Annotated in this window: 49 protein-coding genes, 1 rRNA gene, 2 pseudogenes and 1 riboswitch (1 of these 53 running past the window's edge); of the genes and pseudogenes, 36 read left to right on the top strand and 16 right to left on the bottom strand. The window is 70.8% G+C overall.

The features are described from left to right. The 12 genes from rrf to ACIBTS_RS37710 all read left to right on the top strand — a co-directional run. Nucleotides 1–95: ribosomal RNA gene (gene rrf / locus ACIBTS_RS37765) — 5S ribosomal RNA — on the top strand; the annotation flags it as partial. A 109-nt stretch (nt 96–204) separates the two neighbouring features. Continuing rightward, nucleotides 205–813, top strand: coding sequence for a CDP-alcohol phosphatidyltransferase family protein (locus ACIBTS_RS37760; protein ID WP_319675682.1), 609 nt, complete (start codon nt 205–207; stop codon nt 811–813). 114 nt (nt 814–927) lie between these two features. Next, a complete protein-coding gene (locus tag ACIBTS_RS37755) occupies nt 928–3,423 on the top strand; it encodes a mannose-1-phosphate guanyltransferase (protein ID WP_079663610.1) in 2,496 nt (831 codons plus the stop codon). Nucleotides 3,424–3,529: 106 nt separating this feature from the next. Then, nucleotides 3,530–4,426, top strand: a complete 897-nt coding sequence (locus tag ACIBTS_RS37750; protein ID WP_399325191.1) for a DUF881 domain-containing protein — start codon at nt 3,530–3,532, stop codon at nt 4,424–4,426. After that, the gene (locus ACIBTS_RS37745; protein WP_020133151.1) at nt 4,423–4,755 is read left to right on the top strand and encodes a small basic family protein; all 333 of its coding nucleotides are present in this window, start codon (nt 4,423–4,425) and stop codon (nt 4,753–4,755) included. Before ACIBTS_RS37750 ends, ACIBTS_RS37745 begins: the two co-directional genes overlap by 4 nt. A gap of 5 nt (nt 4,756–4,760) precedes the next feature. After that, nucleotides 4,761–5,594 carry a DUF881 domain-containing protein gene (locus ACIBTS_RS37740; RefSeq protein ID WP_399325190.1) on the top strand — a complete coding sequence of 278 codons (834 nt, stop codon included), beginning with the start codon at nt 4,761–4,763 and terminating at the stop codon, nt 5,592–5,594. 82 nt (nt 5,595–5,676) lie between these two features. Then, complete coding sequence (locus ACIBTS_RS37735) at nt 5,677–6,561, top strand: FHA domain-containing protein (protein WP_319348038.1); 885 nt, start codon at nt 5,677–5,679, stop codon at nt 6,559–6,561. Nucleotides 6,562–6,603: 42 nt separating this feature from the next. Then, complete coding sequence (locus ACIBTS_RS37730) at nt 6,604–7,341, top strand: MerR family transcriptional regulator (protein WP_399325189.1); 738 nt, start codon at nt 6,604–6,606, stop codon at nt 7,339–7,341. Between the two features lie 85 nt (nt 7,342–7,426). Further along, a complete protein-coding gene (locus tag ACIBTS_RS37725) occupies nt 7,427–7,900 on the top strand; it encodes a bifunctional nuclease family protein (protein WP_004934251.1) in 474 nt (157 codons plus the stop codon). Between the two features lie 244 nt (nt 7,901–8,144). Next, nucleotides 8,145–8,828, top strand: a complete 684-nt coding sequence (locus ACIBTS_RS37720; RefSeq protein WP_399325188.1) for a MerR family transcriptional regulator — start codon at nt 8,145–8,147, stop codon at nt 8,826–8,828. A gap of 68 nt (nt 8,829–8,896) precedes the next feature. Further along, nucleotides 8,897–10,309 (top strand): DNA polymerase IV, encoded by a 1,413-nt coding sequence (locus ACIBTS_RS37715; RefSeq protein WP_399325187.1) that lies wholly within the window; start codon nt 8,897–8,899, stop codon nt 10,307–10,309. A gap of 56 nt (nt 10,310–10,365) precedes the next feature. After that, on the top strand, nt 10,366–10,827 hold the full coding sequence (locus ACIBTS_RS37710; RefSeq protein WP_399325186.1) for a nucleotidyltransferase domain-containing protein: 462 nt from the start codon (nt 10,366–10,368) through the stop codon (nt 10,825–10,827). 5 nt (nt 10,828–10,832) lie between these two features. On the opposite strand, the gene ACIBTS_RS37705 is transcribed toward ACIBTS_RS37710, so the two are convergent. Beyond that, on the bottom strand, nt 10,833–11,204 hold the full coding sequence (locus tag ACIBTS_RS37705) for a PRC-barrel domain-containing protein (protein WP_079663616.1): 372 nt from the start codon (nt 11,202–11,204) through the stop codon (nt 10,833–10,835). 112 nt (nt 11,205–11,316) lie between these two features. After that, nucleotides 11,317–11,412: riboswitch (glycine riboswitch) on the top strand. Between the two features lie 182 nt (nt 11,413–11,594). Here ACIBTS_RS37705 and gcvP point away from each other — a divergent pair. Further along, nucleotides 11,595–14,480 (top strand): aminomethyl-transferring glycine dehydrogenase, encoded by a 2,886-nt coding sequence (gene gcvP / locus ACIBTS_RS37700; protein ID WP_399325185.1) that lies wholly within the window; start codon nt 11,595–11,597, stop codon nt 14,478–14,480. 290 nt (nt 14,481–14,770) lie between these two features. Here gcvP and ACIBTS_RS37695 read toward each other — a convergent pair whose 3' ends face one another. Next, nucleotides 14,771–15,190 (bottom strand): molybdopterin-binding protein, encoded by a 420-nt coding sequence (locus tag ACIBTS_RS37695; RefSeq protein ID WP_399325184.1) that lies wholly within the window; start codon nt 15,188–15,190, stop codon nt 14,771–14,773. A gap of 142 nt (nt 15,191–15,332) precedes the next feature. Continuing rightward, a complete protein-coding gene (locus tag ACIBTS_RS37690) occupies nt 15,333–15,728 on the bottom strand; it encodes a helix-turn-helix transcriptional regulator (RefSeq protein ID WP_319673738.1) in 396 nt (131 codons plus the stop codon). Between the two features lie 128 nt (nt 15,729–15,856). On the opposite strand from ACIBTS_RS37690, the pseudogene ACIBTS_RS37685 reads away from it, so the two are divergent. After that, nucleotides 15,857–15,964: pseudogene (locus ACIBTS_RS37685) on the top strand (AraC family transcriptional regulator); the annotation flags it as partial. Between the two features lie 290 nt (nt 15,965–16,254). Here ACIBTS_RS37685 and ACIBTS_RS37680 read toward each other — a convergent pair. Together ACIBTS_RS37680 and ACIBTS_RS37675 are read right to left on the bottom strand one after the other, a co-directional pair. Continuing rightward, complete coding sequence (locus ACIBTS_RS37680) at nt 16,255–16,806, bottom strand: hypothetical protein (RefSeq protein ID WP_399325183.1); 552 nt, start codon at nt 16,804–16,806, stop codon at nt 16,255–16,257. A gap of 107 nt (nt 16,807–16,913) precedes the next feature. Then, the gene (locus ACIBTS_RS37675; RefSeq protein ID WP_399325182.1) at nt 16,914–18,875 is read right to left on the bottom strand and encodes an amino acid transporter; all 1,962 of its coding nucleotides are present in this window, start codon (nt 18,873–18,875) and stop codon (nt 16,914–16,916) included. Between the two features lie 397 nt (nt 18,876–19,272). Here ACIBTS_RS37675 and ACIBTS_RS37670 point away from each other — a divergent pair, with 397 nt between their 5' ends. The 4 genes from ACIBTS_RS37670 to ACIBTS_RS37655 all read left to right on the top strand — a co-directional run bounded on the left by ACIBTS_RS37670 (nt 19,273) and on the right by ACIBTS_RS37655 (nt 23,601). Next, nucleotides 19,273–20,565, top strand: coding sequence for an extracellular solute-binding protein (locus tag ACIBTS_RS37670; RefSeq protein WP_399325181.1), 1,293 nt, complete (start codon nt 19,273–19,275; stop codon nt 20,563–20,565). Between the two features lie 6 nt (nt 20,566–20,571). Beyond that, nucleotides 20,572–21,570 (top strand): carbohydrate ABC transporter permease, encoded by a 999-nt coding sequence (locus ACIBTS_RS37665; RefSeq protein ID WP_399325180.1) that lies wholly within the window; start codon nt 20,572–20,574, stop codon nt 21,568–21,570. A 122-nt stretch (nt 21,571–21,692) separates the two neighbouring features. After that, nucleotides 21,693–22,457 (top strand): carbohydrate ABC transporter permease, encoded by a 765-nt coding sequence (locus ACIBTS_RS37660; protein ID WP_319673742.1) that lies wholly within the window; start codon nt 21,693–21,695, stop codon nt 22,455–22,457. Between the two features lie 55 nt (nt 22,458–22,512). Next, nucleotides 22,513–23,601, top strand: a complete 1,089-nt coding sequence (locus ACIBTS_RS37655) for an endo-1,4-beta-xylanase (RefSeq protein ID WP_399325179.1) — start codon at nt 22,513–22,515, stop codon at nt 23,599–23,601. Here ACIBTS_RS37655 and ACIBTS_RS37650 read toward each other — a convergent pair. From ACIBTS_RS37650 to ACIBTS_RS37640, 3 genes are all read right to left on the bottom strand, one after another. Further along, nucleotides 23,594–24,634 (bottom strand): LacI family DNA-binding transcriptional regulator, encoded by a 1,041-nt coding sequence (locus ACIBTS_RS37650; protein WP_079663625.1) that lies wholly within the window; start codon nt 24,632–24,634, stop codon nt 23,594–23,596. The genes ACIBTS_RS37655 and ACIBTS_RS37650 overlap by 8 nt on opposite strands. Before the next feature lie 245 nt (nt 24,635–24,879). Continuing rightward, nucleotides 24,880–25,068 (bottom strand): DUF5999 family protein, encoded by a 189-nt coding sequence (locus ACIBTS_RS37645; protein WP_055632223.1) that lies wholly within the window; start codon nt 25,066–25,068, stop codon nt 24,880–24,882. A 379-nt stretch (nt 25,069–25,447) separates the two neighbouring features. Then, nucleotides 25,448–26,038: a hypothetical protein gene (locus ACIBTS_RS37640; RefSeq protein WP_399325178.1), complete on the bottom strand. Its 591-nt coding sequence runs from the start codon at nt 26,036–26,038 to the stop codon at nt 25,448–25,450. A 570-nt stretch (nt 26,039–26,608) separates the two neighbouring features. On the opposite strand from ACIBTS_RS37640, the gene ACIBTS_RS37635 reads away from it, so the two are divergent. Both ACIBTS_RS37635 and ACIBTS_RS37630 read left to right on the top strand, forming a co-directional pair. Next, nucleotides 26,609–28,126, top strand: coding sequence for a glutamate--cysteine ligase (locus ACIBTS_RS37635; RefSeq protein ID WP_399325177.1), 1,518 nt, complete (start codon nt 26,609–26,611; stop codon nt 28,124–28,126). Nucleotides 28,127–28,520: 394 nt separating this feature from the next. Then, nucleotides 28,521–29,261, top strand: a complete 741-nt coding sequence (locus ACIBTS_RS37630) for a CPBP family intramembrane glutamic endopeptidase (protein WP_399325196.1) — start codon at nt 28,521–28,523, stop codon at nt 29,259–29,261. Nucleotides 29,262–29,289: 28 nt separating this feature from the next. Here the strand turns inward: ACIBTS_RS37630 and ACIBTS_RS37625 are convergent, their stop codons facing one another. Further along, on the bottom strand, nt 29,290–30,099 hold the full coding sequence (locus ACIBTS_RS37625) for a PhzF family phenazine biosynthesis protein (protein WP_399325176.1): 810 nt from the start codon (nt 30,097–30,099) through the stop codon (nt 29,290–29,292). A 190-nt stretch (nt 30,100–30,289) separates the two neighbouring features. Between ACIBTS_RS37625 and ACIBTS_RS37620 the strand changes: the two genes are divergently transcribed. The 8 genes from ACIBTS_RS37620 (at nt 30,290) to ACIBTS_RS37585 (ending at nt 38,392) form a co-directional block, all read left to right on the top strand. Further along, nucleotides 30,290–33,130 carry a LuxR C-terminal-related transcriptional regulator gene (locus ACIBTS_RS37620; RefSeq protein ID WP_399325175.1) on the top strand — a complete coding sequence of 947 codons (2,841 nt, stop codon included), beginning with the start codon at nt 30,290–30,292 and terminating at the stop codon, nt 33,128–33,130. A gap of 87 nt (nt 33,131–33,217) precedes the next feature. Continuing rightward, a complete protein-coding gene (locus ACIBTS_RS37615; RefSeq protein ID WP_399325195.1) occupies nt 33,218–34,846 on the top strand; it encodes an MFS transporter in 1,629 nt (542 codons plus the stop codon). Nucleotides 34,847–34,891: 45 nt separating this feature from the next. Further along, nucleotides 34,892–35,413 carry a hypothetical protein gene (locus ACIBTS_RS37610; protein WP_399325174.1) on the top strand — a complete coding sequence of 174 codons (522 nt, stop codon included), beginning with the start codon at nt 34,892–34,894 and terminating at the stop codon, nt 35,411–35,413. A gap of 167 nt (nt 35,414–35,580) precedes the next feature. Beyond that, nucleotides 35,581–35,796, top strand: a complete 216-nt coding sequence (locus ACIBTS_RS37605; protein ID WP_399325173.1) for a hypothetical protein — start codon at nt 35,581–35,583, stop codon at nt 35,794–35,796. After that, entirely contained in the window at nt 35,793–36,428 is a 636-nt protein-coding gene (locus ACIBTS_RS37600) for an HdeD family acid-resistance protein (protein WP_399325172.1), read from the top strand. The genes ACIBTS_RS37605 and ACIBTS_RS37600 overlap by 4 nt, the downstream gene beginning before the upstream one ends. 169 nt (nt 36,429–36,597) lie before the next feature. Then, a complete protein-coding gene (locus ACIBTS_RS37595) occupies nt 36,598–37,032 on the top strand; it encodes an SHOCT domain-containing protein (RefSeq protein WP_399325171.1) in 435 nt (144 codons plus the stop codon). 76 nt (nt 37,033–37,108) lie between these two features. Then, nucleotides 37,109–37,543 (top strand): hypothetical protein, encoded by a 435-nt coding sequence (locus ACIBTS_RS37590; protein WP_399325170.1) that lies wholly within the window; start codon nt 37,109–37,111, stop codon nt 37,541–37,543. Between the two features lie 15 nt (nt 37,544–37,558). Next, nucleotides 37,559–38,392 (top strand): class II glutamine amidotransferase, encoded by an 834-nt coding sequence (locus tag ACIBTS_RS37585; RefSeq protein WP_399325169.1) that lies wholly within the window; start codon nt 37,559–37,561, stop codon nt 38,390–38,392. 13 nt (nt 38,393–38,405) lie between these two features. On the opposite strand, the gene ACIBTS_RS37580 is transcribed toward ACIBTS_RS37585, so the two are convergent. Beyond that, nucleotides 38,406–39,209: an SDR family NAD(P)-dependent oxidoreductase gene (locus tag ACIBTS_RS37580; protein WP_399325168.1), complete on the bottom strand. Its 804-nt coding sequence runs from the start codon at nt 39,207–39,209 to the stop codon at nt 38,406–38,408. 114 nt (nt 39,210–39,323) lie between these two features. On the opposite strand from ACIBTS_RS37580, the gene ACIBTS_RS37575 reads away from it, so the two are divergent. Further along, complete coding sequence (locus tag ACIBTS_RS37575) at nt 39,324–39,941, top strand: PadR family transcriptional regulator (protein ID WP_399325167.1); 618 nt, start codon at nt 39,324–39,326, stop codon at nt 39,939–39,941. Between the two features lie 87 nt (nt 39,942–40,028). On the opposite strand, the gene ACIBTS_RS37570 is transcribed toward ACIBTS_RS37575, so the two are convergent. Beyond that, nucleotides 40,029–40,457: an SRPBCC family protein gene (locus ACIBTS_RS37570; RefSeq protein ID WP_079663640.1), complete on the bottom strand. Its 429-nt coding sequence runs from the start codon at nt 40,455–40,457 to the stop codon at nt 40,029–40,031. 489 nt (nt 40,458–40,946) lie between these two features. Between ACIBTS_RS37570 and ACIBTS_RS37565 the strand changes: the two genes are divergently transcribed. The 3 genes from ACIBTS_RS37565 to ACIBTS_RS37555 all read left to right on the top strand — a co-directional run bounded on the left by ACIBTS_RS37565 (nt 40,947) and on the right by ACIBTS_RS37555 (nt 43,770). Beyond that, a complete protein-coding gene (locus ACIBTS_RS37565) occupies nt 40,947–41,480 on the top strand; it encodes a Clp protease N-terminal domain-containing protein (RefSeq protein ID WP_399325166.1) in 534 nt (177 codons plus the stop codon). A 135-nt stretch (nt 41,481–41,615) separates the two neighbouring features. Then, nucleotides 41,616–42,620, top strand: a complete 1,005-nt coding sequence (locus tag ACIBTS_RS37560) for an EamA family transporter (RefSeq protein ID WP_399325165.1) — start codon at nt 41,616–41,618, stop codon at nt 42,618–42,620. 175 nt (nt 42,621–42,795) lie between these two features. After that, a complete protein-coding gene (locus ACIBTS_RS37555) occupies nt 42,796–43,770 on the top strand; it encodes a DMT family transporter (protein ID WP_399325164.1) in 975 nt (324 codons plus the stop codon). Between the two features lie 25 nt (nt 43,771–43,795). On the opposite strand, the pseudogene ACIBTS_RS37550 reads toward ACIBTS_RS37555, so the two are convergent. Both ACIBTS_RS37550 and ACIBTS_RS37545 read right to left on the bottom strand, forming a co-directional pair. Then, a pseudogene (locus ACIBTS_RS37550) lies at nt 43,796–44,427 on the bottom strand (FMN-binding negative transcriptional regulator). After that, the gene (locus tag ACIBTS_RS37545; protein ID WP_399325163.1) at nt 44,427–45,110 is read right to left on the bottom strand and encodes a pyridoxamine 5'-phosphate oxidase family protein; all 684 of its coding nucleotides are present in this window, start codon (nt 45,108–45,110) and stop codon (nt 44,427–44,429) included. The pseudogene ACIBTS_RS37550 and the gene ACIBTS_RS37545 overlap by 1 nt, the downstream one beginning before the upstream one ends. A gap of 35 nt (nt 45,111–45,145) precedes the next feature. Between ACIBTS_RS37545 and ACIBTS_RS37540 the strand changes: the two genes are divergently transcribed. After that, nucleotides 45,146–46,480: an aminotransferase class I/II-fold pyridoxal phosphate-dependent enzyme gene (locus ACIBTS_RS37540; RefSeq protein ID WP_399325162.1), complete on the top strand. Its 1,335-nt coding sequence runs from the start codon at nt 45,146–45,148 to the stop codon at nt 46,478–46,480. Between the two features lie 16 nt (nt 46,481–46,496). Here ACIBTS_RS37540 and ACIBTS_RS37535 read toward each other — a convergent pair whose 3' ends face one another. Beyond that, nucleotides 46,497–47,465, bottom strand: coding sequence for a DMT family transporter (locus ACIBTS_RS37535; protein ID WP_399325161.1), 969 nt, complete (start codon nt 47,463–47,465; stop codon nt 46,497–46,499). 74 nt (nt 47,466–47,539) lie between these two features. Here ACIBTS_RS37535 and ACIBTS_RS37530 point away from each other — a divergent pair, with 74 nt between their 5' ends. Continuing rightward, the gene (locus ACIBTS_RS37530) at nt 47,540–48,442 is read left to right on the top strand and encodes a LysR family transcriptional regulator (RefSeq protein ID WP_399325160.1); all 903 of its coding nucleotides are present in this window, start codon (nt 47,540–47,542) and stop codon (nt 48,440–48,442) included. Between the two features lie 30 nt (nt 48,443–48,472). Here ACIBTS_RS37530 and ACIBTS_RS37525 read toward each other — a convergent pair whose 3' ends face one another. Continuing rightward, complete coding sequence (locus tag ACIBTS_RS37525) at nt 48,473–48,940, bottom strand: pyridoxamine 5'-phosphate oxidase family protein (protein ID WP_319672631.1); 468 nt, start codon at nt 48,938–48,940, stop codon at nt 48,473–48,475. A 121-nt stretch (nt 48,941–49,061) separates the two neighbouring features. Between ACIBTS_RS37525 and ACIBTS_RS37520 the strand changes: the two genes are divergently transcribed. Next, entirely contained in the window at nt 49,062–49,685 is a 624-nt protein-coding gene (locus ACIBTS_RS37520; protein ID WP_399325159.1) for an isochorismatase family cysteine hydrolase, read from the top strand. Nucleotides 49,686–49,710: 25 nt separating this feature from the next. Here the strand turns inward: ACIBTS_RS37520 and ACIBTS_RS37515 are convergent, their stop codons facing one another. Beyond that, nucleotides 49,711–50,214, bottom strand: a complete 504-nt coding sequence (locus ACIBTS_RS37515) for a Rieske (2Fe-2S) protein (RefSeq protein WP_399325158.1) — start codon at nt 50,212–50,214, stop codon at nt 49,711–49,713. Between the two features lie 192 nt (nt 50,215–50,406). Here ACIBTS_RS37515 and ACIBTS_RS37510 point away from each other — a divergent pair, with 192 nt between their 5' ends. Next, on the top strand, nt 50,407–51,083 hold the 5' portion of the coding sequence (locus ACIBTS_RS37510; protein WP_399325157.1) for a HipA family kinase. The gene runs 79 nt beyond the window's last position; only the first 677 of its 756 coding nucleotides appear in the window; its start codon is at nt 50,407–50,409; the stop codon falls past the right edge of the window.

Here is a 51,083-nt window from a genome sequence, read left to right as displayed (position 1 = left end):
AAACGCCCGGTTACATTCCGAACCCGGAAGCTAAGCCTTACAGCGCCGATGGTACTGCAGGGGGGACCCTGTGGGAGAGTAGGACACCGCCGAACTCCTTTTAGAGCTCTGGCTCTTGGGCATACAGCCCAAGAGCCAGAGCTTTTTTGCGTTGGGGTATGGTCAGGGGGCATCGTTGGCTCATTTTCTACTGGAGGCCCCCGGGTGGAGGTCCAGGAGACCCGTGTCCAGACAAACCGGGTGCTCACCATCCCGAACATCCTCAGCATGGCGCGTCTCGTCGGCGTGCCCGTGTTCCTGTGGCTGATCCTCCGGCCTGAGTTCGGAGGCCCGCAGAGCGACGGCTGGGCCCTTCTCGTGCTGGCTTTCAGCGGGGTCAGTGACTATCTGGACGGCAAGCTCGCGCGGCGCTGGAACCAGATCAGTAGCCTCGGCCGGCTCCTCGACCCCGCTGCGGACCGGCTCTACATTCTCTCGACTTTGGTCGGTCTCACCTGGCGGGACATTCTTCCTCTCTGGTTGACCGCTGTACTTCTTGCGCGTGAGCTGGTTCTGCTGGTGATGGTGGGCATCCTCAGGCGTCACGGGTATCCCCCGCCGCAGGTGAACTTCCTGGGGAAGGCGGCCACCTTCAATCTGATGTACGCCTTCCCGCTGCTTCTGCTCAGTGACGGAAGTGGATGGCTGGCGTCACTCGCTGCTATTTTCGGATGGGCGTTCGCCGGATGGGGTACAACGCTCTATTGGTGGGCAGGAGTCCTCTACGTGGTACAGGTCCGCCGCCTCGTTCGTGCGGACGCCATGGCCGACTGACCTCGCCGATCGGCAGCAGCAGTGGCTCGATGGCCCGCGGCGGGAAAGTGCGGGACAATCTGGACGGGTGAAGTCGGCTAGACCGTCGTCTCTTTTTAGGAGGACGCTTCCGACATGAAGGCCGTCGTGATGGCTGGAGGCGAAGGCACACGCCTTCGCCCTATGACCTCAAGCATGCCCAAGCCGCTCCTGCCGGTGGCCAACCGGCCGATCATGGAGCACGTTCTGAGGCTGCTCAAAAGGCATGGGCTCAACGAGACCGTCGTAACAGTCCAGTTCCTGGCGTCTCTGGTCAAGAACTACTTCGGTGACGGCGAGGAGCTCGGAATGGAGCTCAGCTATGCCAACGAGGAGAAGCCACTCGGTACCGCCGGAAGCGTCAAGAACGCAGAGGAGGCGTTGAAGGACGACGCCTTCCTCGTCATCTCCGGCGATGCCCTCACGGACTTCGACCTCACCGAGCTGATCAACTTCCACAAGGAAAAGGGCGCGCTCGTCACCGTCTGTCTGACGCGTGTGCCCAATCCGCTGGAATTCGGCATCACCATCGTCGACGAAGAAGGCAAGGTCGAGCGTTTCCTGGAGAAACCGACCTGGGGCCAGGTCTTCTCGGACACGGTGAACACGGGTATCTACGTCATGGAGCCCGAAGTCTTCGACTACGTCGAGGCCGATGTTCCCGTCGACTGGTCCGGTGACGTCTTCCCGCAGCTGATGAAGGAAGGAAAGCCGGTCTACGGCTTCATCGCCGAGGGCTACTGGGAGGACGTCGGCACACACGAGAGCTACGTGAAGGCCCAGGCCGACGTGCTTGAGGGCAAGGTCGACGTCGAACTCGACGGGTTCGAGATCTCGCCCGGCGTGTGGGTGGCCGAGGGCGCCGAAGTGCACCCCGACGCCGTACTCCGCGGGCCCCTGTACATCGGGGACTACGCGAAGGTCGAAGCCGGCGCCGAAATCCGCGAGCACACGGTCGTCGGCTCCAACGTCGTTGTGAAGAGCGGGGCGTTCCTGCACAAGGCCGTCGTGCACGACAACGTATACGTCGGGCAGCACAGCAATCTGCGAGGCTGTGTCGTCGGGAAAAACACCGACATCATGCGGGCGGCCCGGATCGAGGACGGCGCCGTCATCGGCGACGAATGCCTGATCGGTGAAGAATCGATCGTGCAGGGCAATGTGCGGGTCTACCCCTTCAAGACCATCGAAGCCGGTGCGTTCGTCAACACATCGGTGATCTGGGAGTCGAGGGGGCAGGCGCACCTCTTCGGCGCCCGCGGGGTTTCCGGAATCCTGAACGTCGAGATCACGCCCGAGCTGGCCGTGCGTCTCGCCGGGGCCTACGCCACGACCCTCAAGAAGGGATCGACGGTCACCACGGCCCGGGACCACTCCCGTGGCGCCCGTGCGCTGAAGCGGGCGGTCATCTCCGCGCTCCAGGCCAGCGCCATCGACGTACGCGACCTGGAGAACGTACCGCTGCCCGTGGCGCGGCAGCAGACCGCGCGGGGGAGTGCCGGCGGGATCATGATCCGGACCTCGCCCGGGGTTCCGGACTCCGTGGACATCATGTTCTTCGACGGGCAGGGCGCCGACCTGTCGCAGGGCAGTCAGCGGAAGCTGGACCGGGTGTTCGCGCGGCAGGAGTACCGGCGGGCGTTCCCCGGGGAGATCGGGGACCTGTACTTCCCGGCCAGCGTCTTCGACTCGTACACCGGGTCGCTGCTGCGGAACGTGGACACGACCGGGATCACCGAATCCGGGCTCAAGGTCGTCGTGGACGCCTCGAACGGCAGCGCCGGGCTGGTGCTGCCGAGCCTGCTGGGGAAGCTCGGGGTGGACTCGCTTACCATCAACCCCGGCCTGAACGAGGCCAGGCCAACGGAGACGGGCGACCAGCGGCGCTCCGGGCTCGTGCGGCTCGGGGAGATCGTGGCCTCGTCGCGGGCCGCGTTCGGCGTGCGGTTCGACCCGGTGGGTGAGCGCCTCTCCCTCGTTGATGAGAAGGGCCGCATCATCGAGGACGACCGCGCGCTCCTCGTGCTGCTCGACCTGGTGGCTGCGGAGCGGCGCAGCGGGCGGGTGGCTCTGCCGGTCACCACCACGAGGATCGCCGAGCAGGTGGCGGCGTATCACGGGACACAGGTCGAGTGGACAACGACGTCGCCCGACGATCTCACGCGGGTCGGGCAGGACGAGACGACCATCTTCGGCGGAGACGGCAAGGGCGGCTTCATCGTCCCGGAGTTCAGCAGCGTCTTCGACGGTACGGCGGCCTTCGTACGGCTGATCGGGCTGGTGGCGCGGACACAGCTCACCCTCAGCCAGATCGATGCGCGGATCCCGCGGGCGCACGTCCTGAAGCGGGATCTGGCGACCCCGTGGGCCGTCAAGGGTCTGGTGATGCGGCGGGTCGTCGAAGCGGCCGGAGATCGCTTCGTGGACACCACTGACGGTGTACGGGTGGTGGAGACGGACGGGCGTTGGGTGATGGTGCTGCCCGACCCGGCCGAGGCCGTCACCCATCTGTGGGCGGAGGGTCCGGACGACGCGTCCGCGCAGGCCCTGCTCGACGAGTGGTCGTCGGTCGTGGACAGCGCCGGACGCTGAACCACGCGCACACGCGCGTGCCGGACACGTGCCCCCAAGGGGGCCGGTCCGGCACGCCGGTGGGGCCATTCGGAGGTACTGGGCGCGACGTGCGACGATGTGCGGCATGCCGCAGCAGCCCCCCGTTCGGAGCACACCCGCGCGCGCGTCGCGTCCGGACGCGTCCATGTCGCTGCTCACCAACGTCATGGACCACAGCCTCGACGACGGGTACGCCGAGGCCTCCGCCCGTAAGCGGGCCGAAGGCGCGGGCGGCCTGCCCAAGACGGTGCGGGCGAAGCTCGGTCTCGCCGCGGGGCTGGTGCTCGCGGCCCTCGTGGTCACCGTCGGGGCGGCGCAGGCGCGGGTCGCGGCTCCGGTCGTCGCCAAGGAGCGCGAGGAACTGATCGATCGCATCGACCGCGAGACCACGGCTGCCGACAAGCTCGAGAGCACCGTCGACAAGCTGCGCGACGACGTGAGCGCCCGGCAGCAGAAGGCGCTCAAGCAGAGCGGGGGCAGTGACCGGGCGGACCTGGTGGGCATCCTGTCGGGCGCCGTCGAGGTGCACGGCCCGGGCGTCAGACTGGTCGTGGACGACGCCAAGGAGGCCACTACGGGCGGTGACGGTGACCCGCGCGAGACCTCCGGTTTCTCCGACACCGGGCGGGTCCGTGACCGTGACATGCAGCGTGTGGTGAACGGGCTGTGGGAGTCGGGCGCCGAGGCCGTCTCCATCAACGGGCAGCGGCTGACGGCGCTGTCGGCGATCAGGGCCGCGGGGGAGGCGATACTGGTCGACAACAAGCCGCTGGTGCCGCCGTACACGGTGCTCGCTGTGGGGGACGGGAAAAATCTCAGTACCCGGTTCCAGAACAGCGCCGACGGGCTGTATCTCAACGCCCTGCAGGAGAACTACGGCATCCGGACGGCCATCTCCGTGGCGAACGACATCCGGCTGCCCGCCGCACCGAGTGTGATCGTACGTACAGCACAGCCGAGAACTGAGAAGGACGCATCGTGATCGCCGTACTGGGCCTCGTCGTGGGAGTCGTGGCCGGCCTGTTGGTCCAGCCAGAGGTTCCGGCAGCCGTCGTGCCGTATCTGCCGATCGCCGTGGTGGCGGCGCTGGACGCCGTGTTCGGCGGGCTGCGCGCCATGCTCGACGGCATCTTCGACGACAAGGTGTTCGTGGTGTCGTTCCTGTCGAACGTGGTCGTGGCCGCCCTGATCGTGTTCCTGGGTGACGAGTTGGGTGTGGGGTCGCAGCTGTCCACGGGGGTCGTGGTCGTCCTCGGCATCCGGATCTTCTCCAACGCCGCGGCGATCCGTCGGCACGTCTTCCGGGCGTGAGGCCGATGAGCGAGCAGGATGAGGCGCCCGGGAACAGGCTGCGCAAGGAGTTGCCCGACGAGGTGCCCGTGACGTCGTCCGAGGACGGTGCGGCCGAGAGGCCGGCCGCGCCCGTGCTGACCGGCCGGCAGCGGTTGGTTCAGGGGCTGTGGCCGCCGCGGGTGTCGCGGGCCCAACTCATCGTGGCTCTGCTGCTGTTCGGCCTTGGTTTCGGCCTGGCGGTCCAGGTCGCCTCCAACAGCGACAGCGGCAACGCTCTGCGCGGTGCGCGGCAGGAAGATCTTGTACGCATCCTCGATGAACTCGACGACCGCAGTCAGCGTCTTGAGGACGAGAAGCAGGGACTCGAGAAGCAGCAGCAGGAGCTGGAGAACAGCTCCGACCAGGCCGAGGAGGCCCGGAAGCAGACGGTCGAGAAGGAGAGGCAACTCGGCATTCTGGCGGGCACGGTGGCTGCGCAGGGGCCCGGCATCACGATGACCATCGAGGACACGAAGGGGACGGTCAAGGCCGACATGTTGCTCGACGCGATCCAGGAGTTGCGCGCGGCCGGGGCCGAGGCGATCCAGGTGAACGGTGTACGGGTCGTCGCCGGCACGTACCTGACGGATTCCGGCAAGAGCGTGAGCGTCGACGGGAACAAGATCAACGCGCCCTTTCGTTTCAAGGTCATCGGCAACCCGCAGGATCTCGAGCCGGCGCTGAACATCCCTGGAGGCGTGGTGCAGACTCTTGAGAAGGAGCAGGCCACCGTGACCGTCGAGCGGTCGGACAAGATCGTCGTGGACGCCTTGCGAGCAGCGAAGCAGCCTGACTACGCTCGGTCGTCGGTCCAGTGAACCGGTGGTGCATGGGGGGCGTCCGGCAGGGGCATGAGGTTGCGGGGGGTCGACGCACCGATCGGGTGGTGCGTGGTGGAAACTGTCTGGTGGACATGGACGTTGTGAAGGTGTCCGGGTCGGCCGGTGTATTCAGTCAGGGTTCGTCCTGCCCCACGGGCGGGTCTGTTTCGGTCAAGGGGAATCGCCCGTGAAGTTGTTTGCGAAGTTGTTCGGCAAGAGCGCGCGAGAGGGCAGCGACAACGCGACCGCTCGTCATCGCGCACAGCCTGACGCAGAGGGTCAGCGGCCCCTGTTCAGGGACCAGGTGGGTGGTCCGGGCGGCGACATTTCCGGAGGTCAGGGTGCGGCGTCTGTTGACCCTGCGCAGTCCGGCGGCATAGGTTTCGGCCAACCGTCAACCTCAAGTGCGGGTGGAGGGTTTTCCCCTATGTCGGCCCTGGTGTGTACGAGGTGCGGTAACCGCAACGCGGAGAACAGCCGCTTCTGCTCCAATTGCGGCGCTCCGTTGCGTCCCGGGCTGACGCCCGAGCGCGCGTCGGAGACGACCTCCACCATCTCTATTTCCGGTCTTGAGGCCTACGACGCCGAGGTCACCGGTCAGACGCAGTTGCCCGCGCTGTCTCCCGAGGCCCAGGCCGCGGTCGACGCTCTGCCGCTGGGTTCCGCGTTGCTGGTCGTGCGCCGCGGTCCGAACTCGGGCAGCCGCTTCCTGCTGGACGGCGACCTGACGACGGCCGGCCGTCACCCGCAGAGCGACATCTTCCTCGACGACGTGACGGTCTCTCGTCGCCATGTGGAGTTCCGGCGCAACCCGGACGGCACGTTCCGGGTTGCGGACGTCGGCAGTCTGAACGGCACGTACGTCAACCGGGAGCGGATCGACGAGGTCGCTCTGTCGAACGGTGACGAGGTGCAGATCGGCAAGTACCGGCTGGTCTTCTACGCGAGCCAGCGGGGCTACTGACCCTCCCCCGGACGCCGTCCGGGGGGACCCCAGGGAAGGTCCATGCTTCGAACACCGAGGGGCGGTGCCGGCCACGGCGCCGCCGCCGCGGACGGTGGTCCGATGAGCATCGGCACTGTGTTGAACGCGCTGCGCGACGAGTTTCCCGACGTCACCATCTCCAAGATCCGTTTCCTGGAGTCGGAAGGGCTCGTCGAGCCGCAACGGACCCCGTCGGGGTACCGCAAGTTCAGCGCGGAGGACGTCGAGCGCCTCGGTCACGTGCTGAGGATGCAGCGGGACCACTACCTGCCGCTCAAGGTCATCCGTGAGCATCTGGACGCCATGGAGCGCGGCGAGGCCGCGCCGTTGCCGTCCGTCGGCCGGCAGCGGGACGGCGACGCGATCATTGAGCCCGCGGAGGGTCCCACCGTCGCCCGGATCGGCCGGTCCGAGCTGCTGGCGGCTGCCGGAATCGGTGAGCCGGAGCTCGCGGAGTGGGAGTCGTACGGGCTCGTCGTGCCCTTGGAGGACGGGGTCTACGACGCCGAGGCGGCCACGGTGGCCGCGCTCGTGGCGGAGCTGGGCAGGTTCGGGATCGAGCCCCGGCATCTGCGTGTGATGAAGGCCGCGGCCGATCGTGAGGCCGGGCTCGTGGACCAGGTGGTGGCTCCGCTCAGGCGTCACCGCAATCCGCAGACCAGGGCCCATGCGGAGGCCCGTACGAAGGAACTCGCGGGGCTCACGGTGCGGCTGCACGCTGCGCTGGTGCAGACCGCGCTCGGGGTGCGGCTGCCCTGAGCGGGCGGGTTTCGACCAGGGTGGATCGGTCACCCGTTCCCGGCCCGACTACCCAAACGTCCCGGGCACGGCCTAGGGTTGCTGTGTGAACGAGCTCGATGTCGTAGGTGTCCGGGTCGAGATGCCCTCCAACCAACCGATCGTGCTGCTGCGTGAAGTGGGAGGCGACCGTTACCTTCCCATCTGGATCGGACCGGGGGAGGCGACGGCCATCGCCTTCGCCCAGCAGGGCATGGCACCCGCGCGGCCGCTGACCCACGACCTGTTCAAGGACGTGCTGGAGGCCGTCGGCCAGGAGCTCACCGAGGTGCGCATCACGGATCTGCGCGAGGGCGTCTTCTACGCGGAGCTGGTCTTCGCCAGCGGGGTCGAGGTGAGCGCGCGGCCGTCCGACGCCATAGCGCTGGCGCTGCGTACGGGGACGCCGATCTATGGCAGTGACACGGTGCTCGACGACGCGGGGATCGCCATCCCGGACGAGCAGGAGGACGAGGTGGAGAAGTTCCGCGAGTTCCTCGACCAGATCTCGCCGGAGGACTTCGGCACCAGCAACCAGTAGTCGGCACACAGCCGTGACACGGGCGTCCCGTACGGGGCGCCCGTCCTGTTCACGGCAAATGCCGGCGGCGAGTGAGAGCGTCCTACGGCTCGTTCTCGGCGCATTCGGCTAGCCTTTCCCCGCGGTGGGGTGCGGGAAACCACTCCTAGGGTGATTATCACTCGGCGTGCCGAGTGTGGCGATCGTTGACGCACCCCTGGTGACTGCCTACCGTCGAGAAGGCAGGTCAAGGACGGAGGTCGGCGTGAGAAGCAGCGGCGACGGTACGGCTGGGGGTGCCCCCGGACTCGGTGTCGGGGGGAGCGGTCCGTACCCTCCCCCAAGCTCTCAGCTGCGCTCGGGAAGGGGGTATCCCCCTCACGACAGCGCGGCCGATCACGCCCCTCATCGACCGGCGGCCGTGCCGAGCAGCGGAGGGGCGACATCCATGGCGTCCGAGCAGATCGGCTATCGCGGCCCGACGGCCTGTGCGGCCGCGGGCATCACCTATCGGCAACTGGACTACTGGGCCCGCACCGGGCTCGTCGAGCCGAGTGTGCGGCCCGCCCACGGGTCGGGTACGCAGCGGTTGTACAGCTTTCGGGACGTCGTCGTCCTGAAGATCGTCAAGCGTTTCCTCGACACCGGGGTGTCGCTGCAGAACATCCGCACCGCCGTTCAGCATCTGCGGGAGCGCGGCTTCAGCGACCTGGAGCGCATGACGCTGATGAGCGACGGCGCCACGGTCTACGAATGCACCTCTCCGGACGAGGTGCACGCGCTGCTCCAGGGCGGTCAGGGGATCTTCGGGATCGCCGTGGGCGTGGTGTGGCGGGACGTCGAGAGCGCGCTGTCGCAGTTGCACGGGGAGCGGGTCGACACCGGTGAGACGCTCGTCGGGCACAACCCGGCGGACGAGCTGGCACGTAGGCGCAACCGGGCGGTCTGAGGCTCGTCGCGTGATGTGAGGGCGGCTGTACGACCTCATTGTCAGTGGCGTGGTGCAGCATCGGACATGTGAGAAACGCGCCCACGATCCTGCACCTCGACATGGATGCCTTCTTCGCGCAGGCGGAGCAGGCGTCCAAGCCGAGTCTGCGCGGGAAAGCCGTGGTCGTGGGCGGTCTGGGGCCCCGCGGAGTGGTCGCGACCGCGTCGTACGAGGCGCGGGTCTTCGGGGTGCACTCGGCGATGCCCATGGCCCAGGCGCGCAGGCTGGCTCCGAACGCGGCCTATCTCGTTCCGCGCTTCGCGTTCTACCGGTCGATCAGCGACCAGGTCATGGAGCTGCTCGGGGCGCTGTCGCCGCTGGTGGAGCCGTTGAGTCTGGACGAGGCCTTCGTGGACCTGGAGGCCGGGGAAGCGGCCTGGGACAGTGAGTCGGCGCGGCTGGCGGGCATCAGGCTGCGCGCGGACATCCGGGCGGTCACCGGGCTCACGGGTTCGGTGGGACTGGCCTCCTGCAAGATGCTCGCGAAGATCGCCTCGGAGCAGGCGAAACCCGACGGTCTCGTACTGATCGAGCCGGGCACCGAGCGGGCGCTGCTCGGGCCCATGTCGGTGCGGACCCTGCCGGGGGTCGGCCCGGCGACCGGCGACCATCTCAGGAGGGCCGGGATCACCACGGTCGACGAGATCGCCGAGGCCGGTGAGGACGAGTTGGTTCGGCTTCTGGGTAAGGCCCATGGGCATGCCCTGTACGCCATGGCGTTGGCGCATGACGACCGGCCCGTGGTGGCCGAGCGGGAGACCAAGTCGGTGTCGGTCGAGGACACGTACGACGTGGACATCCACGATCGGGTCCGGGTCGAGCTGGAGGTGCAACGGCTGGCGGACCGGTGTGTGCGGCGGCTGCGGGGGGCGGGTCTGTCCGGGCGGACCATCGTGCTGAAGGTGCGGCGGTACGACTTCTCCACGCTCACCCGGTCCGAGACCCTGCGCGGTCCCACGGACGATCCGGCGGTGATCCGGGAGGCGGCGGCCCGGCTGCTGGAATCCGTGGACACGACGGGAGGGGTGCGGCTGCTCGGCGTGGGCGTCAGCGGGCTGGCGGACTTCACGCAGGAGGACCTGTTCGCGCAGGCGGCGGAGGAGCGGGCGGAAGGGCCCGAGGAGGACCTGGCGGACGAGCCCGTCGGCGAGGAGCCGGTGCCGGTCGAGCACCACTGGCGGCCGGGACACGACGTGCGGCATGCCGAACTCGGCCACGGGTGGGTGCAGGGCAGTGGGCTGGGCCGGGTCACGGTGCGGTTCGAGACGCCCGAGTCGGAGCCGGGACGGGTGCGGACGTTCCGGACCGACGACCCTGAGCTGGAGCCGGCGGATCCGCTGCCACTGGTGCGGCGAATATCTGACGAGGACGGCCGGGCCGGGAACTCTCAGCGAGACGGATCAGTTACACAGAGTGAAGCGGCTCGCGGTGTGGGATGAGTCGGAGGGGTGGCGCTGTCCTGCGAGGCGGCGCCGATAGGAGAGGGGGAAGCTGGATGAAACTGCACGGAGGTCGGGTCGTGGACGCGGGTGGGGTGTCGCCGGAGCGTGCGGCGGAGATGCGGCAGGTGGTGGATCGGGTCACCCGCTGGTGCGCGAACCGGAGCGACGTGGTCGGGCTGCTCCTCGTCGGGTCATGTGCGCGTGGTGCCGCGCGTCCCGATTCGGACGTCGATCTCGTGCTGTTGTCGACGGCCCCTGACCGGTACGCCGCCGACGACGCCTGGGCGGGTGAACTGTCCCTGGGGGAGCTGGTCCGCGTGCAGGAATGGGGGCCCATCACCGAATGGCGGCATGTCACCGCTTCCGGTCTGGAAGTGGAGGTGGGGGTCGGTTCTCCCGACTGGGCGCGGGCCGATCCGGTCGACGACGGCACGCGGAGAGTCGTCACGGACGGAGCCCGGCCGCTGTACGACCCTGCCGGGATCCTCCGGGAGCTGATACAGGCCTGTGCCTGAGGGGCTCAGCTCTCGTCCGTCCCCGCGAGCCGGCCGAAGTCGTGGTCGGGAAGCGGAGGCGGGGCGGCCACGTCGAGGCCGTAGTGGTGGTAGAGCTGGAGTTCCTGCTCCGGAGAGAGGTGGCGGCCCACGCCGAAGTCCGGGGCGTCCTTGATCAGGGCCCGGTCGAAGGGAATGTGCAGGGTGCCCTCGACCAGCTCGCTGGGCTCCAGAGGGACGAAGGCGTCGCGGGAGAACAGACCGGTGCGTATGGCCGCCCACTCCGGCACTCCGGTGGCGTCGTCGAGGTAGACCTCGTCGACGGTGCCGATCTTGGTGCCGTTGCGGTCGAACGCCTTGCGGCCGATCAGGTTGCGCGGATCGATGTCGGTCTGCACGGGCCCTCCACATGGTCGCAACTCATCCGTAAGCACTACAAAAGAGCACTTTGGGACGGGCGGCCACTCGAGAGGGTGGCGTTGACCTCGCTGGTAGTCTGACAACGGCTGCTGACCCCGTGCGGGAGAGTCCTCCGGACATAATCGGAGGCGCCGAAGGAGCAAATCCTCCCCGGAATCTCTCAGGCTCACGTACCGCACGGACGAGGTCACTCTGGAAAGCAGGGCGGGTGCCGACGGCGTCGACGGCGTCCGCTCTCACCGACGGTGAAAGCCGGCTGTCCTCGGGCGGCCGGTGAAGCTCTCAGGTTGAGATGACAGAGGGGGAGGCCGTCCGGGTACCCGCGCCGTGGTGACCCTCGAAGGTCGTCAGACCAGGAGGCCTCAGAAATGACCGCCGATCGCATTCCGCTCTCCGAACTCGAACAGGGAATCCCCTTCGAGCAGCGCCACATCGGGCCCGACGTCGAGGCGCGGGCCAAGATGCTCGCGCAGGTCGGCTACGGCTCGCTCGACGAGCTCACCGCCGTCGCCGTCCCGGATGTGATCAAGAACGCCGACACGCTGGACCTGCCGGGAGCGCGCACCGAGGCCGAGGTGCTGGCCGAACTGCGTTCGCTGGCCGACCGCAACCAGGTTCTCGACTCGATGATCGGGCTCGGGTACTACGGGACGTTCACGCCGCCCGTCATCCTGCGCAACGTCATGGAGAACCCGGCCTGGTACACGGCCTACACGCCGTACCAGCCGGAGATCTCGCAGGGTCGGCTCGAGGCGCTGCTGAACTTCCAGACCATGGTGGCCGACCTGACCGGGCTGCCCACCTCCGGTGCGTCCCTGCTCGACGAGGGCACGGCCGCCGCCGAGGCCATGGCGCTGTCCCGGCGGATGGGGAAGAACAAAAAGGGCCTCTTCCTCATTGACGCGGACGTGCTGCCGCAGACCATCGCCGTGATCGAGACCCGGGCCGAGCCGACCGGCGTGGAGGTCGTCGTCGCGGACCTGAGCGACGGCATTCCGGCGGAGTTCGCCGGGCGCGAGATCAACGGCGTGCTCGTGCAGTACCCCGGAGCCTCCGGCGCCGTGCGCGACCTCAAGGCGATCGTCGACGAGGCGCACGGGCTCGGCGCGCTTGTCACGGTGGCCGCGGATCTGCTCGCGCTGACGCTGCTGAAGTCGCCCGGTGAGCTGGGGGCGGACATCGCGGTCGGCACGACGCAGCGGTTCGGGGTGCCGATGGGCTTCGGCGGGCCGCACGCCGGCTACATGGCCGTCCACGAGAAGTTCGCGCGCAGCCTGCCCGGGCGGCTCGTGGGGGTGTCCGTCGACGCGGACGGGCACAAGGCCTACCGGCTGGCGCTGCAGACGCGTGAGCAGCACATCCGGCGTGAGAAGGCCACGAGCAACATCTGCACGGCGCAGGTGCTGCTGGCGGTGATGGCGGGCATGTACGCCGTCTACCACGGGCCGGACGGGCTGCGGGCGATCGCCCTGCGCACCCACCGGTACGCGGCGATCCTCGCCGCCGGGCTCTCGGCCGGCGGAGTCGAGGTCGTGCACGGGTCGTACTTCGACACCTTGACCGTGCGGGTGCCGGCGAAGGCCGCCGAGGTCGTCGCCGCCGCGCGGAAGCACGGGGTCAACCTGCACCTCGTCGACGCCGACCAGGTGTCGATCGCCTGCGACGAGACGACCGGGCGGGCGCAGGTGGCGGCGGTCTGGGCCGCCTTCGGCGTGGACGGCGACATCGAGTCGCTCGACACGGCCACCGCCGAAGCCCTGCCCGCCGGGCTGCTGCGGTCCGACGCGATCCTGACCCACCCTGTCTTCCACCGGCACCGCTCCGAGACCGCGATGCTGCGCTATCTGCGCAGGCTCGCCGACCGGGACTACGCGCTGGACCGGGGCATGATCCCGCTGGGCTCCTGCACCATGAAGCTCAACGCGACCACCGAGATGGAGCCGGTCACCTGGCCCGAGTTCGGGCAGTTGCACCCCTTCGCGCCGGCCGAGCAGGCGGCGGGCTACCTCACCCTCATCCGTGAGCTGGAGGAGCGGCTCGCCGAGGTCACCGGGTACGACAAGGTGTCCCTGCAGCCGAACGCCGGGTCGCAGGGGGAGCTGGCGGGGCTGCTCGCCGTCCGCGGGTACCACCGGGGCAACGGGGACGAGCAGCGGACGGTCTGCCTGATCCCGTCCTCCGCGCATGGCACGAACGCGGCCAGTGCCGTCATGGCGGGCATGAAGGTCGTCGTCGTGAAGACCGCCGAGGACGGCGAGATCGACGTCGAGGACCTGCGGGCGAAGATCGAACAGCACCGGGACGAGCTGGCGGTGCTGATGATCACCTACCCGTCCACGCACGGCGTCTTCGAGGAGCACGTCGCGGACATCTGCGCGCAGGTGCACGAGGCGGGCGGGCAGGTGTACGTCGACGGCGCCAACCTCAACGCGCTCGTCGGGCTCGCCAAGCCGGGGCACTTCGGCGGGGACGTCTCGCACCTGAACCTGCACAAGACGTTCTGCATCCCGCACGGCGGTGGCGGCCCGGGGGTCGGGCCGGTCGCCGTACGGTCGCATCTGGCGCCGTATCTGCCGAACCACCCGCTGCAGCCCGCCGCCGGGCCGGAGACGGGTGTGGGGCCGATCTCGGCGGCTCCCTGGGGCTCCGCCGGGATCCTGCCGATCTCCTGGGCCTATGTGCGGCTCATGGGCGGCGAGGGGCTCAAGCGGGCCACGCAGGTCGCGGTGCTCAGCGCCAACTACATCGCCAAGCGGCTGGAGCCGCACTACCCGGTGCTCTACACCGGCCCGGGCGGGCTGGTCGCGCACGAGTGCATCATCGACCTGCGGCCGCTCACCAAGGCGACCGGGGTGAGCGTCGACGACGTCGCCAAGCGGCTCATCGACTACGGGTTCCACGCGCCGACGATGTCGTTCCCGGTGGCCGGGACGCTGATGATCGAGCCGACCGAGTCCGAGGACCTCATCGAGCTGGACCGTTTCTGCGAGGCGATGATCGCCATTCGCGCGGAGATCGAGAAGGTCGGGGCCGGCGAGTGGCCGGCCGAGGACAACCCGCTCCGGGGCGCCCCGCACACCGCGGCGGCGCTCGGCGGGGAATGGGAGCACGCGTACACGCGTGAGGAGGCCGTCTTCCCGGCCGGGGTGTCCGCCGCCGACAAGTACTGGCCGCCGGTGCGCCGGATCGACCAGGCCTTCGGCGACCGGAACCTGGTCTGCTCGTGCCCCCCGCTGGACGCGTACGAGGACTGAGCGGGCGAGGCGCTGCTCGGCTGGGGTTTCCCAGCCGAGTCGCCGTCCTTGCCGATGATCGGGGCACCTCCCAGCGACCGGGCAGGGTCTCTCCGGGGCGGCCGCGGTCTGGGGTGCGCGGGGCACGGGGGTGATCCCGACTGTTCTGCGCGCTGCGGAATCGCTCAGGTCCCGGCCCGTGAGCGGGCGTGTTCGGCCCGCTCACGGGCCAGGGTCTCGCGGCGCTGAGCCTGGAGTCCGTCGCACCGCTCTCGACGCGCCCAGGGCGTTCTGTGCCGTGGGCGGGGCGTCTAGTCGGTGGCCAGGGACACCTCGGTCGCCTTGATCAGCGCGATGACGCCGGAGCCCACGAAGAGACCGAGGTCGGTGGCCGCGTCCTTGGTGATCGCCGCGGTGAGTTCGCCGCCCGCCACGGTGATCTTCACCGTGGCCATGGCGCTGCCGATCATGAGACCGGTGATCGTGCCGGGGAGCCGGTTGCGGATCGAGAGGCCGTCGACCGGGCCGGTGGCCAGCGAGACCTCCGTCGACTTCACCAGTGCGCGGACGGCGGTACCGGCGGTGAGGCCGAGGTGGTTCACGGCCTCCAGCGTGATGGCCGCCGTGACGTCCTGGCCGCCGGCCAGGCGGATCGTGACGGTGGCCATGACCTCGCCGGGGTGGACGGCGGTGACGGTGCCGGGGAGCTGATTGCGGATGCTCAGGGTCATGGGCACCAACGGTAGGGCTCCGCTCGGTTTATGCCGGGTATGCATGGGTCTGCGTCGCCTTGACGCTTGCCCAGACCTTCGCACCCGGGTGCGGTTCGAGCTCCGCGGCGGCGACCAGGAGGAGGTGGCCGCCCGTCGTCGTTCAGGTGCGGTCGATGTGTACGTTTGTCGACTTCACGCGGGCCGTGGCCTCCATGCCGACCTCCAGTCCCAGTTCCTCGACGGCCTCGCGGGTGAGCAGGGAGACCAGACGGTGCGGGCCGGCCTGGATCTCCACCTGGGCGGCGACGTCGCCGAGCTTGATCGCGGTGACGATGCCGGGGAAGGCGTTGCGGACCGAGGTGTACGGGGTGTCCTCGGCGGGGCTGTCGGCCCGGGCGAGTGCCACGGAGAAGGCGGCGAGGTCCTTGCCGTCGATGAGGCGCCGTCCGGCCTCGTCGCGATGGGTCGCCACCCGGCCGGCGTCGGCCCAGCGGCGTGCGGTGTCGGGGCTCACGCCGAGCAGCCGTGCCGCCTGGCCGATTGTGTAGCTCTGCATGCCGGTCACGATAGGGCCGCGAGCGGCAGATGGTGGACGCGGGGCGACCGCGGGGGACGGTCGGCCGACCGCGGAAGCGCCCGCGCCCGTCGACCGCGCTCACGGCCGACATGGGCGCGGTCGACCTGCCGGTCGACCCCCGGCTCGCCGCGGTCTGCGCACTCGTCCACATGAACCCCGTCGACCAGCGCACCCTGGCCGTCCTCGGCGCCGCGACCGGCACCGGCGAACGCACGGGGGAGCCGGGTCGGGCCGAGGTGCAGGACATCGGCCGGATCGAGCGGAAGTCCTTCGGGCGAGGGTGGTGCCGGCGAGCGGTCCCAGGGGACGTGACGCTCGATTTCAGCAGGGCGGGGTTCGGGGACGGACCCCTCCGGGGCGGGCTGGACAGGCACTGCGGCTGGGACGGAGCCATGGACGGAGGGGGCGTGGTGGACGCCGACGTGCTCGCTGTCGAGTTCGCCCAGCTCAAGGGCCATTGTGCCTCTTCGGCGGACGGGCCTCAGGGTGGATCGTCGTGCGTCCTTCAGCGCAGGCCCGAGGCTTTGAGGATCGCCCGTGCGATCGGGTCGTCGATCTCGTGACGCAGGCGCTCCAGCACCTCCGCGCCTTCCCGCAGGGTGCCGCGTTCCAGGGAACGGCGTGCTCCTGTGTCGAGTTCGTGCCAGAGCAGCGGGTCTCCGGTGAGCACTCGGGGGTCCAGCTCCAGCCGGTGTCCGTGGGCGTCGGACAGGACCAGGTGGGCGGAGGCCCCGCCGTATTGGCGTACGGCGACCGGCGCGTCGGTGCGCACCTGGCGCCGACGGACCGGGCCGCTGACGGCCAGCAGGCCGGGGCCCGCGGCGACCCTCGGGGGGAGGAGCACGGCCAGGACACCGGCGGAGAGGGTCAGCCACAGCAGGGCACGGGGAAGGGTGAGGGTCGCCGCGTCCCAGTCGACCAGGAACGCCAGAGCGCAGAAGCCGAGCGCGCAGCCCGTCGCGAGCCGGACGGCGGCGCGCCGGCGGCGGTCGACGGTCGGGTACGCCGGTGCACCGCCGCCGCGGCCTTGCCGCTGCCTTGCTTCCGGCCCTTGCATGAGCCCGAAGGTAGGCCGCTCCGGGGGCCGCGGGGAGGGGCGCTGACGGGGTTCTGACGTTGTCCGGCGGAATTCTTACGCGTTTCTGACGGTGCCGGGTCCCGGGATCAGCCGGTGTGGACGCGGGGACGGCGGGCGCGGTCCGGTTCCGCCTCGCGCAGGACCTCGCGGGTGACCGGGGCGACCTCGCCCTGGCCGAAGAGGAAGAAGCGCAGGAAGTTGGCGAAGGGGTTGCCCTCGGTCCACTCGAAGTAGATGTGCGGGAGGCAGCCGGTGGAGTCGCGGGTGTGCAGGAGCAGCGCGGCCAGGGCGTTGGAGATGGAGGACGACTCCAGGGTCAGGACGCGGTAGCGGTTGTGCAGGACCTCTCCGCGCACGGTGAGACCGGACTCGAACTCGGACGGGTCGACGACCGTCACCTCGACGAAGACGAAGTCCTCGCCGGGGATGTCGTTGTCCTCGCGGATCTGCTCGATCTTGTCGCGGTACTCGGCCTTGTCGCGCTGGCCGGGCTCGTTGGCGATGAACCGTATCCTGCGGCTGGCCATGTCCCGGATGAAACGTTCCGCCATGTCGTCGAGCGTCACGCTGGTCACGCGGAGCTCGAAGGCGCGGGCGAGGCGGGAGAGCAGGGAGACGAGGATGATGCCGGCGATGAAGCAGGCGCCGATCTTCACGCCGTCGGGGCGTTCGATGACGTTCACGACAGTGACGTAGAGCAGGACCGCCGAGACGACGGCGAAGCCGATGGTCCAGCCGCGTTGCCGGGCGCGGCGGGCGGCGATGGTCACGGCGATGGCCGCGGAGGACATCAGGACCAGGACGCCGGTGGCGTAGGCGCCGCCCTGGGCGTCGACGTCGGCGTCGAAGATCCAGGTGACCAGGAAGGCGATCAGGGTGAAGACGATGACCATGGGGCGCACGGCGCGGGCCCAGTGCGGGGCCATGCCGTAGCGGGGGAGGTAGCGGGGCATCAGGTTGAGCAGTCCGGCCATGGCGGAGGCGCCGGCGAACCAGAGGATGGCGATGGTCGAGACGTCGTAGACCGTGCCGAAGGCGTTGCCCAGGTACTCGTGGGAGAGGTAGGCGAGGGCGCGGCCGTTGGCCTGGCCGCCGTTCTTGAACTCCTTCTCCGGGATCAGCACGGTGGTGATGAAGCTGGTGGCGATCAGGAAGACGCTCATGATCAGGGCGGCGGTCGTCAGCAGCTTCTTGGTGTCCCGGATGCGGCCCTTGGGGTTCTGCGGGGTGTCGTCCGGGTCGCCCTGGACGTGGGGCATGACCGCGACGCCGGTCTCGAAGCCGGACAGGCCCAGCGCCAGTTTGGGGAAGACCAGCAGGGAGACGCCGATCATCGCGAAGACGTTGCCGTGCTCGGCGGTCAGGGCGTTGGACCAGTCGGTGACCACATGGCCCTCGGTGAGCACGTGCCACAGGCCCACGGCCACCACGACCGCGTTCAGACCGAGGTAGACGACCACCAGGGCGACGGCGACCCCGATGGCCTCCAGGAAGCCCTTGAGGAACACTGCGCCGAGCAGGGCGACGAGGATGAGTGTGATCACCATCTGCTGGTCGTGCAGGGTGCTGGTGAGGTGCGGGTTCTCGACCAGGTGGGTCGAGGCGTCGGCGGCCGACAGGGTGATGGTGATCAGGAAGTCGGTGGCGGCGAAGCCCAGCAGGGTCAGGACGAACAGCTTGCCCTTCCAGAAGGACAGCAGCCGCTCCAGCATGGCGATCGAGCCCTCGCCGTGCGGGCTCTCCTCGGCAACTCGCCGGTAGACCGGCAGGGCGCCCGCCAGGGTGACGACGACGAGCACGATGGTCGCCACGGGGGAGAGCAGACCGGCCGCGAGCGCGGCGATGCCCGGCTGGTAGCCGAGGGTGGAGAAGTAGTCGACGCCGGTCAGGCACATGACCCGGTACCAGCGCTGCCCCTTGGGCTCGGGCTCGGGCTTGGCCTCGGCGCTCGGAGCCGGCTGCTGAGCGTGTCCCTTGCCCATGTCGGACAGGCCCTCCAGCATCCAGGCGCGCAGGCGACCGGGGGGAGGGTGCTCGGTGGTGGCCATCGGCGTGCTCCTGATGTGCGGCTCGGCGTGTGGTTTCGGCCATCACGCGGACGGCGGAATCAGCGTAAGCGGAGAGTGACGCCCGGGCCCACGGATCATGGGTCGGACGGCGTCAAGCTTCCGTTAAGACTGGTCGCGGGCCGGACGCCCGGCTCCCTGTGCGGATGGGTTCGTTTCCGGCCACCGGGCTCGCGCCGCGCTGCGCTCCGTAATGTTCGCCACCAAATCCGAATGTTTCGGCGTCCTCGGTGTTCCCTTCGGGCCTTGTTTCTTGAGCGGGCCCCTGGATTCCCTGTGTTCAAGGGGTTGCCACCCGTCGGAGGGTGTCTCTAGGGTGCGGCAGCAGCGAAGCTTTCTGGATCTGGTTCGAAACTTTCGATCAATCAAGGAGCGCATGATGGGTGACCCGGCACTCTCCCGCCGCGGGTTCCTGGCGGCCTCCGCCGCGGCCGGTCTGAGCATGACGGCACTGAGCGCCTGCGGCGGCGACTCGGACGGGGGGTCGTCGGGGACGACCACGATCGAGTGGTGGAACATCTCCACCACCCAGCCGGCCAAGAACGTCTGGGCCGCTCTGGCCAAGCAGTTCGAGGCGCAGAACCCCAAGGTGAAGATCAAGATCGTCCAGTTGGAGAACGACGCCTACAAGTCGAAGATGACGGCGCTGACCGCCTCGGGGAAGCTCCCCGACATCTTCCACACCTGGGGCGGCGGTGTCCTGAAGCAGCAGGTCGACGCCGGGCTGGTCGAGGACCTCACGGACCGGACGAAGGAGTGGGGAGAGGGCCTGCTGCCGGTCGCCCGCGAGCCCTACCTGCTGGACAAGACGGTGTACGGCATCCCGTTCGACATCGGCATGATCGGGTTCTGGTACAACAAGGCGCTCTTCAAGCAGGCCGGCATCAGCGCCCCGCCCACCACCTGGAGCGGTTTCCTCGACGCCGTGCGCAAGCTGAAGGCCGCCAAGATCACCCCGCTCGCCCTGGCCGGCAAGGAGAAGTGGCCCGGCATGTACTACTGGGCGTACCTGGCGATGCGCACCGCCGGCGTCGAGGCCCTCCAGAAGGCCGGGGACGACAAGGACTTCACCGGAGACGGGTTCGTCCAGGCCGGACAGCACCTGAAGGACCTCGTCGACCTCCAGCCGTTCCAGAAGGGCTTCCTCGGCGCCGCCTACAACAGCCCCACCGGCCAGGCCGCCGCCGTCGGCAACGGCAAGGCGGCGATGGAACTCATGGGCCAGTGGGCTCCCTCGGTGGAGGCCGATGCGGGCAAGGGGCTCGGCGCGAACCTCGGCTTCTTCCCGTTCCCGGCCGTCGAGGGCGGCAAGGGCGTGAGCACCGAGGTGTTCGGCGGGGGCGGCGGGCACGCCCTGCGCAAGGGCGCCCCGCAGGCGGCCGTCGACTTCCTGAAGTTCTTCGCCTCGACCGCCACGGACACCGAACTGGTCAAGAAGACCGGGGTGCTGCCCGTCGTCCCGGCCGCCGACAGCGCCATCACCGACCCCAACGTCAGGGCCGTACAGGCGCAGCTGAAGGCGGCCACCGGCTTCCAGCTCTACCTCGACCAGGCGTACGCGCCCGCCCTCGGCCAGGAGGTCAACGACAGCGTCGCCGCCCTCATCGCCGGCTCCAAGTCGCCGAAGCAGGTCACCGAGTCGATCACCAAGGTCGCGAAGGAAGAGCAGTAGCAGGCGATGACCTCCACCTTCCTCCCGGACAAGCGCAGCGGCCCGGATGTCCACCTCCCGGCCCCGGCTGCGGACAGCAGCCGGGGCCGGGCGCGGCGGCGGGCGCTGCACTGGCTCACCGCCGTCGGCTTCCAGGCGCCCGCCCTGGTGCTGTTCGGCACGCTCGTCCTGCTGCCGATGCTGTTCGCGCTGTACGCCTCGTTCTTCCGCTGGGGTGGCTTCGGCATGCCCGAGGACTACATCGGCGGCGACAACTTCACCCGACTCTTCAAGGACCCGGTGTTCCTGGGCGACCTGTGGCGCTGCCTGCTCCTGGTCGGACTCTCGCTCCTCCTCCAGCTGCCGTTCGCGCTCGCCCTCGCGGTCGCGCTCAACCAGAAGATCCGCGGCCGGGCCGTGTACCGGATGCTGTTCTTCGCGCCGTACATCCTCTCCGAGGCGATCACCGGCGTCCTGTTCAGCATGATCTTCGCCCCGGACGCCGGCCTCGCCGACCACGTATTCGGCGCGATCGGGCTGGACGGGGTGGGCGGACAGTGGTTCGCCGACCCCTCCACCGTCATGGCCACCCTCTTCCTGGTCATGACGTGGAAGTTCTTCGGCTTCCACATGATGCTCTACCTGGCCGGGCTCCAGTCCATCCCGGCCGAGTTGACCGAGGCGGCCCTGATCGACGGCGCCGGCCCCTGGCAGCGCTTCCGCAACATCACCCTGCCGCTGCTCGCGCCCACCCTGCGGATCAGCGTCTTCCTGTCGGTCATCGGCGCGATCCAGCTCTTCGACCTGGTGTGGGTCGTCACCGCGGGTGGTCCCGACCACCACTCCGAGACGATGGCCGTGACCATGTTCCAGTACGGCTTCAAGCGCTACCAGGTCGGCTATGCCAGCGCGATCAGCGTGGCAATGTTCGGCATCTGCCTCGTCTTCGCCCTCGCCTACCAGCGGTTCGTGCTCCGCCGCGACCTCCAGGGCGCCACCACGACCATGCGAGGAGGCGGCTCGTGAGCGTCGTCAAGACCGGCCAGAGCGTCGTCAAGACCGGCCGGAGCGCCGGGACCGGCCGGGGCGCCCGCGGGAGAGCCCGGACTCTGCCGTTGCACCTGATCCTCGGGATCGTCGGCGCGGTGATGGCCGTACCGCTCGTCTACGCCGTGCTGTCCGGCTTCAAGTCCACCGACCAGCTCTCCCGCAACCCCATCGGGCTGCCCGACCCCTGGGTCATCTCCAACTACACCGACATCCTCGGCTCCGGTTCGTTCTGGCGGATGGTCGGCAGCAGCACGCTCATCGCGGCCGCGACGACCGTGGTGGTCGTCGCGGTGTCCGCGCTCGCCGCGTTCTCCTTCGCCCGGTTCGCCTTCCGCGGGCGGGAGGTGCTGTTCACCCTGTTCACCTTGGGGCTGATGTTCCCCTTCGCGGTGGCGGCGTTGCCGCTGTTCCTGCTGCTGCGCTCCATGGACCTGCTGGACAACCCGCTCGGGGTGATCCTTCCGCAGGCCGCGTTCGGGCTGCCGATGACCATCGTCATCCTGCGCGGGTTCTTCCGGGAGATCCCGGCCGAGCTGGAGGAGGCGGCCACCCTCGACGGCTGCGGGCCGCTCGGCTTCTTCTGGCGGATCCTGCTGCCCATGGCCAGGCCCGCCCTCGGCACGGTCTCCGTGCTCGCCGTCGTCGCCAGCTGGAACAACTTCCTGCTGCCCCTGCTGGTCTTCAACGAGCCCACCTGGTGGACCATCCCGATCGGCGTCCAGCAGTTCCAGGGCCAGTACTCCGCGGACTACGCGCGCGTCTTCGCCTATCTCGTCCTCGCCATGGTTCCGGCCCTGGCCTGCTACTCCGTCGCCGAGCGCCAGCTCGTCGGCGGTCTCGCCGCCGGCGCCTCGAAGGGATGACGCGCGCCCGCGGATCCGTACGGCTCACACCCACTCCCAAGTGAGGAGTCGCCCCATGCCCAGCACCGCCGCCCGCACCCGGCTCAGACTCGCCGGAACCCTCGCCGCCGTCCTCGTCGCCGCCGGCGTCGTCACCGGACCGGCCGCCCAGGCCCACGAGAGTCCGGCCCACGAGAGTCCGGCGCACGGAAAGCCGCGGGCCACCCTCGCCGACCTCGCGCAGCGCCACGGCCGCTACTTCGGCAGCGCCACCGACAACCCCGAACTCACCGACACCGCCTACACGAAGATCCTCGGCAGCGAGTTCGACATGATCACCCCCGGCAACGGCATGAAGTGGTACGCCACCGAGCCGCAGCAGGGCGTCTTCGACTGGACCAACGGCGACGAGATCGTCGGCCTCGCCCGGGCGAACCACCAGAAGGTCCGCGCCCACACCCTCGTCTGGCACAGCCAGCTGCCCGACTGGCTGACCGGCAAGGAGTGGACGGCCAATGAGCTGCGGGCCGTCCTGAAGAAGCACATCCAGACCGAGGTGCGCCACTACCGGGGCAAGGTCTACTCCTGGGACGTCGTCAACGAGGCGTTCAACGAGGACGGCACCTACCGTGAGACGATCTTCTACAAGACGCTCGGCCCCGGCTACATCGCCGACGCGCTGCGCTGGGCCCGCCAGGCCGACCCGAAGGCGAAGCTCTACCTCAACGACTACAACATCGAGGCCGTCGGCCCGAAGAGCGACGCCTACTACCGGCTCGCCAAGGAGCTGAAGGCGCAGCGGGTCCCGCTCGACGGCATCGGCCTGCAGGCCCATCTCGCCCTGCAGTACGGCTATCCGACGACCCTTGAGGACAACCTCCGCCGCTTCTCCCGGCTCGGCCTGGACACCGCGCTCACCGAGGTCGACGTACGGATGCTGCTGCCCGCGACCGACGAGAAACTGGCCCAACAGGCCGACTGGTACCGGGACATGACCGAGGCGTGCCTCGCGGTGCGGCGATGCGCCGGCATCACCGTCTGGGACTACACCGACAAGTATTCGTGGATTCCGGCCTTCTTCCCCGGCGAGGGGGCCGCCCTGCCGTGGGACGAGCAGTTCGCGCCGAAGCCGGCGTACTACGCGATCCGGGACGCGCTCAGCTAGCGGTGCGGGGCGGGGCGGTGCTCGAACGCACCACCAGCTCCGTGCCCAGTTCCACCCGCGGCGAGTCGGGGCGCTCGCCGCGGGCCAGGCTCAGGACGGTGCGGACGGCGAGTTTGCCCATGTCGGCGAGGGGCTGGCGGACAGTGGTCAACGGCGGCGCCGACCAACGGACTTCCGGGAGGTCGTCGAACCCGACCACGCTCATGTCCTCGGGGGCCCGCAGTCCGCGCCGGCGCAGCGCCTCGATCGCGCCGAGGGCCATCTGGTCGCTGGCCGCGAACACGGCGGTCGGCGGCTTCGGCAGGTCGAGGAGGGCGGTGCAGCCGGTGAACCCCGACTCGGGGCGGAAGTCGCCGGGGACGACGAGCGTTTCGTCGACGGAGAGCCCGGCCGCCTCCAGGGCCGCCCGGTAGCCGTCGAAGCGGGCCCGGGAGCACAGCAGCCGGGGCGGCCCGGCGATCAGGCCGATCCGGCGGTGGCCCAGCGACAGCAGGTGCTCGGTGGCCGCCAGACCGCCCGACCAGTTCGCGGCGCCGATGGTGGGGGTGTCGGCGGCGGGAGAGCCCGTCGGGTCGACGACGACCAACGGGACGCCCAGGATGCGCAACTGCTCGTGCAGGGTTGGTTCCAGGGCCGAGGTGACGAGGATGACGCCGTCGGAGGCACGGGAGCGCAGGTTGCGCATCCACTCCCGGGCGTCGCCCGAGCGGCCGTGGATCGCCGACACCACCGTGCCCACCCCGGCCGCGTGGGCGATTTCCTCGACGCCTCGGATGATCTCCACCGCCCAGGGGCTGTCGAGGTCGTTGAAGACCAGGTCGAGCAGGGCGGCACGGGTGGGGGAGGCGGCGGGGCGCTTGCGGTAGCCGTGTACCCGCAGCAGGTCCTCGACCCGGGCCCGGGTCTGCGGCGAGACGTCCGAACGCCCGTTGACCACGCGGGACACCGTGGGCACCGAGACGCCGGCCTGGCGGGCGATCTCCGTGATCGTGACCCTGCCCCGGGACGCCGACGCCGTATCGTCCGCTGTCACTTCGCCACCTCCGTCGCGTCGCTTCGAACAATGCGCCGAAACTTCCAGGAGTCTTCCGGAAAGTACGGGGCCGTGGGAAGAGATACAGACATACATGGGGGAACGCATCGCGCGGGAACCGGGGGACTACGGGGAGTGAGCGGCCCCGGACACGCGTCGGGGCCGGTGCGCAGTGGGTGAATTGCGGCCGGCCCCTCAGGTCTCCGGACGGCGGTCCCGCGCCGTCCGGGTCGTGCGGGTGGTGCTCAGGCGGCCGTCACGACCCGGTGGGGGGCGATGACCTGGCCGTCCGGCAGGAGCTCACCGGTGTCCTCGAAGAGCAGGACGCCGTTGCACAGCAGGCTCCAGCCCTGTTCCGGGTGGTGCGCCACGAGGCGGGCGGACTCCCGGTCGGCTGACGTCGCTGTCGGGCACGGTGGCTGGTGCTGGCACATGGATGGGAACTTCCGCTCTGGCGTGATGAGTGGGATGGCTGTCGTGTCTGACCCGCGGCTTGAAGCATCGTTCATGGCCGCCCCCCGTTGTGATAAGTCGGTCGGAACCCAGTGTTGCCCTACGGAGGTCGATCCGCAGGGATTTCGCGGCACCGCTTCTCACAGGTTCATGACGCGTCACCCGCGCGGGCGGTTCATCTCAACCGCACTGTCACTTCGGATGGTTCCTGGTGGTCGGATGGGGCTAGTCCGGGCCGGACACGCCAGGGGCACGGAACGGCACGGAGGGTGGTGAGGGCGCCGGATCGTGGGGCACCCCCGTACCCCGCCACCGGGCCGCGGTGACGGGGTACGGGGGTGCAGGGGCCGGCCGGGTCGGTCAGGCCGGTGAGCCGAGCAGCGGGGGCGGCGCCGGTGTCACCCGCAGGGTCAGCACCGGGAGCAGGTCGGCGACGCGGTGCGGACTGTGGGCGGCGATCCCGGGCGGCGCCGGGGCCAGCGGCACCAGCAGGTCGGTCGGGGCGGGATGGCCCGTGGTGCCGTCCGAGGCGCTGTCGCCGTGCAGCCAGAGCGTGAGCATGTACAGCCCGGGCACCGACAGCAGTCGCGCCTGGTAGGACTGGGTGGTCGACTCGGCCTGGCGCAGGGCGCGTTCGGTGGAGGCGATGTAGGGGCCCTCGAAGAAGTGCGAGAACGCCCAGCCGTCCGGGGTGAGTCGGGTCTCGGCCGCGGCCACGGCGCGGTCGTCGCAGCGGATCAGGAAGCGCCAGCCGGCCAGCCTTGTCGCGGCCACGCCTTCGGGGGTGATCCGCTCCAGGACGTGCAGCGGAAGCGGGAGTTCGGGGGTGGCCTCGCCCTGAGCGGCGCGCAGGGAGGGCGTACGAGCCTCGCGGACCGCGGTGGGGGAACCGAGTGCCGTGAGGACGGAGCGAAGTGCGGGCGCGGGAGCCGGGGGGACATGCAAAGGCATGGTGGGTCGCCTCTCATTCGACAGGCACGGTGGCGCGAGGGCGTGGGCGGACGGCGCTGTCAGCTAGCTCTCGACAGGTCGGAGAGGCGGGGGCCCCGGGTCTGGGGTTGCCGGGGTGCGCGAGCGGCCTGCCGTCACCTCGACGACAGGCTCCTTCGACCGTGGGCGCCAACCTTCTCTGCCTTGTTCGCGGAGTTTATACGACACGTGTTCAGACTGTGTTTCGTCTAGTCGATTCCGGGACACTCGGCAAGGGTTCATTCGGTCGGTGATACGTGTGAATCATCCCGATTCAGAGCGGGCCGCGACGCGATGACCTCGGGTTATGAGCGCGGAGTGGTCGGCCCATTGTCGTCGGCGTTTTTCACGAGTTCCGAGTTCAGGAAAGGGCGACCGGCCGCATGCCCGGTGAATGTGCCACCGGTCACCGCCGGTGGCTTTCGGTCAGCGTAGCGTGTGCGTGCGCGGCGGGGGACGTTATCGATCGGCTCGGCTGGGCATCATCCCCCCTGACCCGGGACATCCGGCGGCCGGGATCGCCGGCCCGCCCATGCGAGGAGGGACGCTTCGATGGGGGAGAAGGTCGTGGCAGGCGCGTTCGACCTGTCCGATCGTCAGCACTACCGGGACAAGCTGCGGCGGTGTCTGACGGGGCTTGAGCGGCTCCTGGCCCAGAAGCGCTTCGACCGCCCCAAGAACCTCATGGGGCTCGAGATCGAACTGAATCTCGCGGGCGCCGACGGTCTGCCGAAAATGCTGAATGGGCAAGTGTTGGAGAGGATCGCGAGCCGAGATTTCCAAACAGAACTCGCCATGTTCAACCTGGAAGTGAACATAGCTCCCCATCGATTGGGCGGTCGGGTATTCGACCGGCTCGCGGAGGAACTCCGTACGTCACTGGCATATGCCCACCGAAAGGCGAGCGAGGTCGATGCGGGAATCGTGATGATCGGTATTCTGCCGACTCTCGACCGCGACGACCTGGTCTCGTCCAACCTTTCCGACGTCGATCGCTACACGCTCCTCAACGACCAGATCGTGGCCGCCCGCGGAGAGGACTTCGCGCTCGAGATCGACGGCGTGGAGCGGCTGTCGTGCACCTCGAAGTCGATCGTGCCCGAGGCCGCCTGCACCTCCGTGCAACTGCATCTGCAGGTCACGCCGGGCCGTTTCGCCGCGGTGTGGAACGCGGCGCAGGCCGTCACCGCCGCGCAGATCGCCGTCGGCGCCAACTCGCCGTTCCTGTTCGGCCACGAGCTGTGGCGGGAGTCGCGGCCCCCGCTGTTCCAGCAGGCCACCGACACCCGGCCGCCGGAACTGCAGGCGCAGGGCGTGCGGCCGCGGACATGGTTCGGCGAGCGGTGGATCAGCTCGGCGTACGAGCTGTTCGAGGAGAACCTGCGCTTCTTCCCGCCGCTGCTGCCCATCTGCGACGAGGAGGACCCGCTGGAGGCCCTGGCGGCGGGCAGGGTGCCCTCGCTCGCCGAGCTCGTCCTGCACAACGGCACCATCTACCGCTGGAACCGGCCCGTCTACGGCATCGCCGACGGCGTCCCGCACCTGCGGGTGGAGAACCGGGTGCTGCCCGCCGGGCCGACGGTGACGGACGTGGTCGCCAACGCGGCCTTCTACTACGGCGTGGTCCGGGCCCTGGCCGAGGACTCAAGGCCGGTCTGGTCCCGGCTGCCGTTCGCGGCGGCCGCGGCCAACTTCGACGCGGCCTGCCGCTACGGGATCGACGCGCGGCTGCAGTGGCCGCGGCGGGGGCGGCTGGGCGGTGTGGTCGAGGTGGACGCGGTGAGTCTCGTCCGCGACGAGCTGCTGCCGCTGGCCGAGGCGGGACTGAACGGCTGGGGGGTCGAGCCGGCCGACCGTGATCTGTATCTGGGGGTCATCGAGGAGCGGTGCCGACGGCGGGCCAACGGGGCGACGTGGCAGGTGGCGACGTTCCACCGGGCGGTGGAGGCGGGGTTGTCGCGGGATGCGGCCCTCGCCGCCATGACGCGACGGTATGCGGAGCTGATGCACCACGGGGAACCGGTGCACACCTGGCCTGTGGGGGTGCCCGAGGTTGTTCCTCTCGGGTGAGGCCTGAGGCCTGAGGGCTTTGCGTGGTTCGCCGTCCGCGAGCGCCTGGGGCTGGTCGCCGCGGAGAAGGCGAAGGGCCGCAGGCTGTTCCGCACGGCGGCCGCAGGGTCCCCGGCGGCGGTGAGGACGACGGCGGTGGCGACGGCCTCGGTGCGTCGGCGCATCCGAGGACGGGGGTCGCTGCTGCCCGCCCCACACCGATCGGGCAAGCTGTGACGTCCCATGACGGTGGCGACCCTCCCTGCCGGCCCGGCGTCCCCGGTGGCGCCAGCGCTCCGCACGACCTGCGGTAGGGATGGCGATGCGGCGGGGGTCACGCAACTGGAGGCACGTGTGCAGGTGGAGGCAGGGGTAGGTGGCTGATTCTCTTCCGCAGGAGCGGCTCTCGCGACGGATGCTCCGGGACGAGACGCTGCTCGTTCTGGGGCTTTCACTCGGTGCGAGCGGTGTGTCCGCCCTGATCAGCTTTGTTGGATCGGTCACCAAACCGGGAGGTCTGAAGGACCAGGCGGCGACCCTCAACGCCTCGGCCGCGCCGGGCCGTCCATGGCTCGATCTCGCCTGGCAGTTGTTCGGGATCGCCACGGCGCTCGTCCCCGTCGCCCTCGTCGCGCATCTCCTGCTGCGCGAGGGACAGGGACTGCGGACGCTGGGCTTCGACCGCACCCGGCCCTGGCCGGACCTCGGCCGCGGGGCGGCGATCGCGGCGGTGATCGGCAGCACCGGCATCGCCTTCTATCTGGCGGCCCGCGGTCTCGGCTTCAACCTCACGGTGGTGCCGGAGGCGCTGCCGGACGTGTGGTGGAAGTACCCGGTGCTGGTGATGTCCGCGATGCAGAACGCGATCCTCGAAGAGGTCATCGTCGTCGGCTATCTGCTGCGCCGGCTCGGCCAGTTGGGCTGGACGCCGGGCAGCGCGCTCGTCGCCAGCTCCGTGCTGCGCGGCTCGTACCACCTCTACCAGGGCATCGGCGGCTTCATCGGCAACATGGTGATGGGCGTGGTCTTCGTCTACCTCTACCGGCGCTGGGGACGGGTGGGGCCCCTGGTCGTGGCGCACTCCCTGCTCGACATCGGGGCCTTCGTGGGATACGCGCTGCTGGCCGGGAAGGTGGGGTGGCTGCCGACGGCGTGAGCCACCCCCCTTGGGACGGACCCGCTTTCTAGGCGAGCAGCTCGCCCTCGATGACCGTGAGCGCGCGGCCCGCCAGCAGGGTGCGGTCGCCGCGTACCTCGGTGCGGACACGGCCGGAGCGCGGGGACGCCTGCAGGCCGGTCAGGGCGGTGCGGCCGAGGCGCTCGGACCAGTAGGGGGCCAGGGCGGTGTGGGCGCTGCCCGTCACCGGGTCCTCGTCGATGCCGAAGTTCGGGAAGAAGCAGCGGGAGACGAAGTCGTATCCCAGCGCCGGATTCTCGGCGCGGGCGGTGGCGATGATGCCGCGACGGGAGTAGGCGGCCAGGGCCTTGTGGTCCGGCCGCAGCGCGTGGACGGTCTTCTCGTCGGCGAGCTCGACCAGCAGGTCGCCGATGTGCGGGCCGGTGTCGTGGCAGTCGAGCGGCTCGGCGCCCAGGGCCTCGGCGACCCCGGCCGGGACCTCGACCCTGGTCAGCGGGGCGGTCGGGAAGTCCAGGGTGATCGAGCCGTCCTCGGCGGGCGTCGCGACGAGGACGCCGCTGCGGGTGGCGAAGCGCACCGGCCCCGGGTGGGCGCCGGTGGAGTGCAGGACGTGGGCCGTGGCGAGCGTGGCGTGGCCGCACATGTCGACCTCGGCGACGGGGGTGAACCAGCGCAGGGCCCAGTCCGCCTCGCCGCCCTCGGGGAGCGGGTGGGCGAACGCCGTCTCGGCGTGGTTGACCTCCAGGGCGATGTTCTGGAGGCGCGTGTCGTCCGGGAAGGCGTCCAGGAGGAGGACCCCGGCCGGGTTGCCGGCGAAGGGGCGGTCGGTGAAGGCGTCGACGATTCGAATCCGCATGCCGGTGACGGTAGGGGGTCGGCCGGGCCGTCGGCCAAGGCCAATCGGCGAGTCCTGGCCCGATTCCGCCACCCCCGTGAGCGGGCTGCACCGTGCGGCTGCGGATCCCTCGAAGCGCGTCCGGGGCGCAACCCTGGGATCCTGGGAGCGATCGCAACCCATGATCTGACGACCACGGGCGGTGAGCGCCATGGCCGGTGTCGAGGAGGTCGCTCCGCAACCGACGGCTGCGGACGCCGATCCCCAGGGGGAGCCGTTCTTGCGCACACGGTTCGTCGTACCGGCCCGGCCGGTGACGTTCCTGCGGCGCGAGCGCCTGGTCAACCACCTGGACCAGGCGCTGCGGACACCTCTGACCGTGGTCAACGGCGCCGCGGGCGCGGGCAAGACGCTGCTGGTCGCCGACTGGGCCGCGGCGCGCGAGGCGCCCGTCGCCTGGCTCACCACCGACGCGGCGGAGCAGGGCCCGGGCATGTTCTGGGCGTATCTGCTCCAGGCCCTGCGCGCCTCGGGCGTCCCCCTCCCCGCGGAGATCGGCTGCCCCACGGACGCGAGCCACATTCCCCCCACGCTGCTGGCGCGGCTCGCCGCCGAGCTGTGCGCCAGGGACCGGCCCGCGACCGTGGTGCTCGACGAGTACGACCGGGTGAGCGACCCGCAGATCGCAGAACAGCTGGAGTTCGTACTGCACCACGCCGGCGACGGCCTGCGTCTGATCCTCGTCAGCCGTACGGAACCACTGCTTCCGCTGCACCGGTACCGGGCGGCCGGCTGGCTCACCGAGATCCGGGCCGCGGAACTGGCCTTCACCTGCGAGGAAGCGGCCGAGCTGCTGGAACTGCACGGCCTGCGGCTTCCGGCGCACGCCACACAGGGGCTCGTCGAACGCACCCGGGGCTGGGCCGCAGGGCTGCGGCTGTGCGCCCTCGCCGCGGGGGAGAGCCCGGATCCGGAGAGGTATCTGAAGGAGTTCGAGGCCGACCGCACCACGGTCGCCGACTTCCTGCTGGCGGAGGTGCTCAGGCGGCAGTCTCCCGAGACGCAGGACGTCCTGCTGCGGGTCAGCGTCCTGGACCGTTTCTGCCCGGGACTGGTGAACGCGCTGACCGAGCGCACCGACGCCGGGCCCATTCTGGTCGGTCTGTGCCGCGACAACGCGTTCGTCGAGCACCTCGCGCAGGACTGGTACCGGCTCCACCCGCTGTTCGGGGAGATCCTCCGGGCCCATCTGCGGATGCGGTCGCCGGGTCTGGAACCCGAACTGCACCGGCGGGCCGCGCGGTGGCTGCGGGGCTCGGGATCCCTTGCGGAGACGCTGGGGCACGGCGCGGCCGCCGGCGACTGGGAGTTCACCGCCGACGCCCTCGTCGACGACCTGGCCATCGGCTGGCTCTTCACCGGCCTGCGCTCCGACGAACTCGCCGAACTCTTCTCCCGGATGGGGCCGGAGGTCAGGAGCCCCGCCTCGGACCTGGTCCGTGCGGCCCGTGAGTTCTCCCGCCGTGACCTCGGCCGCGGTCTGACCCACCTGCGTCGCGCGGAGGAGAGCCTGACCGCCGAACTGGGCCTGACCGCAGCAGAGTTGGGGCTGCCAGGGGAGCCTCGGAAGCCGGGGGAGCAGGTGGAGCGGTGGGAGTGGGCGGACCCGGGAGGGCCGGGGGCGAACGGCTCGGAGAGGGGAGACGACGGCCTTGCGGCCGAAGGAGCGTTGACGGCGGCCGGGTGGAGTCCGGCGGGCGAGGCGTCCGGCCTCGTGGCGGTCCGGTTGAGCTGTGCGCTGCTGGAGGCGCTGGCCGCCCGGCTGACCGGTGCGCCCGGCCGGGCGGAGCTGGCTGCGGCGGCCGCCGAGACACTGCGCGACCAGGTACCCGCGCAACTGCTGGAGAGGCATCCCGAACTCACCGCCCTGCTGCTGGCTCACCTGGGCTCGGCGCGGCTGTGGGCCGGGCGGTTCGACGATGCGCGCGCCGCCCTGTCGAGGGTGGCCGGGGCATCGGCAGGCGCGTCCACGGCGCTCGCCCGGGAGGACTCGCTCGGCCGGCTGGCTCTGATCGACTATCTGAACGGCTGGCCCGGCAGGGCGGAACGCACGGCGCGGGCCGCGCTGACCGAGACGGAGCGTTACGGCCTGCCCCAGCCGTCCGGTTCCGGCATGGGACGGCTGGTCCTGGCCGCCGTCGCCGTGGACCGTGACGAGTTGCGCCGGGCGCGGGCACTCCTCGACGAGGCGGCCGACTCGCACCCCGCGCTGCGGGACCCGGTCATGGAGGCGGGCCGGGCCATCGCCACCGCCCGTCTGCACCTGGCCCGTGGCGACCCGAGCGCCGCGCGCGCGGCCGCGGAACGAGCCGTCCCCGCCGCCGTGCTCTCCCCCTGGGCGCAGGGGCAGACGGCGCTCGTGGTCTCCGCCGCACACCTGGCCGAGGGCCGCCCGGAGACGGCCTTCGAGGTACTGCTGACGACGCCCGACCAGCAGCCCGCGTGCGCGGTGGCGGCCGCGCGGGCACAGCTCGCCGCGGGCCGGCCCGGCGCGGCGGCCGACCTGCTCGACGGCGTGCTCGACGGCGTGCGCGCCGAGGGCCGTGCCGGCCCGGCCGTGACCGTTAGAGCCGCGCTGGTGCTGGCGCAGGCGGCGGACGCGGCGGGCGGTGTGGCCGACGCGCGCAGGCTCGTCGCCCAGGCACTGCGCGAGGCACGACGCGAAGGGCTGCGACGTCCCTTCCGCGAAGCCGGGCCGTGGATCCGCCCTTACCTGGCCACGGCCTCCCCCCGGGGACCGGCCGCGGACTGGCTCACCCCCGGGGTGCCGACGTCCGACGGTGCACCGCCCCCGGTCGTGGAGGAGCTGAGCGGACGCGAACGCGACGTGGTGCGCAGGCTGGCCCTGATGATGTCGACGGAGGAGATCGCCGCCGACCTGTATGTGTCGGTGAACACGGTCAAGACGCACCTCAAGAGCGCCTACCGGAAACTGGCGGTCAACCGCCGAGGCGACGCGGTACGCCGCGCCCGCGAGCTGAACCTGCTGTGACCGACCGGGCCGTCCGGGCTGTGTAGTTCCCCCCTCGTGGGTGAGGCGGCGGCCGGATTTCTCGGCTGCGCTGGTGTCGTGGACACCGTGACCCGCTGGCGGGCCCTGATGGTCCTGGGTACCGCCCAGTTCCTGATGGTCCTGGACACGTCCGTCATGAACGTCTCGATCAGCCAACTGGTCGAGGACTTCGACACCGAGGTGACGGCCATCCAGGCCGTCATCACCCTGTACGCCCTGGTCATGGCCGCCTTTATGATCATCGGCGGCCGGTTCGGGGACATCCTCGGACGACGACGGGTCTTCCTGCTCGGCCTGGTCGTCTATGCCACGGGATCGGCCCTCACCGCCGTCGCCCCCACCTTGTGGGTGCTCACGCTGGGCTGGTCGGTCATCGAGGGACTGGGCGCCGCGATGGTCCTGCCGGCCATGGCGGCGCTGGTCGCCGAGTCCTACCGGGGACGGGACAGGGCCGTGGCCTACGGCGTCATCGGCGGTCTGGCGGGCGCGGGGATCGCGGTCGGCCCGCTGCTGGGCGGCTGGGTGACGACGTATCTCACCTGGCGGCTGGTCTTCGCCGGTGAGGTCGTGGTCGTGCTGGTGATGCTGTGCTTCCGCCGGGTGATCCCGGAGTCCCCGCGCACCGGTGCGCGCCCCCACCTCGACGGGGTGGGCGCCGCGCTCTCGGCGGCCGGACTGGCGCTCGGCGTGCTCGGGGTCCTGCAGAGCAGCACGTGGGGCTGGGTGCAGCCCCGCAACCCGCCCTTCACCGTCCTGGGTTTCTCGCCCACCCTGTTCGTCGTCGCCGCCGGAGCGGCCGTCCTCTCCGTCTTCGTGCACTGGGAGCGGCGCCGGGACGCGCACGGCTCGGAGCCACTGGTGCATCTGGCGCTGCTGCACAGGCCCGCGCTGCGATCCGGCCTGATGTGTCTGCTGAGCCAGAACCTCATCCTGCTGGGACTGTTCTTCACCATCCCGCTGTATCTCCAGGTCGTGCAGGGCTTCGACGCCTTCGAGACCGGCCTGCGACTGCTCCCCGTGTCGGTCACCATGCTCGCGGCCTCCATGGGCGCCGGCCGGCTGGGGCGGGTGGCGGGCCCGCGCCGAGTGGTCCGGCTCGCGCTGCTGACCCTGGCCGCGGCCGTCGTGTGGCTGCTGGCCACCATCGACCCCGTCATCGACGACGCGCAGTTCGCCGGGGCGATGGCACTCCTAGGGGTGGGCATGGGCCTGCTCGCCTCACAGCTGGGCAACGTCGTCCAGTCCTCCGTGGGCGAGGACGAACGCAGCGAGGTGGGCGGGCTGCAGTTCACGGCGCAGAACCTGGGCTCCGCGCTGGGCACCGCGCTCATCGGATCGCTGCTGGTCGGCACCCTGGCCCAGGCCTTCACCACACAGGTGGAGGAGCATCCCCGGCTCTCGGAGGAGACCCGTCGGCAGACCGGTGTCGCCCTGGAGGCCGGCATCTCCTTCGTCTCCACCGAGCAGGTGCGCTCCGCGGCCGAGGACGCCGGGCTGCCGCCCGCCGAGGTCGACGCCGTCGCGGACTCCTATGCCTCGGCGCAACTCGACGGTCTGAAAGCGGCGATCCTGGCCACCGGCGGGATCACGCTCGCCAGTTTCCTGGTCACACCGCATCTGCCGACCCGGAAGGCCGAACGTCCGAGTCGGCCAGGGACCGGCATGCCGGCCGACGCGACCGGGCCGTCGCGCTGACCGGCCCTACCGACCGAACCGTCCGACTCGTCGAGGGAGGCTGCGATGTCCAGGCCCGGCCACATCGCGGCGGCGCGGGCGCGCGCCGCCGAGCGCCGGGCCACCGCCGATCACTCCGGCGGCGTCTACGGGTCCATGCTCGCGGCCTCGGTGGTCGCCGGCGCGGGCAGCCTGGGCTCGTTCCCGCGCCTGGAACTTGTGCTGCTGCTGTTGCTCACCGGCGGCGTTTACTGGATCGCGCATGTACACGCCCAGTTGTTCGGGGCGCGGTTGGCACGGCGGAGCCCGGACCGGGGGACCGTGCTCAAGGTGTGCCGCGAGGAATGGCCGATCCTGCAGGCCGCCATTCCGCCGGCCCTCGCCGTGGCCGTCAGCCCTTTGCTCGGCCTCGACCTGCAGGGCGCCGGCTGGCTCGCGCTCGCGGTCGCCGTCGCGGGCCAGGTGGGCTGGTCGGCGTCCGCGGCACGACACGACGGAGCCTCCTGGCGCCTGGTCGCCACCACCGCCTCGGTGAATCTCGCACTGGGTCTGCTGATCATCGCCTTCAAGCTCTTCCTGAATCACTGAATCACTGAATCACTGAGGCACTGAGGCACTGAAGAGGGCGGCGCGGGTGCCGTTCTGCAGCGGCGGTCTATCACCTCCACCGGGTGAAGCCGTCCGTCCCCCCGGCACGGAGGATCGTTGGGGAAAGGGCGCAGTCCGCCTGTCCCAGGCCGTCCCGGGAGCAGCTCATGCGCTACGAGATCCGCGTCGACGGACAGATGTCGGAGGTACTGACCAGGGCCTTTCCCGAGCTGGACCATGTGGTCATGTCCGGTCAGACCGTCCTGTTCGGATACGTCGTCGACGAGGCGCACCTGTACGGGCTGCTGGCCCGCTGCCAGTCCCTGGGGCTGCGGGTCCTGGAGATGCGCCAACTGCCTGCCGGGCGCGAGGAGGAGTCATGAGCGTGTCGCCTGGTCCCGCACCGCACAACGAGCCGCTGGGCAACGATCCCGCCGACACCCTGGCCGTGCTCGGCCGCTCATGGACGTGGATCCTCGGCTCGGCGGTCGTCAGCTTCGTACCGGGCGTCCTGATCCTGGTCTGGCCGGACGAGACCCTGCACGTCCTGGCGGTCCTCATCGGGCTGTACCTGCTGGTGACCGCGGTGTTCCGGTTCGTCGCGGCCTTTGCCCGGGAGGACCACGGCGAACGGCTGACCGGCCTCCTCCTGGCGATGCTCTACGTGGTGGCCGGGGTGCTGTCCCTGAGACACCCGTTGCAGACGATCGCGGCGCTCTCCCTGGTCGTCGGCGTCCTGTGGCTGGTGTCCGGCATGCTCACCCTCTACACGGCCCTCGCGGCCAAGGACCTCCCGCACCGGGGCGTCGTCCTCGGCGCGGCGGTGTTCGCGATCGTGGCAGGGATCGTGGTGCTGGCGCTGCCCACCGAGTCGGCCCGCGCGCTGACGCGGCTGCTCGGCCTGTGGCTCGTCCTGCTCGGTCTGGTCGAGGCGGCGGTCGCCTTCGCGTGGCGTGCCGCGCTGCGCCGGGTGCGTACGGCGGCGGGGCCGGCAGCTCCTGCCGGGACGGTCTGAGCAGGGATGCTCCGACCCGCTGCGCAGACTCTCGTGCGCAGACTCTCACCCGTCTCGGGTGAGGCCGCGGGCCGCTTGCCGTGGGCACGCTGAGAACGGCACGCGACGGCATGTCGGTACACCGGATGTCGTCGGGATGGCGGGCGAACGCCCGGAACGGAGGAGAGACATGAGTGGCGACACGTACCTCGCGTACGACTATCCGCTGCTGAGCGCCTTCTGGACCATGCTGGTCTTCTTCCTGTGGATCATGTGGTTCGTCCTGCTGTTCCGGATCGTCGTCGACATCTTCCGCGACGACGACCTCGGCGGCTGGGCCAAGACCGGCTGGCTGGTGTTCTGCATCGTCCTGCCCTTCCTGGGCGTGTTCGTCTATGTGATCGCCCGGGGCAAGAACATGGGGCGCAGGGAGATTGCGCAGGCGCGTGAGCAGCAGAAGGCCTTCGACAGCTACGTCCGCGAGACGGCCAGGGGTGCCGACGCCGGTCCGTCCAGCAGCGTCGACGAACTCGCCCGGCTGTCCGAGATCCGCGCCCGCGGCGACATCACGGACGAGGAGTTCGCCAGGGCGAAGCAACTGGTCCTGAGCGGCTCCCGACACTGAGCACCCCACACCCCACACCCCACAGGCAACACGCAAGAGACAACGGGCAACACCCCAACCGAATCGAGGCATCGGGATGACGACACACAGCACCCACGCGCCGTCGGTCAAGCGGCACACGGCCGAACAGCACTGGGCCGAGGGCCTGATGGTGTTCGCGGCTGTCACACTCATGCTCTCCGGAGTGCTCGACATCTTCCGCGGCATCATGGGAATCGCCCAGGACGACATCCTCATCACGACCCGCAACTACGTCTTCCAGTACGACGTCACCGGCTGGGGCTGGGTCCACCTCGCCCTGGGTGTGGTCGCCGTGATCGTCAGCCTGGGGCTGTTCCAGGCGGCTCTGTGGGCGAGGGTCGCGGGCGTGGCCATCGCCGGGCTGATCGTCATCGCCAACTTCCTGTCCCTGCCGCAGTATCCGGTCTGGTCGGTCGTGGTGATCGCCTTCTCGGTGTTCGTCATCTGGGCTCTGTGCGTGGTGAAGCCGGACACGTCCGAAGAACGCTGACCGAAAGGCTGGACGATGTGCCGTTGGCTCGCCTATTCGGGTACCCCGGTGCTGCTGGAAACGATCCTGTACCGGCCGACGCACTCACTGATCGACCAGAGCCTGCACTCCCGGATGGGCGTCGAGACGACCAACGGTGACGGGTTCGGCGTCGGCTGGTACGGGCCGGGCATGGACACCCCCGCGGTGGTCCGGGAGATCGGCCCGGCCTGGAGCAACCGCAATCTGCAGGAGATCGCCGGGCACGTCCGCTCGTCGCTGTTCTTCGCCCACATCCGGGCCTCGACCGGCACGGCGGTGCAGCAGACCAACTGCCACCCGTTCCGGCACGGCCGCTGGATGTGGATGCACAACGGCTCCATCGCCGACTTCCACCGGACCCGCCGGGACCTCGCCCTCGCCGTCGACCCGGAACTCTTCGTCGACATCGAGGGGTCGACGGACTCCGAGATGATGTTCTTCCTGGCGCTCACCCTCGGCCTGGAGGAGGATCCGCCCGGCGCCGTCGCCCGGATGGCGGGCCTGGTGGAACGCACCGGACACGAGCACGGGGTGGAGTTCCCGCTTCAGATGACGATCGCCGTGACCGACGGGGTACGGCTGTGGGCCTTCCGCTACTCCAGCCAGGGAGCCTCACGCTCGCTCTTCTACAGCACCCGTGTGGAGACCCTCCGGGCGCTCCACCCCGACGTGGAGTTCCTGCGCGAGGTCTCCGACGAGACCCGCCTCATCGTCTCCGAGCCCCTGGGCAACCTGCCCGGCGCCTGGAACAAGGTCCCCGAGAGCACGTACGGCGTGGTCCAGCCCGACGGGGACGACATCGTCCACTTCGCCCCGCAGGCGGCCTAGGAGACACGCGCGCTCAGTGCACCGAGAACCCGCCGTCGACGAAGATCGCCTGTCCGGTGACGTAGCCGGAGCCGCGGCCGGCCAGGAACACGGCGGCTCCGGCGAAGTCCTCGGCCAGGCCGTTGCGCCCGGCCATCGTGCGCGCGGCGAGCGCCGCCACCCGCTCCGGGTCGGACGACAAGCGTGCGTTGAGCGGCGTCATGACGAAGCCGGGCACCAGGGTGTTGCAGGTGACGCCGTAGGGCGACCACGCCTCGGCCTGTGAGCGGGCCAGCGACTCCAGCGCTCCCTTGGAGACCCCGTAGGCGCCGCTCTGGACGAATGCCCGGTGCGCCTGCTGGGAGCTGATGTGGATGATCCGTCCGAAGCCCCGCTCGGCCATGCCGGGTCCGAACCGCCGGCCCAGCAGGTAGGGCGCCTCCAGGTTCACCGCCATGGTGGCGTCCCACACCTCCTCGTCCAGCTCGCCCATCGGCGGTCGCAGGTTGATGCCGGCGCTGTTGACCAGGATGTCGGGCTCACCGAACGCCTCGACCGCCCGCTCCGCCGCCGCGCGCACCCCGTCGCGGCTGCTCAGGTCGGCGCTCACCCAGGCCGCCCGGCAGCCGGCCGCCGTGAGCTCGTCGACCGTGGCGGCGAGTTCCGCCTCCTTGCGCGCCACGACCACCACGCTCGCGCCCGCCCGTGCGAGGGCCTTGGCGACGGCCCGGCCGATGCCGGAACTGCCGCCGGTCACCACGGCGATCCGGCCGTCCAGCGAGAAGAGTTGAGAGAGGTAACCGTTCGAGGCGGTGTGCGAAGTGCCGTCCGATGCCATGTCCGCACTCTAAGGGGCGGAGCCTTGCCAAGCGAACTGTTCCGATATATCGTTGACGCATCGCGACAGATCAGCGATGGAATGAACAGAGATGGCAGAAACGGAGTGATGGCAATGCGCGACCACGGATTCGACGGTGGACACCGGCGGCGCGGCGAGGGACGGCGTGCGGCCTTCGGGCCCTTCGGTCCGGGTGGTCCGGGGTTCGGTCCCGGCGGTCCCGGCGGCCCCGGTTTCGGCGGCTTCGGTCCCGGCCCCTGGGGTGGGCGAGGGCGCGGGGGACCCAGGGGGAGGGCGCGGCGCGGGGACGTACGGGCCTCGATCCTGGCCCTGCTCAAGGACCGGCCCATGCACGGTTACGAGATGATCCAGGAGATCGCCGAGCGCAGCGGCGGGGCGTGGAAGCCCAGCCCGGGCTCGGTGTACCCGACCCTGCAGCTCCTGGAGGACGAGGGCCTGATCACGAGCGAGAGCGAAGGCGGCAAGAAGCTGTTCTCGCTCACCGAAGAGGGGCGCACGGCGTCCGAGGAGGGCCCGGAGGCTCCCTGGGAGGAGGCCACGCGCGGGGTCGACTGGGAGGCCCTCGGTGAGATCCGCCAGGCCGGCTTCGGTCTGATGGAGGCCTTCGGGCAGGTCTGGAAGACCGGCAGCAAGGAACAGCGCGAGAAGGCGCTCACGGTCATCAACGACGCCCGCAAGAAGCTGTACCTCATCCTCGCCGACGAGGACTGACGGCCGTCGGGCGACGGCGGCCGGGCGCCCCGTGGAGTCGTCCGCGGGGCGCCGTCGGGTGCGGGGTGCGCCGGGTGCGGCCCTTGGTCAGGCGACCAGGCCGTCCAGTTTGCGCAGCGACTCGTTCAGCGCGGCCGTCCCCGAGTCCTTCAGCTTGCCCGCCATCAGCGACACGGCCGCGCCCGTGAACTCGCCGTCGATGCGGACCTTCGTGGCGTCGCCGTCGGGGGTGAGGGTGTAGCGCGTGGCGACGGACACCGCCATGGGGCCCTTGCCGCGGATGACCAGCACCCGGGCCGGTTCCAGCTCCGCGACCGTCCACTCGACCTCCGCGGGGAAGCCCATCAGCTTCATGTTCTCCTGGAAGGTGGCGCCCACCTCGAGGGTCTCGGGGCCGCCCCCGGGGAAGTTGGTGTGGGTGGCGTTCCACTCCCCGTACGTCGGCCAGTCGGTGAGCTGGGCCCACACCTTCTCGGCCGGCGCCTGGATGCGTGCCTCCGCGCTGACTTCGGCCATGCGACCACCTCTTCGTATCGGGCTCTGTGTCGGACCGCGTATCGGACTCTGTGTCGGCCAACTCGGGCTGCGGTGTCGCGGAACGTAGCTCCACCGCCTCGAACATTCAATACTGACGAACCGTCAGAAAGCGTGGAGCTCACCCTACCCGGCGTATCACCGCCGTGTCGGACACGTCCCTAGACGTACTGCCGGCCGTCGATCGCCTGCAGGGCCACCAGCCGGCACCCGCTCTCCATGTCCGTGGGGGACGTTCGGGCGGGGCTCGGTGGTTGCGTGCGGGGCGGGCGGCAAGGCGGCGCGCGCCCCTGAAGGCGAAACGGCCCAATCTCATCCGTAGGGAGGAGATTCCGCCGTCCCCGCTCCGCTCTGCGTGGGACCCGAAGATGCTTCCTTCCGGGGATGACGGCGCCCTGCCGGGACTGATGGGGTAGGGATGTGCAACCCCGCATTCCCCGGCAGTCGCCCCGCGAACAGGCGGCACACGCCATGGACGACGATCCCCGGTTCGGCGCCGAGCCCGCGGCGGCGCTCGCCGCCGCCCGCAGACGGGCGGTCCGGGACGGCGACCGGCAGATCGACACCGCCCACGTCCTGCACTCGCTCCTGGAGCACGACCCCCGAACCCGCGCGGCCTTCGACGGCGGACCCCAGCTCGCCCGGCTGCTCGGCTACCTCGTCCAGCGCAGCATCGGCTACGGCCTGCGCTGGCAGAGCGGTGTCGAGGACTCCGGGGCGCTGCCCGTCGTGACCGTCGCCGAGGGCTTCTCTCCGCTGGCCGCGGCCGCGCTGGAGCACGCGTGCGCGCGGGCCGACCGGCGTGACGGCGCGCCGGCCCGGGGCGTCGACCTGCTCGCGGCGATCGTCGCGGATCCGCAGGCGCGGGCCGTCGAGGTCCTCACCCATGCCGGCGTCGACGTGTACGAGCTGCGCGCACGGATCGAGGACGGCCTGGAGGAGCGCGACGAGGGCGGCCTGGGCGGCCACGAGGCGTGTGCCGGGGGCGGCGGCCCCGCCTACTGAGCGGACTTCCGTCCCCCCGCCCGCCCGCCTGGACGACGCCCGCCCGCACGACCCGCCCGCTCGCCCGGTCCGGCCCGTCCAGCCGATGAGACAGGTGTCAACGGGGGTGACGCTCATGTCGTCGCCTGTCATCATGTGCCGGTGCATACGTCTGTGAGCAGTCAGGGAAACCGCGGGAAGGGCCTCGGGCTCGGTCTGGCGGTCGGGTCGGCCGTCGCCTTCGGCGGATCCGGGGTCGCGGCCAAGCCGCTGATCGAGGCGGGCCTGGACCCGCTGCACGTGGTGTGGCTGCGGGTGACCGGCGCGGCCCTGGTGATGCTGCCCCTCGCCGTGCGCCATCGCGCGCTGCTGCGCACCCGGCCCGTGCTGCTCGCCGGGTTCGGTCTGCTCGGCGTGGCCGGAGTGCAGGCGTTCTACTTCGCCTCGATATCCCGGATCCCGGTCGGCGTCGCGCTGCTCGTGGAGTACTTCGCGCCCGCCCTCGTGCTGGGCTGGGTGCGGTTCGTGCAGCGGCGGCCGGTGACGCGTGCCGCCGCGCTCGGCGTGGTCCTCGCGGTGGGCGGGCTGGCCTGTGTCGTCGAGGTCTGGTCGGGGCTGAGTTTCGACGCCGTGGGACTGCTGCTCGCGCTGGCCGCGGCCTGCTGCCAGGTCGGCTACTTCGTCCTGTCCGACCAGGGCAGCGACTCGGGGGACGACGCCCCCGACCCCCTCGGCGTCATCGCGTACGGCCTCCTCGTGGGCTCCGTCGTGCTGACCGTCGTCGCCCGCCCGTGGGGCATGGACTGGGGCGTGCTCGCACACACCGCCGGCATGAACGGCGCCGACGTCCCCGCCTGGCTGTTGCTCGCCTGGATCGTGCTGATCGCGACGGTCGTCGCGTACGTCACCGGCGTGCTCTCCGTGCGCCGGCTCTCCCCGCAGGTGGCGGGCGTGGTGGCCTGTCTGGAGGCCGTCATCGCGACCGTCCTCGCGTGGGTGCTGCTCGGCGAGCATCTCTCGGCGCCGCAGATCGTCGGCGGCGCGGTGGTACTGCTCGGCGCGTTCATCGCGCAGTCGTCCGCTCCCGCCAAGGGCTCCCCGGAGCCGGTGGCCGCCGGCGGGCCCGAAAGGGAGTTGTCGGCCCGCGGCACGGCCGCCTAGGGTGCCGATCATGCCTTCGAACGCACTCGTTCTTCCGCCTCCGGCCGCCTGAGGCGGGCCCTCCTGAGCACGCTCGGCACCTGCCGCCGGGCGCAACGGTGCTGCCCGCAGAAGAAGTCCGCGGACCGCTGCCCATGCGGCGGTCCCTTCCCGACCTTCTGTGCGGAGAGAACGCGTGTCCCCCCTTTCCGGCCTTTCAGGCTCTGCTTCTGTCTCCCTGCCCGTCCGGCGGGCCCTGCTCTACTTGATCGTCGCGGGCGCCGCCTGGGGTACGGCCGGCGCCGCCGCCTCGCTGGTCTACCGGACCAGCGACCTGGGCGCCGTCGCCCTGTCGTTCTGGCGCTGCGCGGCCGGGCTGGTCGTGCTGCTGGCCGTCCGACCCCTGCTGCGCCCGCGCGCCGCGACCACCACGGTGCCCGTGCCGGCACCCGGGCTGCTGCGCCGCAGGGCCCGGCGGACCACGGTCACTGGCCTGGGCCTCGCGCTCTTCCAGACGGCGTACTTCGCGGCCGTGTCCGACACCGGACTGGCCGTGGCGACGGTCGTCACCCTCGGTGCGGGGCCCGTCCTCATCGCGCTGGGCGCCCGGCTGACCCTGGGGGAGCGGCTCGGTCGCGGCGGGGTGCTCGCCGTCGCCGGGGCGCTCGCCGGACTGGGGGTGCTGTTCGCCGGCCGCGGTGGCTCGGCCGTCCATCCCCGAGGTGTGCTGCTCGCGCTGCTGTCCGCGGCCGGGTACAGCGCCATGACCCTGCTCACCCGGCGCTGGGGCCGCGACGGCGACGCGGACGCCTCCGCCACCACCGTGGGGGCGTTCGCCGTCACCGCCCTGTGTCTGCTGCCGTTCGCCCTGGTCGAGGGGCTGGTGCCGCACAGCGCCGAACCCCTTCGCGTGCTGGCGCTGCTGGCGTACATCGCGGCGGTGCCCACGGCTCTCGCCTACGCCCTCTACTTCGCGGGCGCGGCCGTCGTACGGTCCGCGACCGTCTCCGTGATCATGCTCCTCGAACCGGTGAGCGCGGTGGTGCTGGCCGTCGGCCTCCTCGGCGAACGCCTCACCGCCACGACCCTCACCGGCACGTTGCTGATGCTGGCCTCGGTCGCCGGCCTGGCCCTCGCGGAGACACGGGCCGCCGGTCCGGCGCCGGCCTGACGGAAGCCGCCCGGCCCCCGCGCCGTCATGTCCGGCGGCGGCGCAGGAGGTGGGTGAGGGCCACCGCGTCTCCCGGGCCGCCGCGGGCGGCCAGGCCCGTGGCGATGCGGTCCTGGGTTTCGGGCGGCCGGTGGGCCGCGTACTTGAACTTCGCCCGTACGGCGGTCACTTCGAGCCGGATGCCTCGGATGCCGGAGAGCATGCGGCCGTACGGCTCCTCGCCGACCGTGGGCCGGGCCGAGCCGCCTTCTGGCTGGAAGTGGCCCAACTGGCGGTGGAGCAGATCGGCCTTGGCGGCCGGCTCGTCCACGATGTGCGCCGTGCAGCCGAGTTGGACCGCCGTGTAGAAGCTCGTGGGGGTGCCGTGCTCGGCGGGGGCGCCCGGCGGTGCCTGCCACGGGCCGGGGACGAAGACATGATCGTCGACGACGCTCAGTGTCACCGTCGGGTTCGCCTGCAGGGCGGACCACAGCGGGTTGGGCCGGGCCAGGTGGGTGACGGCCTCGCTCGCGTCGGGGTCGTAGGCGAAGTGCAGGGGATGGACGAACGGGGGCTCCCCGGCGGCCCGTTGACGGCGGGCTGGCCGAAGTCTTGGACGGACAGCCACTGTTGCCACTCGGCGTCCTCGCGAGGCGCGTCCCAGGGATGGATGAGCATCACAACGCCGTGAGGTAGTCGGGGAGTTCGGTGCCGGGTGCGAGGTCGGCCTCCGGCAGGGGCGTGCCGTAGCCCTTGTGCAGCGGGAGCACGCCGGCCCAGTGCGGGAGGGCGAGGTCCTCCGGCTCATCGTTCACGCCGCCCGTGCGGGTCTTGGCCGAGACCTCGTTCAGATCGAGGCGGATCACCGCGGTCGCCGCCAGTTCCTTCTTGTTGGCGGGGCGCGAGTCGGCGGCCCGGCCCGGGACGACGTGGTCGACGAGGGCGTCGAGCGCCGTCCGCCTCTCCTGCGGGTCCGTGACGTCGTGGGCGATGCCGTGCACCACGACCGAGCGGTAGTTGATCGAGTGGTGGAAGGCCGAGCGGGCCAGCACCAGACCGTCGACATGCGTGACCGTCAGACACACGGCCAGCCCCGGGTCCGCCTGTCCCGTCATCCGCAGCGGACGCGACCCCGTCGAGCCGTGCACATAGAGCGTCTCGCCGACCCGGCCGTACAGCGTCGGCAGCACCACCGGCGCGCCGTCGCGGACGAAGCCGAGGTGGCAGACGTAGCCCTCGTCGAGTATCGCGTGCACCAGATCCTTGTCGTAGGAGGCCCGTTCCGCGCTCCGGGTGGGGATCGTACGGTCGGTCGGAAGGTAGCCGGCGGCCTGTGTCGTCGTCTCCGGGGACCCCTGCATGGCGCTCTCCATTGCACTAGTGCATAATAGGCTTTGTGCTAGGAGAGTATCCGATCAGAGGTCGGCGCGCAGCAGACATTTCCGCGAGCATCGAGGCGGCGGTGGGTGCGGGTGAGCTGAGTCCGGGGCAACTGCTACCCCCCATGCGGGAGTTGGCGACGGCGCTGGAGGTGAACCCGAACACCGTCGCGGCCGCCTATCGCACCCTGCGTGAGCGCGGGGTGATCGAGACCGACGGCCGCCGGGGCAGCCGGGTGCGGTCCAAGCCCGCCACGACCGGGCGGGAGGCCATCCGGGTGGAGGCGCCGGAGGGCGTGCGGGACCTCGCGGCCGGCAATCCGGACACGGCTCTGCTGCCACCGCTGGCACCGGCGTTCGCGTGGGCCGCCGCGCAGGGCGACCGGGAGCCGGTTCTGTACGGGCACGCGCCGGTCGAACCCGAGCTCGCCCGGCTGGCCCGGGCCGAACTGGACGCGGACGGCGTGCCGGCCGGACCCGTGGCCGTCGCCTCCGGCTCCCTGGACGCGATCGAGCGCGTCCTCGCCGCGCATCTCAGGCCCGGCGACACCGTGGCCGTCGAGGATCCCGGGTGGGGCTCGCTGCTCGACCTCGTGCCGGCGCTCGGGCTGCGCACCGTGCCGGTCGGCCTCGACGACGAGGGACCGCTGCCCGACGACGTACGCCGGGCTCTGGAGGCCGGGGCGCGCGCCCTGATCGTCACCGACCGGGCGCAGAACCCGACCGGCGCGGCGGTGAGCGCCGCACGCGCGCGTGCCCTGCGCTTGGTGCTGCGGGCACACCCGGGGACCCTGCTCGTCGAGGACGACCACGGGCATCGGATCGTCGACCTCCCCCTGCACCCCCTGGCGGGCGTCACCCGGCACTGGGCCTTCGTGCGCTCGGCCGCCAAGGCGTACGGGCCCGACCTGCGCTTCGCCGTCCTCACCGGGGACGACGTCACGCTCGACCGGGTCCGTGGGCGGCAGCGGCTGGGGCCCGGCTGGGTCAGCCGGATCATCCAGCGGGCGGTGCTGCGGCTGACGGCCGACGGCGCGGTCGACGCGCGGGCGGTGGCGGCTGCGTACGGCGGCCGACGTGACGCGCTGATCGCCGCCCTGGCTCGGCGGGGGGTCGAGGCGCGGGGGCGCAGTGGGATGAACGTGTGGGTTCCCGTGCCGGACGAGACGGGGGCCGTCGCCCGGTTGCTGCACGCCGGCTGGGCGGTCGCGCCCGGGGCGCGGTTCCGGATCGCGTCGCCGCCGGGGATCCGGATCACGGTGTCGACGCTGACGCAGGAGGAGACCGAGGCGCTGGCGGAGGTGATCGCCTCGGCGGTCGGGTCGTCGCCGTTGCGGAACTACGCCGGGTGAGACACCTCGCCCGTGCTCACGACGTGCCCCTGGCCTGGGTCAGCGCTGCTCCTGCCAGGACTATGGCCGCTCCCACCGGGGTCGACCAGCTCAGGTGTTCGCCCAGCAGGGCGACTCCCGCCGCCGTCGCTATGACCGGGATGAAGTACGTGACCATCTGGGCCGTCGTCGGGCCGACCTCCGCGACCAGGCCGTACTGGACGAGGAGGGCGAGGCCCGTGCCGAGCGCGCCCAGGGCGGCCGTCGCGAGCAGGGGAACGACGGGGAAGTGGGTCGGGAAGGTGGTGAACAGCGGGGTGACCACGGCCAGTTGCACGGTGGCCAGGAACAGTTGCGCGCCGGTCATCGACAGGGCCGAGGAGCCGGTGTGCGCCAGGGTGCGGCGGAGGTAGATCCAGCCGATCGGATAGCTGAGCGAGGCCAGCAGGGCCAGGGTCGTGCCCCGCGCGTCCAGGCCGTGGAAGCCCTGCCAGGCGCCCAGCACCGTGAGGACGCCGAGGAAGCCGAGGCCCAGGCCCGCGACGCGCAGCCGGGTCGGCCGGTCCTCCGACAGGGCCACCAGGGACAGGGCCATGCCCCACAGCGGTGAGGTCGCGTTGCAGATGCCGGCGAGAGTGGACGGGATCGTCAGCTCCGCGTAGGCGAACAGGGAGAAGGGCAGGGCGTTGAGGAGGAACGCGGACACCGTCAGATGCGCCCAGGTGCGCGCGCCGCGCGGGAGCCGCTCCCGCTTGACCGCCATCGCGGCCGCCAGCACCGTCGTACCGAACAGCAGCCGGCCCAGGGTGACCTGGAACGGGGCGTAGCCCTCGGTGCCCACCTTGATCAGCAGAAAGCTGAAACCCCAGATCAGCGACAGCGCGCCGAAGCGCAGGCGCCAGTCGAGGGCGCGGCGGGGGTGGCCGGAGGCGCCCGCCGGCGCGGGGGTTTCGCAGGCTTCGGGGGAGGACGAGCGGGGGCCGGCCGGGGGCGTGGCGGTGGTCATGGGGTCAAGGGTGCCGAGACTTACCGCTTAGCACAATCGAGAATTTTCGAGCGGTACCTCGTAGCATTGCTTACATGTTGAACCTGGAGCGCCTGCGCACCCTCGACGCCCTCGCCCGGCACGGATCGGTCAGCGGGGCCGCCATGGGCCTGCACATCACCACGTCGGCCGTCTCGCAGCAGCTGGCCAAGCTGGAGCGGGAGGTCGGGCAGCAACTGCTCGCCAAGCGCGGGCGGGGGGTGCGGCTGACGGACGCGGGGCGGCTGCTCGCCGAGCACGCGGGCCGGATCCTGTCGCAGGTCGAGCTCGCACAGGCCGATCTGGAGGCCCAACGCGGGCAGGTGGTCGGGGAGTTGAGGCTGTCCGCGTTCCCGACGGCGGCGCGCGGACTGTTTCCCGTCGCGCTCGCCGAACTGCGCAAGGCGCACCCGGGGCTGCGGCTGCGCTCGTGCGAGCTGGAGCCGGAGCGCGGGATCGCCGGCGTCGTGCGCGGCGACCTCGACCTCGCCGTCGTCCTGGACTGGTACAACAAGCCGATGCCGATTCCGGACGGGCTGGTCAAGGCGCCCATCCTCGACGACCCCGCCGAGGTCGCGATGCCGGCCGGGCATCCGCTCGCCGGCCGGGGCGAGGTGGACCTCGGGGAGTTCGCCGAGGACGAGTGGATCACCTGGGGCGAGGGCGAGTTCTGCCACGAGTGGCTGATGTTCACCCTGCGCTCGCGGGGCATCGAACCGATCGTCGGCCACCGGGCGGCCGAGACGCACACCCAACTCGGGCTGGTGGCCGCTGGGTTGGGAGTGTGCATCGCCCCCCTGCTCGGACGCCACCCGATGCCCGAGGGGGTCGTGACGGTCTCGCTGCGGCAGCGGGTGCGCCGGCATGTGTACGTGGTCTGGCGGGCGGACGCCGACCGCCGCCCGTCGATCCGGGCGGCGGTCGAGGCGCTCAAGGCGGCCGGGGAGTTCGTGAGTTGAGCCGGCCGATCGGTTCTGTGCGCCGCCCGGCTACGCGCCGCCCAGCTTGCGGAAGTCCCAGGACACGATCTTCTCCGGCTTCAGCCGCACCCACGCGTGCCGCCCGTCGTGCGGCATCGCGTCCAGGCCGAAGTTCTTGCGCGCGAACAGCGTCTCCACCGCGTCGAGTTCAGCGCACAGCTGCCCGGTGCGCGGGATCTCGCCCACGAACTCCACGGCGCCGGACAGCTCGACGCCCCGCAGCGCGTCGTACTCCTCGCCGGTGTCGATCACGATCGCGACCCGGGGATCGCGGCGCAGGTCCGTCCAGCGCTTGCTGCGCACGACCGAGTACAGCCACAGCGCGGTGCCGTCCCAGAGAAACCACAGGGCGCTGACGTGCGGGGCGCCGTCGGTGGACACGGTCGCGACGCGACAGGTGCGGTGGACGGTGAGGAACGCGTCCAGCTCGCCCGGCGTCATCATGATCTTCCGGCCCCGGCGCTGAGTGACGGTCATCCGGCCCCCATTTCTTGTGCTGTCTTGAAATTTGACGTTGCGTCAGAAAAGGATGGTTCTTCTTCCTTCTCCAGGCAACGGTGACTAGTGTCGCCCGCCCACAGCGACTTCAGGAGGAGCCGTGTCCTCGTACGACGTGCTCAGCGAGCTCCTCGACCCCGCGAGCACCGTCCTGCTCACGGTGGAGTGCCAGCAGGGAGTCGTCGGACCGGACGCCGCGCTGCCCGAACTCGCCCGCGAGGCACGGGAGTCGGGCGTCCTCGACCGGATCGCCCGGCTGGTCGACGCCGCCCACGAGAGCGGCGTCCAGGTGATCCACGCCATCGCCGAACGCCGCCCCGACGGCCGGGGCGCCGCCCGCAACGCCCGACTCTTCCGCGCCGCCGAACGGCTGCCCGTCCAGCAGCTCACCGGCACCGCCGCCGTCCGCGTCGCGCCGCCGATCCAGGTCGCCGAGGCCGATCTCGTCGTACGGCGGCTGCACGGACTGTCCCCGATCCAGGGCACCGACGTGGACCCCCTGCTGCGCAACCTGGGCTGCCGCACGCTCGTCGTCACCGGGGTCTCGGCCAACGTGGCGATCCCCAACACCGTCTTCGACGCCGTCAACCGGGGCTACACGGCCGTGGTGCCCTCGGACGCCGTCGCGGGGGTGCCGGCCGACTACACCCCCGCGATGATCCGCCACACCCTCTCCCTGGTCGCCACGGTCGCGACCACGGACGAGGTGCTGGCCTGCCTTTGATGAACCCTCTGAAGCGGACGGGCCGTCAGGCCAGGGTGATCGAGTCGCCGCTGACGTTGATCTTGACCTCGGGCAGCGGCTTCTGTGCGGGCCCGCTCTTCACGCTGCCGTCCGCGATCGAGAAGTTGCTGTTGTGACAGGGGCAGTTGATCACGCCGTCGGAGATGGACTTCACCGCGCAGCCCTGGTGGGTGCACACGGCGGAGAAGGCCTTGTACGTACCCGCCGTCGGCTGGACGACGACCACCTTCTCGGAGGCGAAGACCTTGCCGCCGCCCTCGGGTATGTCGGCCGTCCTGGTGAGCGCGGCGCCGGCCCCGGCGTTGTCGCCGCCGCCCGTGCCGCCGGTGCTCGCGGCCTCGGTGGAGCCGGTGGAACCCGAGGCGCCGGCCGACGACGACGAACTCGACGAGTCGTCGTCGGAGCCTCCGCACGCGGTCAGCGCCACGGCGAGCCCCGCGGCTCCGGCGGCTGCCACGACGGTACGGCGGGCAGGCCCCGACGCGGACTTGATCGATGCGCTGGTCATGCTGGGGGTTCCCTTCCAGGGGGGTCGCGTGGATCTGCCGAGAGGTACGAGCCGCGGGCACCGCTTGTTCAGCGCCCGTGCCGAGTCCGGACAGTGTCGAGATCTTGACCCGTTCGGCATGAGCGCGGCGTAAGCCAGAGCTGTCGCCAAGCTGTCGGCCGTGCATCGCCGCAGGCCCAGTAACCTGGGGCGATGCTCAAGGAAGTCACCGCGACCCGCTATGTCACCCCCCTGCGTGAGGGCGGCTCCCTGCCGGGACTCGTCGAGGCCGACGACTTCGGTATGTACGTCATGAAGTTCACCGGCGCCGGCCAGGGCCGCAAGACGCTCGTCGCGGAGGTCGTCTGCGGCGAACTCGCCCGCAGGCTCGGCTTCCGGGTGCCCCGTCTGGTGACCGTCGAGCTCGACGTCCTGCTGGGTCTCGGCGAACCCGACCAGCAGGTCCAGGAGCTGCTGAAGTCCAGCGGCGGCACCAACCTCGGCATGGACTTCCTCTCCGGCGCCCTCGGCTTCGACCCGCTGGCGTTCTGGGTGAGCCCCGAGGAGGCCGGCCGGATCGTCTTCTTCGACGCGCTGGTGAACAACGTCGACCGGTCCTGGCGCAACCCCAACCTCCTGGTGCACCGCGGTGAGCTGGTCCTCATCGACCACGGCGCCACCATGATCTGGCAGCACAACTGGCCCACCGCCGAGACCTCCGCGGCCCGCCCCTACGACGCCTCCGACCACGCGCTCGCCCCCTTCGGCCCGGACGTCGAGGCCGCGGCGGCGGAGCTGGCCCCGCGGATCACCGCAGACCTCCTCGCCGAGGTCACCGCCGAGATCCCCGACGTCTGGCTGACGGGCGAACCCGGCTTCGACACCCCGGA

It is taken from the genome of Streptomyces sp. NPDC050121 (assembly GCF_044460385.1).
GTDB lineage: Bacteria > Actinomycetota > Actinomycetes > Streptomycetales > Streptomycetaceae > Streptomyces > Streptomyces soliscabiei.
The sequence above is the reverse complement of the archived record's forward strand: the minus strand, read 5'-3'. Positions and strand labels throughout refer to the sequence as shown.

Bases quoted from the DNA above. Each gene is read 5' to 3' on its own strand.
- ACIBTS_RS37755 (WP_079663610.1), top strand. From the start codon at position 928: ATGAAGGCCGTCGTGATGGCTGGAGGCGAAGGCACACGCCTTCGCCCT.
- ACIBTS_RS37750 (WP_399325191.1), top strand. From the start codon at position 3,530: ATGCCGCAGCAGCCCCCCGTTCGGAGCACACCCGCGCGCGCGTCGCGT.
- ACIBTS_RS37740 (WP_399325190.1), top strand. From the start codon at position 4,761: ATGAGCGAGCAGGATGAGGCGCCCGGGAACAGGCTGCGCAAGGAGTTG.
- ACIBTS_RS37730 (WP_399325189.1), top strand. From the start codon at position 6,604: ATGCTTCGAACACCGAGGGGCGGTGCCGGCCACGGCGCCGCCGCCGCG.
- ACIBTS_RS37710 (WP_399325186.1), top strand. From the start codon at position 10,366: ATGAAACTGCACGGAGGTCGGGTCGTGGACGCGGGTGGGGTGTCGCCG.
- gcvP (WP_399325185.1), top strand. From the start codon at position 11,595: ATGACCGCCGATCGCATTCCGCTCTCCGAACTCGAACAGGGAATCCCC.
- ACIBTS_RS37695 (WP_399325184.1), bottom strand. From the start codon at position 15,190: ATGACCCTGAGCATCCGCAATCAGCTCCCCGGCACCGTCACCGCCGTC.
- ACIBTS_RS37690 (WP_319673738.1), bottom strand. From the start codon at position 15,728: ATGCAGAGCTACACAATCGGCCAGGCGGCACGGCTGCTCGGCGTGAGC.
- ACIBTS_RS37680 (WP_399325183.1), bottom strand. From the start codon at position 16,806: ATGCAAGGGCCGGAAGCAAGGCAGCGGCAAGGCCGCGGCGGCGGTGCA.
- ACIBTS_RS37675 (WP_399325182.1), bottom strand. From the start codon at position 18,875: ATGGCCACCACCGAGCACCCTCCCCCCGGTCGCCTGCGCGCCTGGATG.
- ACIBTS_RS37670 (WP_399325181.1), top strand. From the start codon at position 19,273: ATGGGTGACCCGGCACTCTCCCGCCGCGGGTTCCTGGCGGCCTCCGCC.
- ACIBTS_RS37665 (WP_399325180.1), top strand. From the start codon at position 20,572: ATGACCTCCACCTTCCTCCCGGACAAGCGCAGCGGCCCGGATGTCCAC.
- ACIBTS_RS37660 (WP_319673742.1), top strand. From the start codon at position 21,693: ATGGCCGTACCGCTCGTCTACGCCGTGCTGTCCGGCTTCAAGTCCACC.
- ACIBTS_RS37655 (WP_399325179.1), top strand. From the start codon at position 22,513: ATGCCCAGCACCGCCGCCCGCACCCGGCTCAGACTCGCCGGAACCCTC.
- ACIBTS_RS37645 (WP_055632223.1), bottom strand. From the start codon at position 25,068: ATGTGCCAGCACCAGCCACCGTGCCCGACAGCGACGTCAGCCGACCGG.
- ACIBTS_RS37640 (WP_399325178.1), bottom strand. From the start codon at position 26,038: ATGCCTTTGCATGTCCCCCCGGCTCCCGCGCCCGCACTTCGCTCCGTC.
- ACIBTS_RS37635 (WP_399325177.1), top strand. From the start codon at position 26,609: ATGGGGGAGAAGGTCGTGGCAGGCGCGTTCGACCTGTCCGATCGTCAG.
- ACIBTS_RS37630 (WP_399325196.1), top strand. From the start codon at position 28,521: ATGCTCCGGGACGAGACGCTGCTCGTTCTGGGGCTTTCACTCGGTGCG.
- ACIBTS_RS37625 (WP_399325176.1), bottom strand. From the start codon at position 30,099: ATGCGGATTCGAATCGTCGACGCCTTCACCGACCGCCCCTTCGCCGGC.
- ACIBTS_RS37620 (WP_399325175.1), top strand. From the start codon at position 30,290: ATGGCCGGTGTCGAGGAGGTCGCTCCGCAACCGACGGCTGCGGACGCC.
- ACIBTS_RS37610 (WP_399325174.1), top strand. From the start codon at position 34,892: ATGTCCAGGCCCGGCCACATCGCGGCGGCGCGGGCGCGCGCCGCCGAG.
- ACIBTS_RS37605 (WP_399325173.1), top strand. From the start codon at position 35,581: ATGCGCTACGAGATCCGCGTCGACGGACAGATGTCGGAGGTACTGACC.
- ACIBTS_RS37600 (WP_399325172.1), top strand. From the start codon at position 35,793: ATGAGCGTGTCGCCTGGTCCCGCACCGCACAACGAGCCGCTGGGCAAC.
- ACIBTS_RS37595 (WP_399325171.1), top strand. From the start codon at position 36,598: ATGAGTGGCGACACGTACCTCGCGTACGACTATCCGCTGCTGAGCGCC.
- ACIBTS_RS37590 (WP_399325170.1), top strand. From the start codon at position 37,109: ATGACGACACACAGCACCCACGCGCCGTCGGTCAAGCGGCACACGGCC.
- ACIBTS_RS37585 (WP_399325169.1), top strand. From the start codon at position 37,559: ATGTGCCGTTGGCTCGCCTATTCGGGTACCCCGGTGCTGCTGGAAACG.
- ACIBTS_RS37580 (WP_399325168.1), bottom strand. From the start codon at position 39,209: ATGGCATCGGACGGCACTTCGCACACCGCCTCGAACGGTTACCTCTCT.
- ACIBTS_RS37575 (WP_399325167.1), top strand. From the start codon at position 39,324: ATGCGCGACCACGGATTCGACGGTGGACACCGGCGGCGCGGCGAGGGA.
- ACIBTS_RS37570 (WP_079663640.1), bottom strand. From the start codon at position 40,457: ATGGCCGAAGTCAGCGCGGAGGCACGCATCCAGGCGCCGGCCGAGAAG.
- ACIBTS_RS37565 (WP_399325166.1), top strand. From the start codon at position 40,947: ATGGACGACGATCCCCGGTTCGGCGCCGAGCCCGCGGCGGCGCTCGCC.
- ACIBTS_RS37545 (WP_399325163.1), bottom strand. From the start codon at position 45,110: ATGCAGGGGTCCCCGGAGACGACGACACAGGCCGCCGGCTACCTTCCG.
- ACIBTS_RS37535 (WP_399325161.1), bottom strand. From the start codon at position 47,465: ATGACCACCGCCACGCCCCCGGCCGGCCCCCGCTCGTCCTCCCCCGAA.
- ACIBTS_RS37530 (WP_399325160.1), top strand. From the start codon at position 47,540: ATGTTGAACCTGGAGCGCCTGCGCACCCTCGACGCCCTCGCCCGGCAC.
- ACIBTS_RS37525 (WP_319672631.1), bottom strand. From the start codon at position 48,940: ATGACCGTCACTCAGCGCCGGGGCCGGAAGATCATGATGACGCCGGGC.
- ACIBTS_RS37515 (WP_399325158.1), bottom strand. From the start codon at position 50,214: ATGACCAGCGCATCGATCAAGTCCGCGTCGGGGCCTGCCCGCCGTACC.